The 43,465-nt window shown below is 38.6% G+C and carries 36 protein-coding genes and 2 rRNA genes; 28 read left to right on the top strand and 10 right to left on the bottom strand.

Translation table 11 applies throughout. The features are described from left to right. From DV415_RS06205 to DV415_RS06170, 8 genes are all read left to right on the top strand, one after another. Window positions 1-179: ribosomal RNA gene (locus DV415_RS06205) — 23S ribosomal RNA — on the top strand; the annotation flags it as partial. Window positions 180-291: 112 nt separating this feature from the next. After that, window positions 292-406 (top strand): 5S ribosomal RNA (rrf, locus tag DV415_RS06200). Window positions 407-680: 274 nt separating this feature from the next. Beyond that, window positions 681-908 (top strand): hypothetical protein, encoded by a 228-nt coding sequence (locus DV415_RS06195; RefSeq protein ID WP_118794455.1) that lies wholly within the window; start codon window positions 681-683, stop codon window positions 906-908. 9 nt (window positions 909-917) lie between these two features. After that, complete coding sequence (locus DV415_RS06190; RefSeq protein ID WP_239990910.1) at window positions 918-1,394, top strand: hypothetical protein; 477 nt, start codon at window positions 918-920, stop codon at window positions 1,392-1,394. A 229-nt stretch (window positions 1,395-1,623) separates the two neighbouring features. Further along, window positions 1,624-2,553 carry a LysR family transcriptional regulator gene (locus tag DV415_RS06185; protein WP_005644704.1) on the top strand — a complete coding sequence of 310 codons (930 nt, stop codon included), beginning with the start codon at window positions 1,624-1,626 and terminating at the stop codon, window positions 2,551-2,553. Window positions 2,554-2,562: 9 nt separating this feature from the next. After that, entirely contained in the window at window positions 2,563-3,297 is a 735-nt protein-coding gene (gene azlC, locus DV415_RS06180) for an azaleucine resistance protein AzlC (protein ID WP_118794453.1), read from the top strand. Then, entirely contained in the window at window positions 3,294-3,623 is a 330-nt protein-coding gene (locus DV415_RS06175) for a branched-chain amino acid transporter permease (protein ID WP_118794452.1), read from the top strand. The genes azlC and DV415_RS06175 overlap by 4 nt, the downstream gene beginning before the upstream one ends. Window positions 3,624-4,061: 438 nt before the next feature. Beyond that, window positions 4,062-4,295 carry a YgjV family protein gene (locus DV415_RS06170; protein ID WP_118794451.1) on the top strand — a complete coding sequence of 78 codons (234 nt, stop codon included), beginning with the start codon at window positions 4,062-4,064 and terminating at the stop codon, window positions 4,293-4,295. 86 nt (window positions 4,296-4,381) lie between these two features. On the opposite strand, the gene prfC is transcribed toward DV415_RS06170, so the two are convergent. After that, window positions 4,382-5,965, bottom strand: coding sequence for a peptide chain release factor 3 (gene prfC, locus DV415_RS06165; RefSeq protein ID WP_118794450.1), 1,584 nt, complete (start codon window positions 5,963-5,965; stop codon window positions 4,382-4,384). Window positions 5,966-6,143: 178 nt separating this feature from the next. Here prfC and DV415_RS06160 point away from each other — a divergent pair, with 178 nt between their 5' ends. Both DV415_RS06160 and rnb read left to right on the top strand, forming a co-directional pair. After that, window positions 6,144-6,932, top strand: a complete 789-nt coding sequence (locus DV415_RS06160) for an enoyl-ACP reductase FabI (protein WP_005644958.1) — start codon at window positions 6,144-6,146, stop codon at window positions 6,930-6,932. 65 nt (window positions 6,933-6,997) lie between these two features. Beyond that, window positions 6,998-8,977 (top strand): exoribonuclease II, encoded by a 1,980-nt coding sequence (gene rnb / locus DV415_RS06155; protein ID WP_118790407.1) that lies wholly within the window; start codon window positions 6,998-7,000, stop codon window positions 8,975-8,977. Between the two features lie 60 nt (window positions 8,978-9,037). Here rnb and gyrA read toward each other — a convergent pair whose 3' ends face one another. The 4 genes from gyrA to DV415_RS06130 all read right to left on the bottom strand — a co-directional run bounded on the left by gyrA (window position 9,038) and on the right by DV415_RS06130 (window position 16,567). Next, a complete protein-coding gene (gene gyrA, locus DV415_RS06150; RefSeq protein ID WP_118794449.1) occupies window positions 9,038-11,680 on the bottom strand; it encodes a DNA topoisomerase (ATP-hydrolyzing) subunit A in 2,643 nt (880 codons plus the stop codon). 516 nt (window positions 11,681-12,196) lie between these two features. Continuing rightward, window positions 12,197-13,960 carry a 30S ribosomal protein S12 methylthiotransferase accessory factor YcaO gene (gene ycaO, locus DV415_RS06140; protein WP_118794448.1) on the bottom strand — a complete coding sequence of 588 codons (1,764 nt, stop codon included), beginning with the start codon at window positions 13,958-13,960 and terminating at the stop codon, window positions 12,197-12,199. A 117-nt stretch (window positions 13,961-14,077) separates the two neighbouring features. Continuing rightward, on the bottom strand, window positions 14,078-16,066 hold the full coding sequence (locus DV415_RS06135; RefSeq protein ID WP_118794447.1) for a TonB-dependent receptor plug domain-containing protein: 1,989 nt from the start codon (window positions 16,064-16,066) through the stop codon (window positions 14,078-14,080). Between the two features lie 24 nt (window positions 16,067-16,090). After that, window positions 16,091-16,567 (bottom strand): hypothetical protein, encoded by a 477-nt coding sequence (locus DV415_RS06130; protein WP_192879100.1) that lies wholly within the window; start codon window positions 16,565-16,567, stop codon window positions 16,091-16,093. Between the two features lie 153 nt (window positions 16,568-16,720). On the opposite strand from DV415_RS06130, the gene DV415_RS06125 reads away from it, so the two are divergent. The 5 genes from DV415_RS06125 to gloB are packed head-to-tail and all read left to right on the top strand — an operon-like array spanning window position 16,721 to window position 21,061. Further along, window positions 16,721-17,713 carry an iron ABC transporter substrate-binding protein gene (locus DV415_RS06125; RefSeq protein ID WP_118794446.1) on the top strand — a complete coding sequence of 331 codons (993 nt, stop codon included), beginning with the start codon at window positions 16,721-16,723 and terminating at the stop codon, window positions 17,711-17,713. Continuing rightward, window positions 17,713-18,726, top strand: a complete 1,014-nt coding sequence (locus tag DV415_RS06120; protein ID WP_421798904.1) for a FecCD family ABC transporter permease — start codon at window positions 17,713-17,715, stop codon at window positions 18,724-18,726. The genes DV415_RS06125 and DV415_RS06120 overlap by 1 nt, the downstream gene beginning before the upstream one ends. After that, window positions 18,726-19,490, top strand: a complete 765-nt coding sequence (locus DV415_RS06115) for an ABC transporter ATP-binding protein (RefSeq protein ID WP_118794444.1) — start codon at window positions 18,726-18,728, stop codon at window positions 19,488-19,490. Before DV415_RS06120 ends, DV415_RS06115 begins: the two co-directional genes overlap by 1 nt. Continuing rightward, window positions 19,487-20,293, top strand: a complete 807-nt coding sequence (locus tag DV415_RS06110; RefSeq protein ID WP_118794443.1) for a methyltransferase domain-containing protein — start codon at window positions 19,487-19,489, stop codon at window positions 20,291-20,293. Before DV415_RS06115 ends, DV415_RS06110 begins: the two co-directional genes overlap by 4 nt. A 51-nt stretch (window positions 20,294-20,344) precedes the next feature. Then, a complete protein-coding gene (gene gloB, locus DV415_RS06105; RefSeq protein ID WP_118790414.1) occupies window positions 20,345-21,061 on the top strand; it encodes a hydroxyacylglutathione hydrolase in 717 nt (238 codons plus the stop codon). 49 nt (window positions 21,062-21,110) lie between these two features. Here the strand turns inward: gloB and tehB are convergent, their stop codons facing one another. Both tehB and metG read right to left on the bottom strand, forming a co-directional pair. Then, window positions 21,111-21,971 carry an SAM-dependent methyltransferase TehB gene (gene tehB, locus DV415_RS06100; protein ID WP_118790415.1) on the bottom strand — a complete coding sequence of 287 codons (861 nt, stop codon included), beginning with the start codon at window positions 21,969-21,971 and terminating at the stop codon, window positions 21,111-21,113. 112 nt (window positions 21,972-22,083) lie between these two features. Further along, window positions 22,084-24,132, bottom strand: a complete 2,049-nt coding sequence (metG, locus tag DV415_RS06095) for a methionine--tRNA ligase (RefSeq protein WP_118790416.1) — start codon at window positions 24,130-24,132, stop codon at window positions 22,084-22,086. A gap of 167 nt (window positions 24,133-24,299) precedes the next feature. Between metG and DV415_RS06090 the strand changes: the two genes are divergently transcribed. Then, window positions 24,300-25,418 (top strand): acyltransferase family protein, encoded by a 1,119-nt coding sequence (locus DV415_RS06090; protein WP_118790417.1) that lies wholly within the window; start codon window positions 24,300-24,302, stop codon window positions 25,416-25,418. A 123-nt stretch (window positions 25,419-25,541) separates the two neighbouring features. Next, window positions 25,542-26,654: an iron-sulfur cluster carrier protein ApbC gene (gene apbC, locus DV415_RS06085; RefSeq protein WP_118790418.1), complete on the top strand. Its 1,113-nt coding sequence runs from the start codon at window positions 25,542-25,544 to the stop codon at window positions 26,652-26,654. A gap of 36 nt (window positions 26,655-26,690) precedes the next feature. On the opposite strand, the gene DV415_RS06080 is transcribed toward apbC, so the two are convergent. The 3 genes from DV415_RS06080 to DV415_RS06070 form a co-directional block, all read right to left on the bottom strand. After that, entirely contained in the window at window positions 26,691-27,047 is a 357-nt protein-coding gene (locus DV415_RS06080) for a type II toxin-antitoxin system PemK/MazF family toxin (protein ID WP_239990909.1), read from the bottom strand. Beyond that, window positions 27,047-27,316: an AbrB/MazE/SpoVT family DNA-binding domain-containing protein gene (locus tag DV415_RS06075; RefSeq protein ID WP_118782235.1), complete on the bottom strand. Its 270-nt coding sequence runs from the start codon at window positions 27,314-27,316 to the stop codon at window positions 27,047-27,049. The genes DV415_RS06080 and DV415_RS06075 overlap by 1 nt, the downstream gene beginning before the upstream one ends. A 71-nt stretch (window positions 27,317-27,387) precedes the next feature. Further along, the gene (locus tag DV415_RS06070; RefSeq protein WP_118782236.1) at window positions 27,388-28,050 is read right to left on the bottom strand and encodes an NAD(P)H-dependent oxidoreductase; all 663 of its coding nucleotides are present in this window, start codon (window positions 28,048-28,050) and stop codon (window positions 27,388-27,390) included. A 113-nt stretch (window positions 28,051-28,163) separates the two neighbouring features. On the opposite strand from DV415_RS06070, the gene siaB reads away from it, so the two are divergent. The 11 genes from siaB (at window position 28,164) to DV415_RS06015 (ending at window position 43,206) form a co-directional block, all read left to right on the top strand. Further along, complete coding sequence (gene siaB / locus DV415_RS06065) at window positions 28,164-28,838, top strand: 5-acetyl neuraminic acid cytidyl-transferase (protein WP_118782237.1); 675 nt, start codon at window positions 28,164-28,166, stop codon at window positions 28,836-28,838. 291 nt (window positions 28,839-29,129) lie between these two features. Beyond that, window positions 29,130-32,357, top strand: coding sequence for a YadA-like family protein (locus DV415_RS06060; protein ID WP_118790419.1), 3,228 nt, complete (start codon window positions 29,130-29,132; stop codon window positions 32,355-32,357). A 457-nt stretch (window positions 32,358-32,814) separates the two neighbouring features. Next, entirely contained in the window at window positions 32,815-33,414 is a 600-nt protein-coding gene (locus DV415_RS06055; protein ID WP_046938549.1) for a 4Fe-4S dicluster domain-containing protein, read from the top strand. A gap of 42 nt (window positions 33,415-33,456) precedes the next feature. Next, a complete protein-coding gene (hyfB, locus tag DV415_RS06050) occupies window positions 33,457-35,478 on the top strand; it encodes a hydrogenase 4 subunit B (RefSeq protein WP_118794442.1) in 2,022 nt (673 codons plus the stop codon). Window positions 35,479-35,487: 9 nt separating this feature from the next. Continuing rightward, window positions 35,488-36,450, top strand: coding sequence for a respiratory chain complex I subunit 1 family protein (locus DV415_RS06045; RefSeq protein WP_005631964.1), 963 nt, complete (start codon window positions 35,488-35,490; stop codon window positions 36,448-36,450). 9 nt (window positions 36,451-36,459) lie between these two features. Next, entirely contained in the window at window positions 36,460-37,905 is a 1,446-nt protein-coding gene (locus tag DV415_RS06040) for a hydrogenase 4 subunit D (RefSeq protein ID WP_118782240.1), read from the top strand. 10 nt (window positions 37,906-37,915) lie between these two features. Continuing rightward, on the top strand, window positions 37,916-38,554 hold the full coding sequence (gene hyfE, locus DV415_RS06035) for a hydrogenase 4 membrane subunit (RefSeq protein WP_005626080.1): 639 nt from the start codon (window positions 37,916-37,918) through the stop codon (window positions 38,552-38,554). Between the two features lie 4 nt (window positions 38,555-38,558). Beyond that, complete coding sequence (locus DV415_RS06030; protein ID WP_118790421.1) at window positions 38,559-40,097, top strand: hydrogenase 4 subunit F; 1,539 nt, start codon at window positions 38,559-38,561, stop codon at window positions 40,095-40,097. Between the two features lie 19 nt (window positions 40,098-40,116). Beyond that, window positions 40,117-41,847 carry a hydrogenase large subunit gene (locus tag DV415_RS06025; RefSeq protein WP_118790422.1) on the top strand — a complete coding sequence of 577 codons (1,731 nt, stop codon included), beginning with the start codon at window positions 40,117-40,119 and terminating at the stop codon, window positions 41,845-41,847. A 10-nt stretch (window positions 41,848-41,857) separates the two neighbouring features. After that, window positions 41,858-42,433: a formate hydrogenlyase complex iron-sulfur subunit gene (locus DV415_RS06020; protein ID WP_005626087.1), complete on the top strand. Its 576-nt coding sequence runs from the start codon at window positions 41,858-41,860 to the stop codon at window positions 42,431-42,433. Next, window positions 42,430-43,206 carry an NADH-quinone oxidoreductase subunit B family protein gene (locus DV415_RS06015; protein ID WP_005626090.1) on the top strand — a complete coding sequence of 259 codons (777 nt, stop codon included), beginning with the start codon at window positions 42,430-42,432 and terminating at the stop codon, window positions 43,204-43,206. Before DV415_RS06020 ends, DV415_RS06015 begins: the two co-directional genes overlap by 4 nt. Window positions 43,207-43,465 lie beyond the last annotated feature (259 nt).

The raw sequence follows: 43,465 nt of genomic DNA, 5'->3' as shown, positions 1-43,465 counted from the left end.
GCTAAGTGCGGAAGAGATAAGTGCTGAAAGCATCTAAGCACGAAACTTGCCAAGAGATGAGTTCTCCCAATCTTATAGATTGTAAGGGTTGTTTAAGACTAAGACGTAGATAGGCAGGGTGTGTAAGTGATGTGAGTCATTGAGCTAACCTGTACTAATTGCCCGAGAGGCTTAACTATACAACGCTCAAGTGTTTTTGGAAAACAGAGTAAAAGAAATTAACTAAACGTTCAGCTTGTGGCCAATGAAGAACATAGATAGAATTTAAAATAAACGTTATCAAAGAATTATCCTGGCGGCGATAGTACGGTGGAACCACCTGAACCATACCGAACTCAGAAGTGAAACGCTGTAATGCCGATGGTAGTGTGGGGCATCCCCATGTGAGAGTAGGGCACCGCCAGGTTACCAAATACATATCTAAATTAAATAAAAACAGAAGAACAACCCCGTGTCGAAAGATATGGGGTTTTTGCTTTTTAGCATTAACAGTGTAAATATAAATTGTAAAAAATCCTTAAAATCCTATCGCTTTTTCTTTATATCTTTCCTACTTCCATCTCTCTAATTAGTACAAAAAATGAGCTTATTTTTCACTTCAGTATACTGAAGTCCTTAGATATTGACATATCTAAGGAAACATATTGCTAAGAAACAATTTAACTTTAGAGAGGTTTAGAGTGGAAACGTCATACGAATTATTGAATCGAGTCGTGCAATCTAAAATTGTAATTTTAAAAGAAGAAGCCCATCTTTCAGACAAAGAACAAAAAACTAGCGTTTTGCTGCATTATACAAAGAGAACGATTGATAAATCAATGGCGAGAATTATTTCTGAAAACCCAGATTATCAGATTACTTATCAGTGTGAAACCAACTCTGTTATTTTAAATGTTAAAGCTAAATAGGAATAAATTATGAATAACCAAGATTTTCAAAATATCCAAAAACAGATGTCAGATTTCTTTTCTCTGAATAAAGAAATAGGTCGTATGGAATTTTTTATTTATGCAGCAATCTCTATTTCCTTATACTGTCTCCCATTAGCTTATCCTCCATACAAATTATTTACTGATGTAATAGGTTGGTTATTAATGATTGTTATGGTTACATCTACTATCAGCCTTATTATATTTTCAATTCAACGTTTAAATTCATTAAATTTGAGTAGATGTATTGCTTATATATTTATATTTCCAAGTTTATTTATCATGAATATAATTATGGTAGATCCTTTATTGAGTGAGTGTGCTTGGTCTAATGCTTTTTGTAACGAAATGTTGGATTTTAGTAGGGAAGTTGCTTATAATTCTGAAAATCTTACAATTGTATTATCTTTTATTTCTATTATTTTGATTCTTCTATTATCCGTTTTAAAAAGTATTAATAAATGATTTTCATATTTCATGTATATTAGAAGTTAAACGCTGTAATTCCGATGGTAGTGTAGGACTTCCCTATGTGAGCGTAAGGTACTATGGGTTACCAAATGTGAATTAAAAGAGAATAACCCCAGTTGAATGACTGGGGTTTTTGTTTTCTCGATAGAATATTAATTCGAATATTTAGTATTTTAAGGTATTATATCTATCATCTAATTTTATATTTGTATGAATATTATTAATGAAACCAACCTTTTTAGAATTTAGACATCTTAAAACTTTATTAGCCTTAAAAGAGACAGGGAGCGTTTCTTTGGCAGCAAAGCGAGTATATCTAACCCAATCAGCTCTTTCTCACCAAATTAAATTAATAGAAGAACAGTTCGGTTTACCTTTGTTCGAGCGTAAAAGTAATCCACTTCGTTTTACTTCGGCTGGAGAGCGTTTAATTCGTCTTGCTAATGAAGTTATGCCAAAAGTTGTTGATGCTGAACGTGATCTTGCACGGGTTAAACATGGTGATGCGGGTCAGCTGAGAATAGCTGTGGAATGTCATACTTGTTTTGATTGGTTAATGCCCGCTATGGATGAATTTCGTCGGCATTGGGGGCTAGTTGAGTTGGATATTGTATCTGGTTTTCATACGGATCCTGTTGGTTTATTGCTTTCTCACCGAGCCGATTGGGCGATAGTATCAGAAGTAGAGCATAATGATGATGTCATTTTTAAACCGCTCTTTTCTTATGAGATGGTTGGAATTTGCTCAAAAGATCACCCTTTAGCAGAAAAAGACATTTGGGATGCGGAAGATTTTGCAGATGAAACCTGGGTAACTTATCCAGTTCCTGATGATATGTTAGATCTATTGCGTAAAGTGCTTAAACCAAAAGGCATTAATCCTACTCGCCGCACAACTGAATTGACTATTGCTATGATTCAATTAGTAGCGAGTCGTCGTGGCATTGCGACTATCCCTTATTGGGCTGCGTTGCCTTATTTGGAAAAGGGTTATGTCGTGGCAAGAAAAGTCACAAAAGAGGGTTTATATAGCAATCTATATGCGGCTATTCGCAAAGAAGATGAATCCCTTTCTTATTTAGAAGATTTTTATCAAACCGTAAAAGCTCAAAGTTTTTCAACTTTACCAGGGCTATCCGTTTTAGATTTATAGAAGTAATAAATGAATTTTTCTCAACAAAATCAGCGGTCTCACCCAATTAGTGCGGCGGCTAAAGCAGCTTTTCCTTATAGTGTGCCAATGATTGCAGGATTTTTATTTCTTGGTGTGGCATATGGTATTTATATGAAGGCACTAGGTTTCGGATTTTTATATCCTACTTTGATGGCTTTACTTATTTATGCCGGTTCTGTTGAGTTTATTGCTGCTGGAGCACTTATCGCGCCTTTTTCTCCAATCAGTGTGTTATTAATTACCTTGATGATCAGTACTCGTCAGATTTTCTATGGCATATCAATGTTAGAAAAATATGGCGTACACATTGGTCATAAACGTTGGTATTTAATTACCACCCTTGTTGATGAATCTTTTTCTTTAAATTATATGGCTAAAATTCCACCGCACTTAGATAAAGGTTGGTATATGTTTTTTGTAAGCTTATATTTGCATATTTATTGGGTAGTTGGCGCAGCAATGGGTAACTTATTTGGCTCTGTTTTACCTTTTGATTTAAAAGGTGTGGAATTCTCGATGACCGCTCTTTTTTTAGTCATTTTTGCAGAAAATTGGATAAAGGAAAAATCCCATGAAAGTTCTCTCTTAGGTTTAGGGATTGCATTAGCTTTTTTACTAATTGTAGGCAAAGAATATTTCTTAATTCCAACATTAATTGGTATCTGGTTAATTCTAACTATGCGTGGACCTAAATTAGACACAAAATTGGAGTCGCTAAAATGACACTTACAGAACAGATTATGACGATTGGAATTTGTGTGTTTACGGTGCAATTTACGCGCTTATTGCCATTTTTTGTATTCCCAGCTAATCGTCCGATTCCACAATATATTCGCTATCTTGGGAAAGTTTTACCTCCAGCTATGTTTGGTATGCTTGTAGTTTATTGCTATAAGAATGTTGATGTTTTAACTGGTTATCATGGTATCCCTGATTTTCTTGCTGGCATAGTGGTGCTAGGGTTGCATTTCTGGAAGAAAAATATGTTTCTATCTATTGCTGTTGGTACGCTTTTCTATATGCTTTTAGTTCAACTTGTCTTTATTTAGAATAAAATCATAACTTTCATTTCTCTAGAATCCTCTTGAATCTAAAGTTACTTCATAGTTTATAATCAATCCAATTTCTAGAATAATAGAAATTGGAATTCTAGTTATTACAAAAGATAGAACCTCGTTTTATTAAATTTCTTTATTATTCATAGCATTACCATCAGGATTCTTAAAAGAATTTAGCCGGTGACAAAGTGCTGGTTGAGCGAGCTAATGTTATCTAATTCCCCCAAATTGGATAAGCTTCCCAAGATTTTAGATGTGCGCACTCGTCCCGGCTTTTTATGCGCTAATGATGATAAAAATACCTTTATTCTTTGTAAGATAAAATAATTTTCTCTTGCAATCGGTTGCTTTTTTTTCTGATCTTTTCCTTGTTTTAAAAATCTTTTATCATGACGCCCGTTTTTATTTTTAATCGAAGAGAATAGAATTATGGAATTGAATTTAGTTGAATTATTGGGCTATATCGCAACCTTTTTTGTTGCTGTATCATTTTTGTTTAAATCTATCGTACATTTACGCATAGTGAACAGCATGGGTGCAATTTTATTTGTGATCTATAGTGTAATTATCGCCGCTTATCCAGTTGCACTATTAAATGCGTTTTTAGCCGTTGTGAATGTTTATCAACTTTGGCGATTAAGACAAGAAAAAGTCTCTAAATAAAAGAAAAGCGTTGAATTAAATTTCAACGCTTTTTTTCTGGAAAAGTGCGATGAGATTTCACCGCACTTTGTCGTTTTAATGTCGTTTTAATGTTCACGAGTTTTGTAAAAAACGACATCAGGATAACGTTCTTGAGCTAAATTCAGATTTACCATTGTTGGCGCAATATAGGTTAAGTTATCTCCACCATCTAAAGCTAAATTTTGCTCATTTTTGCGTTTAAATTCTTCGAATTTTTTCGCATCGGCACATTCCACCCAGCGTGCGGTTGCAACGTTCACATTTTCATACATTGCTTCTACGTTATATTCAGTTTTTAGACGAGAAACTACCACATCAAACTGTAAGACACCCACCGCACCTACAATTAAATCGTTGTTCATTAATGGGCGGAATACCTGAACAGCCCCTTCTTCTGAAAGTTGTACTAAACCTTTAAGTAATTGTTTTTGTTTGAGTGGATCTCTCAAGCGAATACGGCGGAATAGCTCTGGCGCAAAGTTTGGAATCCCCGTAAATTTCAAGGTTTCACCCTGCGTAAAGGTATCGCCAATTTGGATTGTGCCGTGATTATGTAAACCAATAATATCACCAGCGTAAGCTTCTTCAGCGTGAGCGCGGTCGCCAGCCATAAAGGTGAGTGCGTCAGAAATCACCACATCTTTACCAATTCGAACATGTTTTAGTTTCATGCCTTTTTCATATTTGCCCGAAACGACACGCATAAAGGCAACGCGGTCGCGGTGTTTTGGATCCATGTTGGCTTGAATTTTAAATACAAAACCACTGAATTTTTCTTCCGCACTTTCAACGGTTCTTGTGTCAGCTTGACGAGATTGTGGTTTTGGTGCCCATTGTGTTAAACCATCAAGGAAATGATCCACCCCGAAGTTACCTAATGCTGTCCCGAAAAATACCGGCGTAAGTTCACCTTTAATAAAGGCATCATGTTCAAATTCGTTACTTGCGCCTTGCACTAATTCCAATTCATCGCGAAGTTGTTGTGCTAAATCATCGCCAACAGCGGCATCTAATTCTGGGCTATTTAAACCTTTGACAATGCGAACTTCTTGAATAGTTGAGCCTTGACCAGATTGATAAAGATAGGTTTCATCTTTAGCGATATGATAAACGCCTTTAAATAATTTTCCGCAACCAATCGGCCATGTAATTGGCGCACAACGAATTTTAAGAATATTTTCAACTTCATCTAACAATTCCATTGGATCGCGAATATCACGGTCGAGTTTGTTCATGAAGGTGATGATTGGCGTATCACGTAAGCGAGTCACTTCCATTAGTTTAATTGTACGTTCCTCAACCCCTTTTGCGGAGTCGATAACCATTAAACAGCTATCCACAGCGGTTAAAGTGCGGTAAGTATCTTCAGAGAAATCTTCGTGCCCTGGAGTATCAAGTAAGTTCACCAGGCAATCATTATAAGGAAATTGCATCACGGAAGTGGTAATCGAAATCCCACGTTGTTTTTCCATTTCCATCCAGTCGGATTTGGCATGTGCAGTTGAGCCTTTGCCTTTTACAGAACCTGCTGTTTGAATCGCATTTCCGTATAAAAGTACTTTTTCGGTGATGGTTGTTTTACCTGCATCGGGGTGGGAAATAATCGCAAAAGTGCGACGTTTATTAACTTCTTCTAATGGATAACTCATTGTTTCTTCTTCATTCAATTAAAAATGTGGGCTATTTTCGCTGATTTTAGGTTTTTGCTCAAACGAATTTGTAAATAAAGTGCGGTTGGTTTTCTTAGAAATATTGGTCTGCTTTGTACAAAGACAAATTTTCGCTTATACTACGCAAGTTTTTTACGCTAACAACATAGGAAAAATTATGGGTTTCTTAACAGGTAAACGTATTTTAGTAACTGGTCTTGCAAGCAATCGTTCTATCGCTTACGGGATCGCAAAATCAATGAAAGAACAAGGTGCAGAACTTGCTTTCACTTATTTAAACGATAAATTACAACCGCGCGTAGAAGAATTTGCCAAAGAATTTGGTTCTGATATCGTGCTTCCTTTAGATGTGGCAACCGATGAAAGCATTCAAAATTGCTTTGCAGAATTAAGTAAGCGTTGGGATAAATTTGATGGTTTTGTTCACGCAATCGCATTTGCGCCGGGCGATCAATTGGATGGTGATTATGTAAACGCAGCAACTCGTGAAGGTTACCGTATTGCTCACGATATTAGCGCATACAGCTTCGTTGCAATGGCACAAGCGGCACGTCCTTATTTAAATCCAAATGCAGCATTATTAACCCTTTCTTACCTAGGTGCAGAACGTGCAATTCCTAACTACAATGTTATGTGCTTAGCGAAAGCGTCTCTTGAAGCTGCAACGCGCGTGATGGCTGCGGATTTAGGTAAAGAAGGTATTCGTGTGAATGCAATCTCTGCTGGTCCAATCCGCACTTTGGCAGCATCAGGCATTAAAAACTTCAAGAAAATGCTTTCTACCTTTGAGAAAACCGCTGCATTACGCCGCACTGTTACTATCGAAGATGTGGGTAACTCAGCGGCATTTTTATGCTCTGATTTAGCATCGGGTATTACTGGTGAGATCGTTCATGTTGATGCAGGTTTCAGCATCACCGCAATGGGCGAATTAGGTGAAGAATAATTTTTCTTACATTCTTTTTTAGGCAGGCTTTTCAGTCTGCCTTTTCTCTTTTTTAAAATATAACTATGTTTCAAGATAATCCTTTACTCGCACAGCTTAAACAACAAATCCACGACAGCAAAGAGCATGTAGAAGGCGTGGTAAAAAGCACAGATAAAGCCTATGGTTTTTTAGAGTGCGATAAGAAAACCTATTTCATCGCGCCGCCTTCAATGAAAAAGGTGATGCACGGTGACAAAATCAAAGCCACTATTGAAAAGCAAGGTGATAAAGAACAAGCCGAGCCGGAATCCTTAATTGAGCCAATGTTGACTCGTTTCATTGCAAGAGTGCGGTTCAATAAAGATAAGAAATTGCAAGTTTTGGTTGATCACCCAAGCCTTAACCAACCGATTGGCGCACAACAAGCTAAATCCGTTAAAGAAGAGCTGCAAGAAGGCGATTGGGTGGTCGCGAATTTAAAAACGCACCCATTACGTGATGATCGTTTTTTCTATGCCACTATTAATCAATTTATTTGCCGCGCTAATGATGAACTCGCCCCTTGGTGGGTAACATTGGCACGTCATGAGCAATCTCGTCATCCTGTGCAAGGGGCTGAAAGTTATGAAATGTTAGATCAACAAACTCGTGAAGATCTGACCGCACTTCATTTTGTGACTATCGACTCAGAAAGCACAATGGATATGGACGATGCCTTATATATCGAGCCTATTGAACAAAATGGTGAACAAACAGGTTGGAAATTAGTTGTAGCGATTGCGGATCCAACTGCCTATATTGCGTTAGATTCTCGAATTGAAAAAGATGCGAAACAGCGTTGTTTCACTAATTATTTACCAGGCTTTAACATTCCCATGTTGCCACGTGAATTATCTGATGAATTATGCTCATTAATGGAAAATGAAACTCGTCCAGCGCTTGTTTGTTATATCGAAACGGATCTTGAAGGCGATATCACGGCTAAACCGCATTTTGTTTCGGCTTATGTTCAATCTAAAGCGAAATTGGCTTACAACAAAGTGTCGGATTATTTAGAACAGGCAGATAACGCATGGCAGCCCGAAACATCAGAAATTGCACAACAAATTGATTGGTTACATCAATTTACTAAAGCACGTATTCAATGGCGTAAGACTCATTCTCTGTTATTTAAAGAAAAACCGGATTATTCTTTTGTGCTCGCTGAAAACGGCAAAGTGGCAGAAATCAAAGCAGAATATCGTCGTATAGCCAATCAAATTGTCGAAGAATCGATGATTATTGCGAATATCTGCGCAGCACAATTTTTAGACGAACAGGCAAAAACAGGGATTTTCAACACCCATAGCGGTTTTGATAAAAAATTCTTAGAGAACGCGCACAATTTCTTAATGGCAAATTTAGCCAATGAACAAAATCAAGGGGAATTGGCAGAATGTTATTCCGTAGAAAATCTGGCGACATTAAAGGGCTATTGCCAAATGCGCCACGATATTGAACCCATCGAAAGCGATTATTTAGAACTGCGTTTACGCCGTTATTTAACTTTCGCCGAATTTAAATCAGAATTAGCACCGCACTTTGGTCTTGGTTTAGAAGGCTATGCCACTTGGACATCACCAATTCGTAAATATTCTGATATGGTGAACCATCGTTTAATTAAAGCCGTGCTCACCCAACAATCTTGCGAAAAACCACAAAATGAAGTGCTGACCCGTTTGCAAGAAGCCCGCCGCCAAAATCGCCTAGTGGAACGTGATATTGCAGATTGGCTATATTGCCGTTATCTTGCTGATAAAGTGGCATCAAATGCTGAATTTGATGCGGAAGTGCAAGATGTGATGCGTGGTGGATTACGTGTGCAATTATTAGAAAATGGCGCCTCAATGTTTATACCTGCTTCAACTTTACATAACAATAAAGATGAAATGCAGGTGAATTCTGATGAGATTGCCCTTTATATTAAAGGTGAGCGTATTTATAAAATAGGCGATATTGTGAAAGTGAAACTTACAGAAGTGAAAGAGGTAACTCGCAGTATTGTCGGCGAAATTGTTCAATAAAATTGTTCTTCTTTAAACCGATTTTCAGTGATTGAAAATCGGTTTTTTATTTATAATAGATTATTCTTCAGAACCGCTTTCTTCCAAAGAATCTTCTTCATCTGCATCACAAACACGTTCTAAACTTACTACATGTTCATCATCTGCAGTACGAATTAAACGAACACCTTGCGTGTTACGACCTACAATACTCACTTCGCTTACGCGTGTACGAACAAGAGTTCCTGCATCAGTGATCAACATAATTTGGTCTGTTTCTTCTACTTGAGTTGCGGCAACGACTTTACCATTACGCTCACTCACTTTAATTGAAATCACACCTTTTGTATTACGTGACTTAGTTGGGTATTCACTTAACTGTGTGCGTTTTCCGTAGCCGTTTTGTGTTGCGGTTAAAATGGCACCTTCACCTTTTGGCACAACGAGGGAAACCACTTTATCGATATTTAAGTCTAATGATGCTTCAGTATTGTCATCAGAAATTTCTTCAATTTCTACCGCACTTTCATCGTCAGAAATATCGTTTGTTAAAGCCAGTTTGATACCGCGAACGCCTGTTGCTAAACGTCCCATTGCACGAACAGCATTTTCTGTAAAACGTACCACGCGACCTTGTGATGAGAACAACATTATTTCGTTGCTACCATCGGTAATATCTACGCCGATTAATTCATCTTCGTCACGTAAATTCAATGCGATGATACCGTTTGAACGTGGACGGCTAAATTCGGTTAAGGCGATTTTCTTCACAATACCGCCAGCAGTTGCCATAACTACGAATTTATCTTCTTCGTAAGCAGAAACTGGTAAGATTGCAGTAATACGTTCGTTTTCTTGTAACGGAAGAATATTCACAATTGGACGACCGCGTGCGCCACGGCTTGCTTGTGGAAGTTGATATACTTTCAACCAATATAAACGGCCACGGCTAGAGAAGCAGAGGATCGTATCGTGAGTATTTGCCACCAGTAATTTTTCGATGAAATCTTCTTCTTTCATCTTCGTTGCAGATTTGCCTTTACCGCCACGGCGTTGTGCTTCATAGTCAGTTAGTGGTTGGTATTTCACATAGCCTTCGTGAGAAAGCGTCACAACCACGTCTTCTTGTGCGATTAAATCTTCTAAATCAATATCGCCAGAAGCTGCGGTAATTTCAGTTAAACGATCATCACCAAATTGTGCTTTTACTTCTTCCAATTCTTCACGAATCACTTCCATTAAGCGTTCTGCGCTACTTAAAATATGAAGAAGATCCGCAATTTTAACTAATAATTCTTCATATTCTTTTACAACTTCTTCAAACGCAATGCCAGTTAAACGATGTAAGCGAAGTTCTAGAATTGCGTTTACTTGCGCTGGCGATAAGTAATATTGTTCGCCTTGAATACCAAGATTTTCTTCTAAATCATCGGGACGCGCAGAAACATCAAGAAGATTAATAATGTCGCTATGTAACGTCCAAGAGCGTGAACTGATTGCTGTTGCAGCCTCTTCACGGTTTTTAGAGTTACGAATGATCGCAATCATTTCATCGATATTAGAACGAGCAACCGCTAAACCTTCCAAAATGTGCGTACGTTCACGCGCTTTGCGAAGTTCAAAGATAGAACGACGAGTCACCACTTCACGGCGGTGTAAAACGAACGATTCAATGATTTCTTTAAGATTAAATAAACGTGGCTGACCGTGATCCAATGCCACCATATTGATACCAAAGGTCACTTGCATTTGAGTAAGCGAGTAAAGATGGTTTAATACTACTTCACCTACTGCATCACGTTTAATATCAATTTCAATACGAATCCCTTCTTTGTTTGAAAGGTCAGTAATATTGCTGATGCCTTCGATTTTTTTCTCGCGAATTAATTCGGCGATTTTCTCGACTAATTTTGCTTTATTTACTTGGTATGGCAATTCAGACACGATAATTTGTTCGCGTCCTTTTTCGTTGGTTTCTACCGTTGCGCGAGCACGAACATACACTTTACCACGACCAGTACGATAGGCTTCTTCAATTCCTTTGCGACCATTAATTAATGCCGCGGTTGGGAAGTCTGGTCCCGGAATATGCTGCATTAATTCATCAATGGTAATTTCATTGTTGTCGATATAAGCCAAACAACCATTTAATACTTCATTTAAGTTGTGAGGGGGAATGTTAGTTGCCATCCCTACCGCAATACCAGAAGAACCATTTGCTAAAAGTGCTGGAATACGAGTCGGCAATACATCTGGAATCATTAATTCGCCGTCATAGTTTGGCGAGAAATTGACGGTTTCTTTATCCAAATCCGTAAGCAATGCTTGCGTAATTTTTTGCATACGCACTTCGGTATAACGCATTGCAGCGGGCGCATCACCATCAATTGAACCAAAGTTACCTTGCCCATCAACCAACATATAGCGAAGTGAGAATGGTTGTGCCATACGAACGATTGTATCGTATACAGCCAAGTCACCATGCGGGTGATATTTACCGATTACATCACCCACAACACGCGCTGATTTTACGTATTTTTTATTGGCGGTATTGCCTTCGCGATCCATTGAGAATAGTACGCGGCGGTGAACAGGTTTTAAACCATCTCGAACGTCAGGTAATGCACGCCCAACGATAACCGACATCGCGTAGTCAAGGTAGGAAGATTTGAGTTCTTCTTCGATATTGACAGGGGTGATAGATGATTGGATTGAATCCGTCATTGGTATTCCTTTTTTGATCAAAAATTGTGGCGGATTATAGCATAAAGGTATGTTTTTTACATTAGGATTTCGCCTAATGGAGACCTACTTTTTCTTTGCTTTGCCAAAGAAAAAGTAGGCAAAAAGAAAGGCAACCCTGCTTTTCCTTATTTCCTTTGTTCCATTGAATTTGTTTAACGGAAATTTTCTAAACTCGCTGCGCTCAAACAGACGAAAATTTCCTACAAATTCAATTACACAAAGGCGGAAAAGAAGGGATTATTTTTAAGTGCGTGTAAAATTTTAAATATTTTTATAGTGCTTAGATAAACTAAAATCCCCATATAAATCGCCTTTGCGACTTTCAATTTTTAGGCAATTTTCGTCTGTTTGAGCGCAGCGAGTTTAGAAAATTGCCGTTAAGAAAATTGAAATAAAGCAAAGATTAGCGATTTAATTGGGGCGTGTTTTCTTTGCCTACTTTCTTTTACACGAGTAAAAGAAAGTAGGTCGTCGTCAGGCGAAATCCTGACCTAATTATTTCCAATTTTCACGCTTCGCTTTTTGCAACTTCCCATAAGCCCCTAGCAATGCCTGATGTTCTTTAAAGTTTTCCAAATTTTCATCACTTGCAGGAAGATTGTAGAACGGATTACCACTTTCAGAGACAGCTTCCCAAGCTTGTTTAACCGCATCTTTACCATACATTTTCTCAAACACTGAAAGATATTGCGCTGGTTCGCGATTTTCATCTAAATGTAATTCAATGATGGAAATTAATGCGCGGTAATAATTCACGCGTTCTGTGGTGAATACGGAGCTATTCATATTCAGCGTCCAGTTAGCCCAATCTAATGCTTGTTCTAATTCACCTAATGCAAGGTAGAGCATAGATTTTAATTCACCGATGCGTAAGGTTGTCCAGCCGCTATTTTTAGGTGCAACGATGCCGATAAATTCACGCACGCGAGTCGCGTCGTCAATATCTTGTCCGTCTAATTCTTCTAATAACTCTTGATAAGTTTCCGCATCGTGATGCCAGTTTGGTAAATCGAGTAAAATTTCGCGCCAATCCATTCCCATATTGTTGTTGGCGTAAATTAAATCGTCCGCAGGATAAATATCAGACATGCCTGGCACAATAATACGGCACGCATAGACATCCAAATGGCTGTAATCCATCACGTAAACTTCTTTTTCATCCGCACGGAAAATTGCCATTAAATTATTGTATTCTTCTTGCGTTGTACCACTGAAATCCCAATCAGCAAATTCATAATCAGGCGTTTCTTTGAATAAATCCCAAGAAATTAAACCGCTCGAATCAATAAAGTGGGTTTCTAAATTAGCGTGTTCAGCCACATCATCGTTATTGAAAGATGGCGGTGAGAAAACATCTAAATCTTTCAAGCTACGACCTTGTAAGAGTTCAGTCACCGTACGTTCTAATGCTACTTGGAAATTTGGATGTGCGCCGAAAGAGGCAAAGCACGTGCCGTTATTCGGATTTAATAATACGACGCAAATAACAGGGTATTTTCCGCCAAGTGAAGCATCAAAAGCATAAATTGGGAAACCTTCTTCCTCTAATTTTGCAATGGAAGCCTGAATAGATGGATAGCGATCCATCACCGATTTTGGAATTTCTGGCAGACTGATCGCTTCAGCGATAATTTTATTTTTCACATAACGCTCAAAGACTTCTGACAAGCCTTGCACACGTGCTTCAAATTTTGTATTGCCCGCGGACATGCCATTTGAGACATAAAGGTTGGCAATAATACTTTGTGGAATGTAAACGGTTTGTTCGTCCGATTGACGAACATAAGGCATCGCTACGATCCCACGATCATAATTGCCAGACTGTAAATCTACCAATAATTCAGGCGTAAGCTCGGCATTAGGATCAAAATAATCCAATAAATAATCATCTAAAATGCCATTAGGCAGTAAGGCATCGTCTTCAATCGGGAACCATTTTTCATTGGGATAATGCACGAAATCGCCATTTGCAATCTCTTGCCCTAAATAGAAATCAGCAAAGAAATAATTAGTGGAAAGACGCTCAAAATATTCGCCAAGAGCGGAGGCTAACGCCGCTTTTTTGCTTGCCCCTTTACCATTAGAAAAACACTGCGGGCAGTCTTTATCGCGAATATGCACAGACCATACATTTGGCACAGGATTCAGCCACGATGCCTCTTCAATATTAAAACCAAGTGCGGTCAATTTTTGTTGAAATTTTGCAATGCTATCTTCTAATGCGGCATCTTTGCCAGGGATAAACGTTTGTTCTGTCATTTTTGTTCCTAAATAAGAAAAAAGTGCGGTGAATAATAGGGGAGTTTTAATAGCGGGGCAAGATTTTTCGGCAAAAATAAACCCCGAAAAACTTCGGGGTTTTCTACCGCACTTTTCTTAGAATTGATAGCGCATATTTGAGAAGAATAGACGGCCTTCTTCTGGATAGCCCGCTTGATAGTAGTAGTTTTTATCAAAGATATTTGACACACCCGCTTCTAAGCTAAGTTGTTTGGTGGCGTTATAAATCACTTTAGCATTTGTGTTACCAAAACCTGAAAGTTTTACAGTTTTAGCATCATCTAAATAATAGCGACCGTGTTCCGCTTCTTGACTGATATAAAGCGCAACACTTGGTACAATTCTCCAATCCACATAAGCAAAGAATTTGTGTTTTGGAATATCTGTGACGATAAGATGTTTCGTTTTATTTTTTGCTTGAGTGTAGGTGTAGTTTGCACCAAGGGTTAAATTATCAGTGGCAAAAATGGACGCTGCAAGTTCAGCACCTCGAAAGATTTCTTTACCAACATTTTGCTCTTGGCTGACGCTATGAGTAATTGCAACTGTATCAATCGCATCTTTCACTTCGGAATAGAACAATGCACCATCTAATCTTAACCAATCACCGAAAGTACGCATATAACTGGCTTCATAATGGTAAGCCGTTTCAGGGCTTAAGAATGGATTGGGTTCTGTTCTACCAAAGCGACGGGAATAACGTTCTTTCATTGTGGCAAAGCGAGTTTTTTTCGCGAAGCTAAGTGAAAACTCGTCATTTTTATCAAAGTTATGTACGAGTTTAACTTGATAATTAAGCGCCTGTTTATTACCAATATCAAAAGGACAAATTGTGTTCTTTTTACCTGTTTTTTTACAGTTCTTTTCATATTGCTCTGCACGATTAGATTGGCGATAGTCGTAGCTTACGCCTGTGATCAATTTTGTTTGCTCAGTAAAAGCATAAGCATTTTCTAAGCCAAAACTATAAGTGCGGTCTTTATCAACTTCAACAGGATCATTGTTGTTATGCGCACGGTGAACATCATATTTCACAATGGTAGAAAATTTTAAGCTATCTTTTGTAGTTAAATCACCCCCTAAGTCAAAACTCGCGCCATAGGAATAGTCTCGGTAAAAACTATTGAAAGCATATTTTTTAGTCTGTTTGGTGAATGTTTCATCATCAAAAGAGCGCAAATCATTTTTGAATGAATCGTAGAAGACTTTTGTATTCAAGTAGAGATTGTGTGCATCAAATTCAGTATGGGATAGGAAATACATACTATCTTTATCCCATATTGGCCAACGCCAGTATCTTCCAGAACCATCTTTACCTGAATAAAGCGGTGACTGCTTATTCCCTTTTTGCGTAGAAAGTACCAAGGCATATTCATCAGATTTGTTTGGGGTAAAGGCCATTTTTAGGCTTAGTTTTTTATCTCGTTGAATAGAGTTTTCAGCTCTGCCGCCGTCATCTCCTTTTGGATTGATTTGTTGATAATGACGAGAGAGTTGAGCACCTTGTTTTTCGAGGAATGAGCCACTTAATTGTGCGTAGAACAATTCTTGTTTAGTGCCTAAGTTAAAATAAGTTTGGTTTGTTCCCGTATTGCCACTTTTACCATGGGAAAAGCCATAGCCAATAGTGCCTTCTAATTCTTTTGTTGGTTTTTGAGTGATAAGGTTTACTGCACCACCTAAGGTATTGGCACCATATAATACGGAGCTTGCCCCTTTGGAAATATCAATGCGAGATAGGTCAAAAATTGTAAAACGCCCCATATCCATACTGCCATCATAAGGTACATAAACAGGGATACCATCAATAAATACAGGTACTCGTCGCGCATTAAAACCACGCACGAGTAAATTATGTTCGTTACGTGCTCCGCTGCGTTCTAAGAAAACGCCTGGTGTGGATTTCGCAACATCCGAAACGCGAATTTGATTGTTTTTTTGTAAATCAGATTGTTCGATTCTGCTGGTACTTAGGTCGGTGCTATTTTCACCAATTACTTCAATTTGACCAAGAGTGAAAACATTATCTGCATAGGCAGGTAAACACGCCAAACCAATGGCGGTGCAAAGTAAGGTTTTTTTCATATTAAGATCCTTCTTTGATTAGAGTTAAAGTAAAGTTGGATTGAACCGCACTTTCAACGCAATCGTAATTGCGGCGAAAATTTTTTCATCGTTGAGAGGAAAGTTTTCGCGTAAAGTGCGGTGGGAATCAGTTATGTTTATTTGAGCTTGTGATAATTCATTTAATAAAATTGGGAGAGAAAGATTAAGTTGCTCGGCGATTTGTTGAATAGAAAAATGCTCGAAAGTCATCATCAAGCGATCTAAATTGCAGTAAGAAGGCATGCGATTATGTGTGATAAGATCGGCAAATTGAGTGTTGATTTTTACCCATTTCTTCTTACGGCTATAAAAATGCAGTAACAAACCAAATATGGTAAATCCAGCAAAGAAAAGATGGATGTCTAAGGCTTGAGCAAAAGGAAAGCCTAACCACATTGAAATGCCACTTGCAACAACAAAAAGCAAACTTAAGGCTAATCCCCACACTAAGAAAAATTTATAAATCACTTCAAATTTCATTGAATTATCCTTTTCTGCGAAATAAACTTATGTAACAAAATATACAACGGTTTCTATTATAGAACTATTTTGTCTATTTTTGCTACGTTATATTTAAATAAATATAGCGATGTTGTAAAATTCGCCATTATTTCTCATTTTTAAGGAGCTAAAATGAAAAAAATACTTACGATTTTCACCGCGCTTTTTGCTTTGCAAGTGAGTGCTCAAGATTTAACTTATCAAGCAGGCAGCTTGCCTGAACCAGCCAAAATTGAAAAAGTATTAAGCGCAGGTAATCCCAGTGATGTGTTGTTACTTGCCGTTGCGCCTGAAAAATTAGCAGGCTTTGCTGGCTTTAAAATGGAATCAAAGGCAGGTGTATTGTTTGACGGTGAGATTAAAAAATTACCCACACTCGGTAAAATTGCAGGAAAAGGCAGTACACTTTCTGCAGAAAAAATCGTTGCGTTAAAACCTGACTTGATTATTGATGTGGGGAATGTTGCGCCGAATTATAAAGATCAAGCTGACCGCACTTTTGCTCAAACTCAAGTACCTTATTTGTTGTTAGATGGCAGATTAAGTGAAACGCCTGCTTTATTGCGCAAATTAGGCAAATTGCTTGGTAACGAAAAACAAGCTGAAGCACAAGCCAAATATGCGGAAGAAACCCTTAAACAAGCCCGCGATTTTGCTAAACAACATCATAAAACAGCCTATTTAGCGCGTAATGCGGATGGCCTGCAAACTGGTCAAAAAGGTTCGATTCATACGGAAGCAATGGAATTGGTTGGATTAGAAAACGTCGCAGAGGGAGATCAAAAAGGATTAACTCAAGTTTCAATGGAACAACTTTTATTGTGGAATCCTCAAATGATTTTCACCCAATATGATGAGTTTTATAAAGCGCTTGAAACCAATCCTCAATGGAAAGAATTAAGTGCGGTGAAAAATCAGCAAGTTTTCTTTGTGCCGCATACACCATTTGGTTGGATTGATTCGCCACCAAGTTTAAACCGTTTATTAGGCGTGCGTTGGTTACAACATATTTTGAGTGGCAAGGCGAATGCCGACTTTGTGCCTGAAATTCAAAGTTTCTATAAATTGTTTTATCACATTGACTTAAGCAACGAGCAAGCGCTTAAGTTGTTTCAAGTAAAATGATGAGATCGACTTTTCTTTTACGTTCGCCTCGTTTGTTTTTTGTCTTGTTAGTGGGATTGTTGCTTGGCAGTATTTTACTTGCTTTGAATGTGGGGAAATACCCGCTTTCGCCTAGCCAACTTTGGGAGACAATAAGCTGTTCGTTTAGCGGGCAATGTCAAGGAAATACGGAACAAACAGTACTGTGGCAAATTCGTTTGCCACGTATTTTTGCTGCTTGTTTTATAGGTGCTGCACTTGCTTGTGCGGGCGCAACTTATCAGGGTATGTTTAAAAATCCGCTTGTTTCGCCAGATATTTTAGGCGTTTCAGCGGGCGCAGGTTTTGGGGCAAGTTTGGCAATTTTTTATAATTTGCCAATGATTTATATCCAACTCTTTGCTTTTAGCGGTGGCATTTTAGCTGTGTTATGTGTATCGCTCATTGCCTCTAGTAGCCGCACTCAAGATCCTATTTTGGTGTTAGTGCTTTCTGGAATTGCAATTGGTTCTTTACTTGGCGCAGGCATTTCTTTGTTAAAAATTCTTGCCGATCCTTTCACCCAATTACCTTCAATCACTTTTTGGCTGCTTGGTAGCCTGACGGCTATTAATCAACAAGATTTAATTCAACTGATCCCGATGTTGTTGCTAGGGATTGTTCCCATTTTTTTATTGCGTTGGCGGTTAAACTTGCTGTCTCTTGATGAAGATGAAGCGCAAACGCTAGGCGTACCGATTAAACGTACTCGCTGGATTTTAATTGTATTTACCACACTTTGTACGGCAAGTGCGGTGGCAATGACAGGAATTATCGGCTGGGTTGGTTTGTTGGTGCCTCATATCGCCCGCTTGTTGGTGGGGGCAAATTTTATTCGTTTGTTGCCAACATCCTTATTGCTTGGTGCGTCTTTTTTATTGCTTACTGATACGCTGGCTCGCACGATTGCGCCGATTGAACTGCCACTCGGTATTCTGACTTCTGCGTGTGGCGCACCATTTTTCCTTTATTTATTAGCGCGAGGACAAAAATAATGTTACTCGAAACACAAAATCTTGCCATTGGCTATGAAGGAAAAATACTGGTTCAACATATCCAATTTACCCTAGAGAAAAATCAAATTTGTTGCTTGCTTGGTGCAAATGGTGCAGGCAAAAGTACGTTTTTGAAAACTTTACTTGGTTTACAACCGCCTATTGATGGTGAGATTTTTTGGCAAGGAAAATCACTTTCTGATTATTCACCAACAGAATTGGCTCGTCATATTGCTTATGTGCCACAAGCACATTCTCATTTATTTCCTTTTTTAGTGCAGGATATGGTGATGATGGGAAGAAGTGCTTTTTTGAAGTGGTATCAAACTCCGAAAAAATCTGATTTGGATTTAGCATTAATGGCGTTGCAAGAGTTAGAAATCGCTCATCTTGCGCAGCGTTATTATCATCAATTAAGTGGTGGCGAAAAACAGCTTGTGTTGATTGCCCGTGCGATTGCTCAGCAAGCCAAACTTTTAATTATGGACGAACCGACTTCCAGCCTTGATTTTGGTAATCAAATTCGAGTGTTAGAAAAAATAAAACAACTGCAAAAGCAAAATATTGCGCTTATTATTAGCACGCATAATCCACAACAAGCGGCATTCTTAGGGGATAATATTATGTTGCTTGATCAACAATTTGGCTTTCAACAAGGCGATAAAAAACATTTATTAACCTTAGAAAACTTGGCAAAAATTTACCGCACTTCGCCCGAACTTTTACATCAACATTTGAATAACCACATTGAAAAATCACTATGACTATTTACGACATCAATTTTGCTGAACTGTATCAACAACACTTAATCGCTTGTAATCATTACAACTTGCCTCCGACAAAATGGGATAAAAAAGCTGTGAAAATGGCAGAAAATTTGGTCGGCAAACCTTCTGCATATAATCAGCAATTATTGCAAGCTATGAATGTGCAATCCGATGAAACCGTGTTGGATATTGGCTGTGGGCCCGGTACCTTTGCTGTACCGCTCGCACAACAAGGTTCAACCGTATATGCCTTAGATTATAGCAATGGAATGTTAGATTGCTTGGCGCAGTTCAAACAGAAATTTGGTTTGCATAATTTGACAACATTTCATAAATCTTGGGCAGATAATTGGGATGATGTGCCACAAGCTGATGTGGTGTTGGCATCTCGTTCAACGTTGGTGGACGATTTGGACGATATGATCGAGAAACTTTGTGCGAAAGCGAAAAAACGTGTGTTTTTGACTTCTGTCACACAACGCCATTTCTTAGATGAGGGCGTATTTGAGGCGATTGGCCGTGAAGATATTGGTTTCCCCACTTATATTTATTTACTCAATCGGTTGTATCAAAAAGGCATTCAGGTAAATTTGAATTTTATTGAAACCGAATCGGGTTGTTTTCAAGGTGAAAGCTACGAGGATTTATTAGCCTCTGTGGAGTTTTCTTTAGGCGAACTTTCCGAAAAAGAAAAACAAGGTTTGAAAGCCTTTTACGATCGTAAACAAGCCAACAACGAGCCCATTTCTCACGGACAGAAAAAATGGGCGTTGATTTGGTGGAATGTGGATCGCATCTAATGTTTTAAGCGGAATCAATTTATTTTTCTATCACTAATTAAAAGGACGATTATGTTATTTGCTTTGCCTGCGCTGAATGATAACTACATTTGGCTTTATCAACGAGAAAATCTGCCTCTTATTATTGTCGATTTGCCTGAAACGGACAAGCTGTTTGCGTGGCTAGATAAGCAAAACGCAACGGTTGAAGCAGTGTTGCTTACTCACGAACATGAGGATCATACACAAGGTGTGTCAGCATTTAAAAAACATTATCCAACGGTGCCGATTTATGGGCCACAAGAATGTGAGAAAAAAGGTGCGACTCAAATTGTGAACGAAGGGAAGATCCTTACCGCACATTATCAAATTGATGTCATTCCGACTGGGGGACACACTAAACAGCACGTTAGTTTTTTAGTGGATAATCATTTATTTTGTGGTGATGCGTTATTTTCAGCTGGTTGTGGACGTGTTTTCACTGGTAATTATGCGCAGATGTTTGATGGTTTGCAGCGTTTGAATACATTGCCTGACGAGACGATTGTTTGCCCTGCTCACGAATATACCTTGGGGAATTTAGCATTTGCGGAAACCGTGCTGGTGGAGAAAAGTGAGGTAGAAAAAAGTGCGGTGGAAAAACAACGTATTTTTGTTGAAACACAACGGGCTGAAAATAAACCAAGCTTGCCAACAACCTTAAAACTTGAGCGAGAAGTTAATCCGTTTTTACAAGCAAAAACACTTGAAGAATTTACCGCACTTCGCAAAGCAAAAGATATTTTCTAAGTTATCTTTTTTATTGAGGCAAAGTGCGGTGATTTTTTAAATTAGCAGATTATTTCTTTCTCGCTAACATCGTAGCAAATTTCATTTTAATGCGATTGCCGTTTTCATCGGTTTTATGTAATTCGCCCATATTTTCGTTATATTCTAAAAATTCCCAATCTTTGTAATATTCTTTCAATTCGTTTTCAGCGAAAGTGAAAGAGAACGGAAGTGGGCAAGGCACATCATCTGTGGACATAGCTGCAACGATTAAATTATATCCGCCAACATTAGTGTGTTCTTGCATATTTTTAATGATTGACGGCACACGTTCACGATTTAAGAACATAAACACCACTGTTGAAACAATGAAATCGTAGTTTTCTTGAATATTGGCAGCGTTAATATCATAAAGTGCGGTAGAAATATTAAGGTTTTCTTTCTCTTTGGTTTCATTTAAAAAGGCAATGCTGTTTTCATTGTGATCCCAAGAGGTCACATCATAGCCCAATAAACTTAAATAAAGTGAATTACGCCCTTGTCCGCAACCTAAATCTAACACTTTACAAGGCGAGATAATTTTTGCTGCATCCACCACATCGCCGTGAGTGGCAGTCATATTGTATTTTTTACTGAAGTAATCTTCTTTTTTGCAATAGAAACCTAGAGTACATTCTAAGTCATCAGAAAGCGCTTCAATACGATGCCATGCTTGAGGTTCAACAAAAGGAATGTCACTTTCTGGGGTAAAAATATGCTCGGCAATGACATCGCCATTTTCGGTTAGCTCATAAAATTTGAGCTTACCTTTTAATACGGTTAATTTTCCCCAAGTGCCGACTTTTGTGTTGTGCTTTTCTTGGAACATTTGTGGTAATTTGTCTTTTGTCCACACTGGCATTTGTTTATAGCAGATTAATTCGTTTTTCATAATATTCTCCAAATAGATAAATAGTTGAGTGTTATAGTAGGTTATAAGCCACCTATTTTCAACAAGAAAATAAAAGGGCAACGTAATGTTGCCCTCATTTAGATTGAATAGATTATTTTACTTGCATACCTGCGGTGACACCGCTATCGGCAGATAACAAGAATAAATCACTACCGCCTGTCCCTGCGGATAGAATCATTCCCTCAGATACACCGAATTTCATTTTACGTGGTGCAAGGTTTGCTACCATAATCACAAAACGACCTTCTAATTCTTCTGGCTTATTGTAAGCCGCTTTAATGCCAGAGAAGACTTGACGAGTATGATCGCCAAGATCCAATTCAAAACGTAAAAGTTTATTAGATTCTGGCACCGCTTCGCATTTCAACACTTTTGCTACACGCATATCAAGTTTAGCGAAATCATCAATAGTGATGGTTTCTGCAATAGGTTCAACGGCAGAAAGTGCGGTTGGTTTTGCTTCAGTTTTTTCTGTTGCTTTATTGGCTGCGGCAAATAAGGCTTTGGTTTCTTCCACAACGGCATCAATTTGTTTTTTCTCTAAACGAGAGAATAAGGCTTTGAATGGTGCAAGGGTATGACTAAGCAATGGTTGATGAATATTATCCCAACGTAATTCAGCTTGTAAGAAGGCTTCTGCACGTTCTGCCAGTTTTGGAAGAACAGGTTTTAAGTAAGACATCAACACGCGGAAAAGCTCAATACCCATTGAACATACGGCTTGTAATTCTGCCTCTTTGCCTTCTTCTTTTGCAATCACCCAAGGGGCTTTTTCATCAATGTATTTATTAGCTTTATCTGTTAATGCCATAATTTCACGAATGGCTTTATTGTATTCACGGCTTTCGTAATAAGCGGCGATTTGCTCGGCTTGGGCGGTAAATTCTGCAAATAATGCTTCGTCTTCCAGTTTATTTGCAAGTTTGCCTTCAAAGCGTTTCGCAATAAAGCCTGCATTGCGTGAAGCTAAATTCACTAATTTGTTTACAATATCCGTATTTACACGTTGTACGAAATCGTCAAGGTTAAAATCTAAATCTTCAATGCGATCATTTAATTTTGCCGCATAGTAATAACGCAAACATTCAGGATCGATATGATTCAAATAAGTGCTGGCTTGAATGAAAGTCCCGCGAGATTTTGACATTTTCGCCCCATCCACCGTGACATAGCCGTGAGTGAATACATTAGTCGGTTTACGATAGCCGCTGCCTTCAAGCATTGCTGGCCAGAATAGACTGTGGAAATAAACGATGTCTTTACCGATGAAATGATAAAGCTCTGCATCGCTGCCTTCCGCCCAAAATTCATTGAAATCAATGCCTTCACGATTGCATAGATTTTTGAATGAAGCCATATAGCCGATTGGCGCATCTAACCAAACATAGAAGAATTTATCTTTTGCGCCCGGAATTTCAAAACCGAAATAAGGTGCATCGCGTGAAATATCCCATTGTTGTAAACCACTCTCAAACCATTCTTGCATTTTGTTCGCAATTTCAGATTGAAGTGAGCCAGAACGTGTCCATTCTTTTAACATGCCTTCAAATGCAGGTAAGTCAAAGAAAAAGTGTTCAGATTCTTTTACAACAGGTGTTGCACCAGAAACAGCTGAACGAGGATTAATTAAATCCATTGGGCTGTAAGTAGAAGCACAAACTTCGCAGTTATCGCCATATTGATCTTCTGCTTTACATTTCGGGCAAGTGCCTTTCACAAAACGATCAGGCAAGAACATATTTTTTTCAGGGTCGAATAACTGAGAAATAACTTTACTCTTAATAAAACCATTGGCTTTGAGTTTATTGTAAATTTCTGCGGTAAGCTGTTTGTTTTCTTCGCTGTGAGTGGAATGGTAGTTATCAAAACTAATATTAAAACCTGCAAAATCACGAATGTGATCGGCTTTTGCTTTGGCAATTAATTCTTCGGGTGTAATGCCCAGTTTATCGGCATTCAACATGATCGGCGTGCCGTGCGCATCGTCCGCACAGACAAAATGGATTTTATTGCCACGCATACGTTGAAAACGCACCCAAATATCCGCTTGGATATGTTCTAACATATGGCCTAAATGAATTGCCCCATTGGCATAAGGCAAGGCGCAAGTGACTAAAATTTTACGGGGTTGAGTTGTCATTTTTATTCTCTTTTTAGCATACAAAATTGTGCTTATCTTACTAGAAAAAAAAATGAGGGGCTAGTTTAAAGCTTGGTAAAATTCGATGAGAATTGAGTTTTTATTGCGTAATGAGTAGAATATCTCTATTTTTCACTAGATTTCCTAATATTTAGTTTATTTATACCATGAATACCCTAGTCACTACTTCAAAAAAATTTTATTCTCTACAATATATTAGAGGTTTTGCAGCATTAGCTATATTATTTTTTCACTTGAAAGCTTCATTAAATGGTGTTTATTCTCAAATTAGCTTAGGAGACTTGCTTTTTTCACAAGGATATTTGGGGGTTGATTTCTTTTTTGTATTAAGCGGATTTATTATTTGTTTTTCTACAGAAAAAGAAAGCTATGGATGGGGTGAGTTTATTATTAGAAGGTTTTTTAGAATTTATCCTTTACTTGTTATTTGTATAACTACATATTATTTAGTGATGAGAAATTATGATTTGCATTATTATTTTATTTCTGTGTTAGGATTTAACTTTAATTATCAAGCTTCTGCGCCTCATTTTGGTTATAATGTATTACCGTCTGCATGGTCGATTTCTTATGAGATAGTTTTCTATTTTGTTTTTTCTATAGCAATGGCTATTAATCATAAATATCGTGTGTATATCACTATTTTTTTAATTTTTCTTTTGTATCTTTCTTCTAGTTACTATTTTAATCATGATTTTCATTTATACTTTAGAGAGGGAGATAACAACTTAGTTGGAGAACATAATGTGTTGTATATATTTACCTCTTCAATGTTCTTTGAGTTCGTTTACGGCATGTTGATTTATTTGTTTTATAAGTATTCTAAAGGTTTTGTAGGGAAGTTAAATATAGTAAATGACTATCCAATTAAAGTTTCCTTTGTTTTATGTGGTATTTATCTGTTTTTCTTTATTTTGTCTAATGATAAAGATAACTTTTATTGGTTGCTGGAGACTGGGTTGTTTTCTGGTGGGGTTATTGCATCTTTATTTATTATTTTATGTGTTTTATATGAGGCTTTATTTAAAATGCCTCGCTCATCTTTATTAATATATCTTGGGGAAATATCTTATTCACTTTACATCAGTCATATGGTGTTTACTGATTTTATTTATCATAAGTTTCATATCGTAAAACAAAATGGCGTTGCTACCTTTTGTATGGTAACTATCTTATGTATTTTGATAGCTATGATTTTGCATCATACAATTGAAAAACCAATGATATCTTACTCAAAAAAGTTAGTTTTACGCATGAAAAATTAATTTTAATGAAAAGTGAGTAGTTGTTATCACTTTTTTCTAGTTTGAAAAACTTTAACTTAACATACCGCACTTTCCGTGATTAAATATGCCCGACAAATTTACTCTACTAAACAGGAAGTTATTATGGCAACCTACTTTTCTGATAATTTGACTGCCGAGCAGCAAAATCAAGTTCAGCAGATTATTCAACAATTTCAGCATCCAACCCTGCAAAAGGATCTGATTTCCCTTAATACTTTGAAAAAAGTGGAAAAGGGCGGTGATACTTTACGCATTGAATTGCAATTACCTTTTGCGTGGAATTCGGGTGCAGAACAGTTAAAACAAGCGGTTTCAGATGCGTTGTTGAAAGCAACAGATTGCAAAGCAATTAAATGGGCGGTGACCTATCAAATCGCCACACTTAAACGTGCAAATAATCAACCTGCTGTAAAAGGTGTGAAAAATATTATTGCTGTGAGCTCTGGTAAAGGCGGCGTAGGGAAATCATCGGTTTCTGTTAATCTCGCTTTAGCATTACAAGCACAAGGTGCACGTGTTGGGATTTTAGATGCGGATATTTATGGCCCTTCTATTCCACATATGTTAGGCGCAGCGGATCAACGTCCAACTTCGCCAGATAATCAACACATCACCCCAATTAAAGCACATGGTTTATCTGCAAATTCCATTGGCTTTTTAATGAATGAAGACAGCGCAACAATTTGGCGTGGCCCGATGGCGAGCAGTGCATTAAGCCAATTATTAAATGAAACCCTATGGGATAGTTTAGATTATCTTGTTATCGATATGCCTCCGGGCACTGGTGATATTCAACTTACCTTATCACAACAAATCCCTGTGACTGGCGCAGTGGTAGTGACAACTCCACAAGATATTGCTCTGCTTGACGCAGTAAAAGGTATTTCAATGTTTGAGCGAGTATCTGTACCGGTATTGGGCATTGTGGAAAATATGTCGATGCATATTTGTAGTAAGTGCGGTCATCACGAAGCGATTTTTGGCACAGGCGGTGCAGAGAAAATGGCGGAAAAATACAATGTGAAAGTATTAGCTCAACTTCCTTTACACATTCGTATCCGTGAAGATTTAGATGCTGGCAACCCAACTGTTGTGCGAGTGCCTGAAAATGAAATTTCACAAGCGTTCTTACAACTTGCAGAAAAAGTCTCTACAGAACTTTACTGGCAAGGTTCCGTAATTCCAAGTGAGATTTTATTTAAAGAAGTGAAATAATCAAAAAAGATAGGGCTGCATTTGCAGCCCTTTTGTTTATTGTGGATCAATTAAATCAACAAGTTTCATAATAACTTCATCGATTAAATAATCTTCTGCTTTTGTAGCAAATTTTGCCTGTCGTTCTTCTAAATCTAATGCTCTTAGTTGGTGGCACAAAATAACACCAGTTATTTTTCCTGATTGAGTGCTATTTCCGTCAAGAGTAACTGTCACACTTTGTGAACGTGCAGCATTTCCACCTGTTGAAATTGGGCAACAAAGAGCCGTTCCTAATGCTTTGTTTAATAACTCATCAGTTATGACAATAAAGTAATGTGGGCTACGTAATTCCTTTCCTTTTGTTGGATCGGGATCAATGTACCAAATTTCACCTTTTTTTGGGGCTCGCATTACCATACTTCTTTCCCTACAGCTTTAGAGCTAGTGAGTTCTGAGATTGATGCATTTAAGTTTGCTATTTCTTTGCTATCAATAGCAGTTAATAATTCCGCAATGCTTTTTCGTCCTCTTGATTTTCGTTTAACTGGGGTAAGCACAACTTGTTCTCCTTGCGGTTCTAAATTGATTTTATTTCCAATTTCCCAGCCCATTTTTTGTAATATTGCCATTGGAACAGTTAAAACTGCGGCACCACCTTGTTGTCTTAATGTCGCTTGCATGATGATCTCCTAGATTAAAGTGCTACTTTGTGTAACATTGTAGTGCAAATAAAAAATAAAACAACTCTAATTTATTTCACCCATCTCACCACTTCATCCAACCCTTTACGGGATTTTTTCGCAATATCTCGTGAGCGATAGCCGAAGGTTGCGGCGACAGAAACCGCATATTCCTGAGGATCAAATAATCCTTCTTCGGCGAGGCATTCATTCATTTTGTCGTAATGAAAACCTTCAATTGGGCAAGAGTCGATGCCAAGGGCTGCGGCGCCAGTAAGCATATTGGCAAGGGCGATATAAGTTTGTTTACTGCACCAATCAAATAAAGTGCGGTCGCTTTCGAGCAATTTCATATCTTCTTCTTGCAAGGCTTTGTATTTTGCGAGGGCGGCTTGTTGTTGATCTGCGTTCAAGCCTTTGCGCGCCATTACATCCACAAAAAATGGGCTGTCATAACGGGCATTTTTCTTCGCTAAAATCACCACAAGGTGACTGCAATGATCAAGCTGATTCATCATTCCCCAGCTAAAAGGTTTCATTTTTTCGCGCAGGGTTTTATTTTGAATCACTAAAAATTTCCAAGGCTCGGAGCCTACAGAACTCGGTGATAATCGACCGCACTCTAAAATACATTCAAAATCTTCATCACTGATTTTTTTTGCGGGGTCGTAATAACGTGTTGAGCTGCGTTGATGAAAGAGTTCAAGAACTTGTTCACGAGTAAGTTGAGTCATTTTATTTCCTCTTTTTTAAACAAAAATGTGGTGCCATATTAAAGATTAGTTTTTGCTAAAACAAGGGAAAGATTCTAGAATAGTCAGCACTTTTATCACAGAGGGTGCAAATAATGACAAGAATTGCAATTATTCCTGCGAGAGCAGGTTCTAAAGGAATTAAAGACAAAAATTTACAGCTTGTGGGGGGCGTTTCTTTGGTCGGGCGTGCGATTTTGGCGGCGCAAGAATCGGGTATGTTTGATCAAATTGTGGTGACATCAGACGGTGAAAATATTTTAAAAGAAGCCACAAAATACAGCGCAAAAGCAGTGGCACGTCCTGAAAGTTTGGCACAAAGTGACACACGCACCATTGATGCGATTTTGCATTGCTTAGAAACACTCAATATTTCACAAGGCACCGCCGCACTTTTGCAACCAACCAGCCCATTACGCAACGCTTTAGATATTCGTAATGCGATGGAAATTTTCCTTGGTGGCAAATATAAATCCGTGATTTCCGCTTGCGAATGTGAGCATCATCCTTATAAATCCTTCACTTTAGAAGGCACCGAAGTTCAGCCTATTCACGAATTAACGGATTTTGAAGCCCCTCGCCAAAAATTACCGAAATCTTATCGTGCAAATGGCGCAATTTATATTAATGACATCGCAAGTCTCTTTGAAGAAAAACGCTTTTTTATTGCCCCAATGCGTTTTTATTTAATGCCAACTTATCGTTCCATTGATATTGATTCCACACTTGATTTGCAATTAGCAGAAAGTTTAATTTCAAAAGAATTCTAAAAAAATTGGCCGCACTTTGCGGCCTTTGTTTTTTGATAAGCACATTTGCTTTTTCTCAATAAAAACGCGCCTAAAAATCACCGCACTTTTATCGGGATAAACCTTATTTTTTATTATGCAATAAAGCAATCGTTTGCTTTTTTTGTGAAGTTTATTAAATGTAAATTATTTGTAAAGATAGTCTTTTAAAATTGCGTTTTATTACTCAAATTATATACTTCTGTCCCTTATTAGCCTTAAAATAAATAAGGGTTAGAAATCATTTTTAACATAGCTAGGGGAAATATATTTATGAATAAAATCTACAAAATTGTATTTAATCGCTTGACCAATGCAAGCGTTGTGACATCGGAACTAGCCAAAGGACGTGGCAAAACTAAAAATCATATTGGAAAAGCTTTACTTTTAACCGCAATATGTGCGGGGGGTATCGATACGGTAGAAGCAGCTAAAGTAATGGGAAATGGATTAAGGGGGGATGGTACCACTATTTCTACAGGTGATGTTAATGTTGATCATGGTATAGCTATAGGTACAGGCGATGGTGCTGATAAAGCAAGAGTTGTAAAAGATAGAGCTATTGCTATAGGTTCTAATTCAACAGCTGATGGTGTAATGAGTATTGCATTAGGAAGGAAAGCACAAACTGAAAAAGATAATTCACTTGCAATAGGAACAAATGCAACAACAAGATATGAAAATTCTATAGCAATTGGTCGAGATGCTTATACTAATGCTGATAGTCATAATAGTTATTCTACTGATGGTATTGCAATAGGTAATGGTGCTAAAACAAGTTTGTTTGGTGATACTTCAACGCGGTTTAAATTAGTAAAATTTGGAAGAAATAAAGTAGCAGAGGGTATTTCTATTGGTACTAAATCTATAGCGAGAACAGGTTCTGTTCAAATTGGTAACCAAGATTATAATGGTGCAATTGGTGAATATAATTTAAGTGATGTGAATAATAAATTACAAGGAGTGAATAATGTTGGTGCAACCACAGTAGGTGACAATTCTATTAACCGCTCTCACTTCTCTGCGGTAATTGGTGCTTATAACTCATTAAGTTCTATCAAACAAATAGGTGGTGGTTTTACCGCATTGCTTAATGGCACATTAGCAGCTTCTAATGCACAAGGAATGGGTTCAACTATATTAGGTTCTTTAAACTCAATGGAAAATCTTCCATCAGAAAATGGTGAAGTATTACAATATTCTGGTATTGCTAATAGTATTGTTGGTACGGCTAATAAAATTAGACATAGTAATGGCGCATTAATTTGGGGTACAGGAAATGAAATTAATCGTTCAATACTTAATATGAATGAATATCTTAATGTGAGTGGAATGAATGGCAATCATAGTATAAAAGATCTTCAAAATAATTTAATGACATATTCAAAAACTAATCGTGCTGGTTCTGTAGGTGTAATAGGATCTGATAATGAAGTAAATCAAACTTTATTTTCAACAGTATTTGGTGTAGGTAATAGAATAAAAACAACAGAAGAAGTAACTGAAGACGACTTAGCAAGCATTAATAATAAGAGTAGTGAAGTTGAAAAATTAGCTGATAATTTTAGAAGTAAAAATATGAATGCATTTTTAAGTGTATCTGGTTATGAAAACAACTTAAAAGATGTAACACGTGGTATGATCATGGGTGTAAAAAATATTACTGAATATGCAACAGATACTTTAATGTTTGGAAATTATCATGCATTAAAAGGAACTAAAGATAATTTAGCTGAACGTAATATTTTACTTGGTTTTAATTATGATAATGTGAATCCAGAACACCATGCTGACCAACCAACTAAGGGTCAAACTGATGTGGCGACTTCTGTAAAAGACACCATCGGCATCGGATCTGATGTAAAACTTGGTGCGGATAGAACCATCGCTATGGGTAAAGGTGCTAATGCGAAAGGTGAAGACAGTATTGCAATTGGTACAGAAAATCTCGCTGGTGGTACACAAACCATTGCTGTAGGTTATAAAAACGTAGTGACAGCCACTCATTCTGGTGCATTTGGCGATCCAAACTATATCGGCACCGACAAATCTAATACCACAGGCACTTATGCATTTGGTAATAATAATGGATCAGCAGATAAACCAATCATTACCAATCATACCTTTATTTTGGGATCCAATGTGGTCACAACAGCCGATAACTCTGTGGCATTAGGTAAGGATACTGCAATTACTGCAGGACGTGCCAATACTACAGGTGCACTTAAAGCGAAAAACACCGATGGCACGGATGGTAAAACAACAACCGCGGGTGCAACAGGAACCGTCAATACCGCTAATGTAAATGGTGTTGAGTATTCAGGATTTGCAGGTAGTACTTCCGTGGGGGCTGTTTCTGTTGGTGCGAGCAGTAAAGAAAGACGTATCCAAAACGTCGCTGCGGGTGAAATTAGTGGTACTTCTACCGATGCTATCAACGGTTCTCAACTTTATGCGATAGCAGATACATTAAGTAAGAAAATGCTGACTGGAGATGCTGTAAACACCACAGTGAATAATGCATTGTCAAATAGCGGTTGGAAAATTAGCGAAGATAACGGCACTAAGACCGAAAAAGACCTTGTTAAACCTAATGATAATGTAGTATTCGCAAAAGGAATAGGTACGACCGTTAGCGTAGAGACAGCTCAAGATGGTAAAGAGACCACTGTTAAATACAATGTGAATGTGGACGGTTCAACCATTAAAGTGAATAGTGAGGGCAAGCTCTACGCAGTGTTACCAAGTACTTCTTCTATTGAGAAATCAAATATCACTGTAAAGGAAAGTGGTGAAGTTTTACAAACTGAAAGCGAAGGTCTAGTAACTGCTAAAAATCTTTCTAGTCAATTAAGTCATGTTGGATTTACATTAAAAGCAGGTAAAACTGAAGGCACTAATTCATCAAGTGACACATTAGCTAACGGTGAAATGATGAAAACTGGTAGTACAGTTACTATGTCAGCGGGTAAAAATATGGATGTTGAGCATCGCAAAGGTGGAGAAGTTGTTTATAAGACAAAAGACGATGTAAACTTTAATAGCGTTCAACTCGGTGCCGATGGTCCAAAAATTCAAAATAACAATGGAAATGGTATTAAATTCAGTGATAAAAACGGCAATAATCCTGTTAAGGTAAATGGTGTGGCTCCAGGTGAAATTTCATCAACTTCTACTGATGCGATTAACGGTAGCCAGTTACATGCTGTAGCAGCAGGTATTGGTCATAAACTTGGTGACTTAGATAACAAGATCAATAACGTTGGTAAACGTGGAGATGCAGGTACTGCAAGTGCATTAGCGGCGGCGACAATTCCGCAAGCTTATACACCAGGTAAGAGCTTAGTTGGTATTGCAGCTGGTAACTATCAGGGGCAAAATGGTCTTGCAGTAGGTATGTCTCGTATCTCTGATAACGGTAAGATTATTATCCGTTTATCTGGTACGGCAAATACTCAAGGTAAAACTGGCGTTGCAGCTGGCGTAGGTTACCAATGGTAATCAGCTGATAGCAAAAACATAATGAAAAACACCGCAAAGTGCGGTGTTTTTTTATGTCTTTTTTATTTATTCTCATTTAGAAAAGAGGATTTTTATGATGGAAATTCACTTCAAAGCAGGCTCCAAAACTTGCGGAAAATCTACCGCACTTCTGTGCAAAATGAGAAAATACCAACAGGATTTTAACATTACATTAGCAATTATTTTTCAATAATTAGTCTAATAGTTTCAATCACTTACAATCTTAACAAATTGAATTGAGAGTCAATCTCAATACGAAAATTTCCCTTCGATAAAAATAAAAAAATTTATGATCTCAGTCAATAAAACAATCGTTTTACTCTAGTCTGGGTAACTCTGAAGGAGTATCCTTATTTCTAGAGTGGTTATTGGACGTTTGGGTGTAATGCCCTCCACTTACTTTCTGTTTCTATCTATTATAATTTGGGGGGAAAATATGAACCGTTTTGTTATAGGTGATCCGAAAGATTGCATTGGATGCAATACCTGTATGGCTGCTTGCAGCGAAGTACACAAAGCTTTTGGATTACAATCCTTTCCGCGGTTACAAGTAATGCGCAACGACGATATTACTGTGCCGATCTTATGTCGTCATTGTGATGATTCACCTTGTGCTACAGTATGTCCTGTGCACGCGATAAAGCATGATAATGATACCATTCAACTCAATGAAAGTTTATGCATTGGCTGTAAACTTTGTGCTATCGCTTGTCCATTTGGGGCGATTACACAGCATGGTAGCGCACCATTAGATGCACCAAACCATTATGACAGTTTTTCTTTCACTGATGCGGTAAAACGTGATATTCGCACTGCACCGAATAATACCGATGTTCACAATATGCTTGCATGGGAACCTGGTGTAAAAGCCATTGCGGTGAAATGCGACCTTTGCTATTTCCGTGAAGAAGGTCCTGCTTGTATGCAAACTTGCCCAACAAAAACTTTATTCTTAATTAGTGATGAGAGTATCGAACAAGCAAATCGCAAAAAACGCGAAATGGCAATGATGGGTTCTCCTGTCGTGCCAAGATAAAAGTTTATTGTTTGTTTACTCGTTAATCAATGGAGTGAAATTATGAGTTCTTCAATCAGTTTACTCATCACGTCCTTGTTGATTTATGTCGTTGGTGCGTTTATTTCTCTCGCTGTGCGAAAAAATGAACAACTTTCAATCAATATATCCGGCGTGACCGGTGTACTTGGTGGCTTGTTAGGCATTGTTGCCTGCATTCCCGTGCTTATCAGCAACGATACGGTCGTTGATGTGTTTTCAACCCCTTTCGACTTCGCCCAATTTTCAATCCGCATCGACGGATTAGCTGCATTTATGGTGTGTGTAATTTCTTTAATGGTTATTATCACCGCACTTTATTCCTTTTCCTATGTGAAAGAATACATTGGCAAAGGCGCTGGCACGATGGGTTTCTTTATGAATTTGTTTATCGCCTCAATGGTTGCTTTGGTCACCAGCGATAACGCTTTCTACTTTTTAGTATTCTTTGAAATGATGTCTTTGGCATCTTACTTCTTAGTACTGACCGAACAAGACGACAACGCAACCAATGCGGGCTTATTGTATTTCTTCATTGCTCACGCTGGTTCTGTGTTGATTATGATCGCTTTCTTTATTTTCTATTGCTACGCAGGTAGCTTTGAATTTGAAGCCTTCCGCCACACCGAGCTTTCAATGCCTTTAGCCTTTACGGTATTTATTTTGGCATTTCTTGGTTTCGGCGCAAAAGCAGGGATGATTCCATTGCATAGCTGGTTACCAAAAGCTCACCCAGCTGCACCTTCTCATGCTTCTGCAATGATGTCTGGTGTGATGGTTAAAATCGGTATCTTCGGGATTATTAAAGTGGGTATTGATCTACTTGGCGCACACAATATGTGGTTTGGTGTGATTGTGCTTGCTTTTGGCGCAGTTTCTTCTGTGCTTGGCGTACTTTATGCCTTAGCAGAACATGACATCAAAAAACTTTTGGCGTATCACACCGTAGAAAACATTGGCATTATTATGATGGGTGTTGGTGTCGGTATGATTGGTATGGCAATCCATAATCCTGTACTTGCTATTGTCGGTTTACTAGGTGGTTTATATCACTTACTTAACCATGCAGTATTCAAAGGCTTATTGTTCTTGGGTGCTGGTTCTGTGATGTACCGTTTACATTCAAAAGATATGGATTTAATGGGTGGACTTGGCAAATTAATGCCATTTACTGCTTTCTGTTTCTTGATTGGTACTATGGCAATTTCTGCATTACCACCATTTAATGGTTTTGTGAGTGAATGGTTTACTTATCAATCTTTATTCAGCCTAAGCCAACACAATGATGTGGTATTACGCATTGCAGGCCCTGTTGCAATCATTATGCTTGCTTTAACTGGTGCACTTGCCGCACTTTGTTTCGTGAAAGTGTATGGTATTAGCTTTGGTGGTGCACCACGCAGCGAAAAAGCAGCACATGCACGCGAAGTGCCAAAACCAATGGTAATTGCAATGGCAATCTTGGCATTATTCTGCGTACTTTTAGGTGTGGGCGCTTCTGTCGTGACACCAATTATTGCCAATATTGCAACCGCACTTTCTCATAATGACATGCTTAATTTAGCAGAAAATGGTGTTGTGGTAGCAAGCAATACACCGAATACGGCGCTTTCTACACCAATGGTGAGCATTATGTTGATCGCATTCTTTGTGTTGCCGTTTATGTATTACGCTTACACCAAAAGCAATCGTATGGCAGATCGTGCAAAAGGCAATCCTTGGGCTTGTGGTTATGCTTACGAAATGGATATGGCAGCATCTGCGGGTAGTTTTACTCGTCCGCTTCGTATTATCTTCAAACCACTTTATACCTTGCGTCAAGTGCTTGATCCTGCGCCTGCTGGTGCAAAAGGTATCAATGCATTAATTTCAGGTGCGACCAAAACAGAACCATTTTGGGAAGAAAAAGTAACAATGCCGATTGCGCATTTTATCCCATGGTTAGGTCGTAAAATTCAATGGCTACAACAAGGCGACTTCCGCGTTTATTGCGTGTACTTCGTGATTGCCTTGGTTGTGTTATTACTTTCCATTGCGTTGATGTAGGAGGAAATTATGATTTCATTACCTTCAGAAATTTCCACTTCCGCTGGAATGTTCCTTTTAGCCATTGTGCAAGCGTTAATTCTTCTCGCTTTAGCACCGCTCTTTTCAGGCATTTCACGGATGATTCGGGCTCGTATTCAATCTCGTCGAGGCCCGGGCTTGTTACAAGATTATCGCGATATTGCCAAATTAATGACGCGTCAAAATATTTGGCCAGATAATGCGGGTTGGGTATCTCGTGTTATGCCTTATGTGTTAATTAGCACAGTTATGGTGGTTGCGATGAGTTTACCTATGTTTACTCATCACTCACCGTTTGGGGCAGGCAGTGATTTAATCACCGTTATTTATTTGTTTGCGTTGTTCCGCTTTTTCTTCTCAATTGCGGGTTTAGATTCGAACAGTACTTTCTCAAGTTTAGGTGCAAGCCGTGAAGTGACATTAGGCGTACTTGTTGAACCCATCTTAATGTTGGCATTCATTGTGATTGCTTTAATTGCAGGTTCTACAAATTTTGCCGTTATTAGCACCGCACTTTCTAGCCAACCTTGGCAATATCCTGTTGCAACAGTGATTGCCTTAGTTGCCGCGGCTTTTGCGATCTTTATTGAAATGGGAAAAATTCCATTTGACTTAGCTGAAGCAGAACAAGAACTTCAAGAAGGCCCACTTACTGAATATTCAGGCCCGTCTTTCGCCTTATTGAAAGTCGGTTTGAGTTTAAAATCAATGGTGGTTGCCTCTATCTTTGTGAGCGTGCTTTTCCCATTCGGTGCAGCACAAGAGTTCACAGTAAGTGCGGTCATTTTAGGTATCGTTTCTTTCTTTGTGAAATTGCTCGTGGTATTTATCGCCGCATGTGTGTTTGAAAACACATTGGCTCGTACCCGTTTTATGCTAACAGGACGTTTAACTGTGGTCGGTTTCGGCATTTCAGTGTTGGCGTTTGTGTTTTACTTCACAGGATTGTAAGGAGGAAATATGGAACGTTTAGCACTAATTACAATCATTTTGCCGTTTGTCGGTGCGTTTATTGTGGGGTTGAACAAACAATCTTTCCCAAAAATCGCCACAATTTTTGCCGCACTTGCTACCCTTGGCACACTTGCTGTGGCTGGGCAGTGGTATGCAAATGGCGCACAATCTGTCACCTATGATTTAGTCAAATTTGGTGATACCGCAATCTTCGGCGTGACCTTAGATGCAGTGAGCACTTTAATTGCCTTTGCCGTTGTGGGTTTAGGTTTCTTAATTTGCTTATATTCTTGTGGTTATTTAACCGATAAAAACCGCGAACATCCGCATAACGGATTACCTCGTTTTTATGCTTTCTTATTGATTTTCATTGGTGCAATGGCGGGTTTGGTGTATTCATCAACTTTAGCGGGTCAGTTGCTTTTCTTTGAAATCACAGGGGGATGTTCTTGGGCATTAATCAGCTATTATCAAAGCCAAAAAGCAATGGCGGCAGCGATGAAAGCGTTGATTATCACTCACATAGGTTCATTAGGTTTATATCTTGCTGCGGCTTATTTATTTAGCCAATCCGGCACATTCTCTATCACGGCGTTAGAACATCTTGCGCCAGAAGCGAAAACTATCGTGTTATTTGGCGTGATGTTTGCTGCATGGGGTAAATCAGCACAACTTCCAATGCAAATTTGGTTACCAAATGCGATGGAAGCGCCAACACCCGTCAGTGCGTATTTGCACGCGGCATCAATGGTAAAAGTGGGCGTCTATATTTTCGCGCGTTCCGTGATGTCTGCTGGTGAAATTCCTCACATTGTGGGTGAAGTGGGAATTGTTATGGCAATGATTACATTAATTTATGGTTTCTTAATGTACTTGCCACAAGCAGATTTAAAACGCTTACTTGCGTATTCAACTATCACTCAACTTTCTTACATTTTCATCGGGCTTTCTCTTGCAGCATTAGGTTCTAAATTAGCTTTTGTTGCAGCGATTGCTTATATCTTTAACCACGCCTTTGCGAAAAGCTTATTCTTCTTGGTTGCAGGTTCATTGAGCTATGCCACAGGTACACGTTCAATGCCTCGTTTACAAGGGATTATGCGCACCATGCCTGTTGTTGGTACAGGATTTGGTATTGCTGCATTGGCTATTGCTGGTGTGCCGCCGTTTAATGGTTTCTTCAGCAAATTCCCATTATTTGCCGCTGGTTTCGACCTTGGACAAGAATATTCATGGGTAACTTGGTTAATGGTGATTGCGTTGATTGAATCTACGGCAACATTTGTTTGGTTGCTTTATAAATTTGGTCAATGCGTTATCGGTAAACCATCTGAAGACGTGCAAAATGCGCAACCATTGCCATTCTCTATGACATTTGTTTTAGTGATTTTAATGGTGATGTCTGTGTGTTCTAGCTTTATCGCTGCCTATTGGTTAGGCCTTGCGGGTTAAGGAGAGAATTATGTTAATGATCAATGTATTAGCGAGTTTACTCATCATTACATCGCTTTGTGTCATTATGGCAAAAACCGCAAAAAAATCCGCGTTATGCTATGGCTTACAGTCTCTTGTATTGGTGGTGTTATTCGTTTATTTGGCATTTGAAATGCAAGCTCACGAACTTTATATGTGGTCCATTAGTGCATTCATCACGAAAGTATTATTAGTGCCAGGGATTTTAATCTTTTCTTTACGAAAAATTGACGAAAGTCAAACTCCTGCAGGAATGAATGTAGCTTGGTTGATCCCGATCACATCTATCATCGTTTGCTTATGTTACTTTGTTGTCATTCCAGTGAACTTACCGTTAGTTGAACATTTAAAACCAGCGTTGTCAGTATCACTTAGCCACTTCCTTTTAGGTTTAGTGTGTATTGTGAGCCAACGCAATATTGTTAAACAAGTTTTCGGTTATTGTTTAATGGAAAACGGTGCGCATTTAACGTTGGCTTTACTTGCCAACAATGCGCCAGAATTAGTTGAAATCGGCATTGCCACCGATGCGATTTTTGCGGTCATCATTATGGTGGTGTTGGTGAATAAAATTTACCGCACTTTCAACACTGTTGATGCTAAACAACTTATGAGTTTGAAGGGGTAACGCTATGTATGAACAATGGATAATTGCGTTATTAGTCGCACCTTTAGTCATCGCTTTTGAAAGCTTTGCACTACGCGGAACAAAAAATCGGACAGTTTGTACCGCATTCCATATTACCGGGTTAATTTTGATGTTGTTCTTTTCTGTACAGGTCATTTCTGGCGTGTTGGAAAAAGGCAGTATCAGTGCATTTAACAACTGGGTGTATGTTGATAGTCTTTCTGCCATTTTCTTAGGCTTAATTGCTGTCGTGGGTTCGCTTGCTGGTGTGTATTCCATCGGTTATATGAACACTGAATTGGAAGAAGGGCATATTGATTTTAAAACCTATGCACATTACCACGGTTTCTTACACTTATTCTTCTTTACGATGATTGTGTCAGTTATCACCAATAACTTAATTTTAATGTGGGTTGCAATTGAAGCAACAACATTAAGCTCTGCGTTTTTGGTCGGTACTTACAAACAAAAAACATCCCTTGAAGCCGCGTGGAAATACATCATCATCTGTTCTGTGGGCGTCGCTTTCGGTTTATACGGCACACTTTTAACCTTTGCGAATGCAAATGGCGTGCTTACTGATCCAAGCCAAGCGATTTTCTGGTCAGCCGTGAATCAACAAGCCACTGGTTTAAACCCAATGTTGATGTATATCGCATTCGCTTTCGTATTGATTGGTTTCGGCACGAAGTGCGGTCTATTTCCAATGCATACTTGGTTATCAGACGCACACAGTGAAGCACCAAGCCCTGTGAGTGCAATTTTATCAGCGGTGTTATTAAACTGTGCAATGCTTGTGGTGTTGCGTTACTACACATTAGTTTCAAAAGCGGTTGGCGCAGAGTTTCCACAAACTTTAATGTTGATCTTTGGTTTACTTTCAGTGCTTGTGGCGGCGTTATTTATCATCGTGCAATTTGATATTAAACGTATGCTTGCTTACTCAAGTATCGAAAATATGGGCTTAATCAGCTTTGCTTTCGGTCTTGGTGGCCCAATTGGGGTATTTGCAGGTTTACTTCACACTATCAACCACAGTCTTGCGAAAACTTTATTATTCTGTGCATCGGGTAATATTCTATTGAAATATAAAACCCGTGATATGAATCAAGTGCGTGGATTATGGCGTGTTGCACCAGTGAGTGCGGTGCTTTTCGCAGGTGGTGCGTTGGCATTGGGCGGTATCCCTCCATTTAACGTATTTGTGAGTGAATTTAGTGTTGTAGTCGCAGGGATTACAGCAGGTAAAACTTGGTTAGTTATTTTATGCTTAATTTTACTTACCATCGTGCTTGCAGGGCTTGCTTTAATGCTATTAAAAACAGTACTTGGCAAACAACCTGATAACGTGGAAGCAGGCGAAGTCAGTAAAGTCTCTTTGGCGGCAATGGCCATACTATTGTTGTTAATGTTTGTAATGGGTATCCATATTGCAGAGCCAATCTTGCAGTTACTAAAAAGTGCGGTAGGAATTGTGCTTGGATCTGAACATGTGTCCTTTGGCGATATGCTAGTTTTACCTTGGCAAAGTTTAGCGAAATGATCGACAACTGGGGGAAAAAATGGAATTAAGTAAAAATACATCGGTCGATCCGGTAAAAATGCTCGGCAAAAATTATATTGAAGCCGTTAATGCAAAATTTCCGAATACAATTTTAGATGAGGAGTGGTCTACACCGAATCAAGTAACTTTAACAGTGAAAACGAATATGTTACCTGATGTGGTGGAATATCTTTACTATCAACATGAAGGCTGGTTGCCATTAGTTTTTGGTAACGATGAACGTTCAATTCATGGTCATTATGCTGTTTATTACGTGCTTTCTATGGAAGGTGTCGTCAAAACTTTTGTGACGATTAAAGCACTCGTAGATCCAGTCACACTCGAATTTCCTTCCGTAACACCGAAAGTCAAAGCAGCGGTGTGGGGCGAACGTGAATTATTCGATATGTACGGTTTAAAAGCCGTCGGTCTTCCCGATCAACGTCGTTTAGTGTTACCAGATGACTGGCCAGATGATCTTTACCCATTACGTAAAGATTCGATGGATTACCGTTTGCGTCCAGATCCAACAACCGCGACAGAAACATACGAATTTATTAACGAAAAAGGCGAGGCTCGTATCGTTCCACTCGGTCCGTTACATATCACTTCCGATGAGCCAGGACACTTCCGTTTATTCGTGGATGGGGAAGATATTATTGATGCGGACTACCGTTTATTCTACGTACACCGTGGTATGGAAAAATTGGCAGAAACCCGAATGGATTACGATCAAGTCAATTTCTTGGCTGACCGTGTGTGCGGTATCTGCGGTTTCACCCATAGCGTTGCTTATGCTAACTCAGTCGAAAATGCGTTAGGTATTCAAATTCCTGAACGTGCACAATGGATTCGTGCAATTTTGTTGGAAGTTGAACGCTTGCACAGTCATTTATTGAACTTAGGTTTATCTAGCCACTTTACTGGTTTTGATACTGGCTTTATGCAATTCTTCCGAGTTCGTGAAAAATCGATGACTCTTGCGGAAGTGCTTACTGGTGCACGTAAAACCTATGGTATCAACTTAATCGGTGGCGTGCGTCGTGATATGTTGAAACATCAGCGTGAGCAATGTATCAAGCTTATCGGTGAAATGCGTGAAGAACTCAAAACCTTAACCGATATTTTATTAAATACACCGAATATGGAACAACGTACGGTAGGTGTTGGTGTCTTGGCAAAAGATATCGCTCGTGACTTTAGCCCGGTTGGCCCAATGATTCGTGCCTCTGGTTTTACCCGTGATGTGCGTAAAGTTCACCCATTCTCAGGTTATGGCGATGTGCCATTCAATGTTTTCACTGAAGACGGTTGCGATGTCATTTCTCGTGTGAAAGTGCGGGTAAATGAAGTGTTTGAATCCATGAATATCATTGATTATATGGTAGATAACTTGCCAACTGGTGCGATTATCACTGAAGGTTTTAATTACACCCCTGGACGTTTTGCTTTAGGTATCACGGAAGCGCCGCGTGGTGAAGATATTCACTGGTCAATGCTTGGCGATAACCAAAAATTATATCGCTGGCGTTGTCGTGCAGCGACTTATGCAAACTGGCCAACTTTACGTTATATGTTGCGTGGCAATACGGTATCAGATGCGCCACTTATCATTGGTAGCCTTGACCCTTGCTATTCTTGTACTGACCGTGTGACAGTGGTGGATGTACGTAAACGCAAAGCTCAAACGGTTTCTTACAAAGAAATCGAACGCTACGGCATTGAACGTAAAAATTCACCATTAAAATAGGGGGCGCACAATGTTTAAATTACTTAAAACCGTATTAAATGCGGGGGATGTTACCACTAAATATCCGTTTAAACCCTATGAAGTTGATCCTGATTTCCGTGGTAAACCAGAACTGAACTCTGATCAATGTATTGTTTGTGCAGCCTGTACAATGGCATGTCCAGCTAATGCGCTTACCATGCGTACTGATCCTGAAACAGGCGAACGAACTTGGTCATTATTTTTAGGACGCTGCATTTTCTGTGGCCGTTGTGAAGAAGTTTGCCCAACAAAAGCGATTCGTTTAAGCCAAGATTTTGAATTATCAGTCAGCAATAAACAGGATCTTTATCAAGAAACAACCTTCACTACCACGATTTGTCATCAATGTGGTCAACCTTTTGTTTCTCATAAAGAACTCAATTATGCCGTGGATTTATTCAAACAAACGTTGGATAACGATGAACTGGTAAAACATAAATTAGCGGTGCTCAACACTTGCCCAACCTGTAAACGCCAAAACAGTTTGGAAAAAACCGCCGATATGGAATCCAATATGCGCGTGAAATTGGCGTTATTTGATCACGTTAGGGAGATTGCAAGATGAACACACAAATCCCAATGCCCGTGAATGGTATTTCAACGCCATTTAGTGTGGATGAAAACATTGCGAAAATGAAACAAACTTTGTTGAAAAATATTCAACGTTCCGCTTATGTTTACCGTGTTGACTGTGGCGGTTGTAATGGTTGTGAAATTGAAATTTTTAGTACCATTACACCAACCTTTGACGCAGAACGTTTTGGGATTAAGGTTGTTGCATCACCTCGCCATGCGGATATTTTATTATTTACTGGTGCGGTAACTCGTGCAATGCGTACACCTGCAATGCGTGCTTATCAAGCTGCACCCGATCCAAAAATCTGTATTTCTTATGGAGCGTGCGGTTGTGGTGGCGGTATTTTCCATGACTTGTACTGCGTGTGGGGCGGTAGCGATCAAATTGTACCAATTGATGTGTATATTCCCGGTTGTCCTCCAACTCCAGCGGCGACTATTTATGGTTTTGCAATGGCACTTGGTTTACTTGATCAAAAACTCAAAGGTAAACAAGAAATTGCCGATCCTAATGCAGAGGCTAAATTACGTTTCCCAAATATTCCATTAGATTTACGCGTGGAATTAGAACGTGAAGCACGTCGCTTGGCGGGGTATCGACAAGGTGGAGACATCGCTAATCAATTTATGAGTATGATGTCTGAAAAAGATCAGGTTCCATTTGGTGTTCGCCTTGGCGAATTTTTGGAACGTGAAGCGGATCCTCGTTTGAGTGAAATCGTAAACCGATTACATGCAATTAGTATGCCGTTTTCGGGATAGTCTAACGATTGCTCAATAAACTAATAGCTCCGTTTTGATTTCTGCCAAATCTCCCCTTACCCCTCTTTGCTAAAGAGGGGAATAAGAGCGGTCGATTTCAATCTAGTTTTCTGTATTAACAACAGAAAATTAAAATGAGAGAAAAGATACTTTCTTGCTAAAAAAGAATCCTCTCTTTAGCAAAGAGAGGAATAAGAGCGGTCAATTTTAATCTAGTTTTCTGCATTAATAACAGAAAATTAAAATGAGAGAGAAGATA

The sequence above is a fragment of the Haemophilus haemolyticus genome, assembly GCF_003490595.1.
Lineage (GTDB): Bacteria > Pseudomonadota > Gammaproteobacteria > Enterobacterales > Pasteurellaceae > Haemophilus > Haemophilus haemolyticus_L.
The sequence above is the reverse complement of the archived record's forward strand: the minus strand, read 5'-3'. Positions and strand labels throughout refer to the sequence as shown.

Excerpts from the sequence above, each read along its gene's own strand:
- DV415_RS06190 (WP_239990910.1), top strand. The coding sequence starts at position 918 with ATGAATAACCAAGATTTTCAAAATATCCAAAAACAGATGTCAGATTTC.
- DV415_RS06185 (WP_005644704.1), top strand. The coding sequence starts at position 1,624 with ATGAAACCAACCTTTTTAGAATTTAGACATCTTAAAACTTTATTAGCC.
- azlC (WP_118794453.1), top strand. The coding sequence starts at position 2,563 with ATGAATTTTTCTCAACAAAATCAGCGGTCTCACCCAATTAGTGCGGCG.
- DV415_RS06175 (WP_118794452.1), top strand. The coding sequence starts at position 3,294 with ATGACACTTACAGAACAGATTATGACGATTGGAATTTGTGTGTTTACG.
- DV415_RS06170 (WP_118794451.1), top strand. The coding sequence starts at position 4,062 with ATGGAATTGAATTTAGTTGAATTATTGGGCTATATCGCAACCTTTTTT.
- prfC (WP_118794450.1), bottom strand. The coding sequence starts at position 5,965 with ATGAGTTATCCATTAGAAGAAGTTAATAAACGTCGCACTTTTGCGATT.
- DV415_RS06160 (WP_005644958.1), top strand. The coding sequence starts at position 6,144 with ATGGGTTTCTTAACAGGTAAACGTATTTTAGTAACTGGTCTTGCAAGC.
- rnb (WP_118790407.1), top strand. The coding sequence starts at position 6,998 with ATGTTTCAAGATAATCCTTTACTCGCACAGCTTAAACAACAAATCCAC.
- gyrA (WP_118794449.1), bottom strand. The coding sequence starts at position 11,680 with ATGACGGATTCAATCCAATCATCTATCACCCCTGTCAATATCGAAGAA.
- ycaO (WP_118794448.1), bottom strand. The coding sequence starts at position 13,960 with ATGACAGAACAAACGTTTATCCCTGGCAAAGATGCCGCATTAGAAGAT.
- DV415_RS06135 (WP_118794447.1), bottom strand. The coding sequence starts at position 16,066 with ATGAAAAAAACCTTACTTTGCACCGCCATTGGTTTGGCGTGTTTACCT.
- DV415_RS06130 (WP_192879100.1), bottom strand. The coding sequence starts at position 16,567 with ATGAAATTTGAAGTGATTTATAAATTTTTCTTAGTGTGGGGATTAGCC.
- DV415_RS06125 (WP_118794446.1), top strand. The coding sequence starts at position 16,721 with ATGAAAAAAATACTTACGATTTTCACCGCGCTTTTTGCTTTGCAAGTG.
- DV415_RS06120 (WP_421798904.1), top strand. The coding sequence starts at position 17,713 with ATGAGATCGACTTTTCTTTTACGTTCGCCTCGTTTGTTTTTTGTCTTG.
- DV415_RS06115 (WP_118794444.1), top strand. The coding sequence starts at position 18,726 with ATGTTACTCGAAACACAAAATCTTGCCATTGGCTATGAAGGAAAAATA.
- DV415_RS06110 (WP_118794443.1), top strand. The coding sequence starts at position 19,487 with ATGACTATTTACGACATCAATTTTGCTGAACTGTATCAACAACACTTA.
- gloB (WP_118790414.1), top strand. The coding sequence starts at position 20,345 with ATGTTATTTGCTTTGCCTGCGCTGAATGATAACTACATTTGGCTTTAT.
- tehB (WP_118790415.1), bottom strand. The coding sequence starts at position 21,971 with ATGAAAAACGAATTAATCTGCTATAAACAAATGCCAGTGTGGACAAAA.
- metG (WP_118790416.1), bottom strand. The coding sequence starts at position 24,132 with ATGACAACTCAACCCCGTAAAATTTTAGTCACTTGCGCCTTGCCTTAT.
- DV415_RS06090 (WP_118790417.1), top strand. The coding sequence starts at position 24,300 with ATGAATACCCTAGTCACTACTTCAAAAAAATTTTATTCTCTACAATAT.
- apbC (WP_118790418.1), top strand. The coding sequence starts at position 25,542 with ATGGCAACCTACTTTTCTGATAATTTGACTGCCGAGCAGCAAAATCAA.
- DV415_RS06080 (WP_239990909.1), bottom strand. The coding sequence starts at position 27,047 with ATGCGAGCCCCAAAAAAAGGTGAAATTTGGTACATTGATCCCGATCCA.
- DV415_RS06075 (WP_118782235.1), bottom strand. The coding sequence starts at position 27,316 with ATGCAAGCGACATTAAGACAACAAGGTGGTGCCGCAGTTTTAACTGTT.
- DV415_RS06070 (WP_118782236.1), bottom strand. The coding sequence starts at position 28,050 with ATGACTCAACTTACTCGTGAACAAGTTCTTGAACTCTTTCATCAACGC.
- siaB (WP_118782237.1), top strand. The coding sequence starts at position 28,164 with ATGACAAGAATTGCAATTATTCCTGCGAGAGCAGGTTCTAAAGGAATT.
- DV415_RS06060 (WP_118790419.1), top strand. The coding sequence starts at position 29,130 with ATGAATAAAATCTACAAAATTGTATTTAATCGCTTGACCAATGCAAGC.
- DV415_RS06055 (WP_046938549.1), top strand. The coding sequence starts at position 32,815 with ATGAACCGTTTTGTTATAGGTGATCCGAAAGATTGCATTGGATGCAAT.
- hyfB (WP_118794442.1), top strand. The coding sequence starts at position 33,457 with ATGAGTTCTTCAATCAGTTTACTCATCACGTCCTTGTTGATTTATGTC.
- DV415_RS06045 (WP_005631964.1), top strand. The coding sequence starts at position 35,488 with ATGATTTCATTACCTTCAGAAATTTCCACTTCCGCTGGAATGTTCCTT.
- DV415_RS06040 (WP_118782240.1), top strand. The coding sequence starts at position 36,460 with ATGGAACGTTTAGCACTAATTACAATCATTTTGCCGTTTGTCGGTGCG.
- hyfE (WP_005626080.1), top strand. The coding sequence starts at position 37,916 with ATGTTAATGATCAATGTATTAGCGAGTTTACTCATCATTACATCGCTT.
- DV415_RS06030 (WP_118790421.1), top strand. The coding sequence starts at position 38,559 with ATGTATGAACAATGGATAATTGCGTTATTAGTCGCACCTTTAGTCATC.
- DV415_RS06025 (WP_118790422.1), top strand. The coding sequence starts at position 40,117 with ATGGAATTAAGTAAAAATACATCGGTCGATCCGGTAAAAATGCTCGGC.
- DV415_RS06020 (WP_005626087.1), top strand. The coding sequence starts at position 41,858 with ATGTTTAAATTACTTAAAACCGTATTAAATGCGGGGGATGTTACCACT.
- DV415_RS06015 (WP_005626090.1), top strand. The coding sequence starts at position 42,430 with ATGAACACACAAATCCCAATGCCCGTGAATGGTATTTCAACGCCATTT.